At 43.6% G+C, this 45,473-nt stretch carries 45 protein-coding genes (1 of these 45 only partly in view); 23 read left to right on the top strand and 22 right to left on the bottom strand.

From position 1 onward, the window contains the following. Positions 1–257 precede the first annotated feature (257 nt). The 7 genes from GFB48_RS10715 to GFB48_RS10685 all read right to left on the bottom strand — a co-directional run bounded on the left by GFB48_RS10715 (position 258) and on the right by GFB48_RS10685 (position 7,811). A complete protein-coding gene (locus GFB48_RS10715) occupies positions 258–1,373 on the bottom strand; it encodes a YcbX family protein (protein WP_163935184.1) in 1,116 nt (371 codons plus the stop codon). Beyond that, on the bottom strand, positions 1,361–1,990 hold the full coding sequence (locus GFB48_RS10710) for an HAD family hydrolase (RefSeq protein WP_163935180.1): 630 nt from the start codon (positions 1,988–1,990) through the stop codon (positions 1,361–1,363). Before GFB48_RS10710 ends, GFB48_RS10715 begins: the two co-directional genes overlap by 13 nt. Continuing rightward, positions 1,983–2,834: a DMT family transporter gene (locus tag GFB48_RS10705; protein WP_163935177.1), complete on the bottom strand. Its 852-nt coding sequence runs from the start codon at positions 2,832–2,834 to the stop codon at positions 1,983–1,985. Before GFB48_RS10705 ends, GFB48_RS10710 begins: the two co-directional genes overlap by 8 nt. Continuing rightward, positions 2,834–4,234, bottom strand: a complete 1,401-nt coding sequence (locus tag GFB48_RS10700; protein ID WP_163935173.1) for a DASS family sodium-coupled anion symporter — start codon at positions 4,232–4,234, stop codon at positions 2,834–2,836. The genes GFB48_RS10705 and GFB48_RS10700 overlap by 1 nt, the downstream gene beginning before the upstream one ends. Before the next feature lie 49 nt (positions 4,235–4,283). Then, the gene (locus GFB48_RS10695; RefSeq protein ID WP_163935170.1) at positions 4,284–5,144 is read right to left on the bottom strand and encodes an EamA family transporter; all 861 of its coding nucleotides are present in this window, start codon (positions 5,142–5,144) and stop codon (positions 4,284–4,286) included. A 14-nt stretch (positions 5,145–5,158) separates the two neighbouring features. Then, positions 5,159–6,661 carry a phosphatidylserine/phosphatidylglycerophosphate/cardiolipin synthase family protein gene (locus GFB48_RS10690; RefSeq protein WP_163935167.1) on the bottom strand — a complete coding sequence of 501 codons (1,503 nt, stop codon included), beginning with the start codon at positions 6,659–6,661 and terminating at the stop codon, positions 5,159–5,161. 106 nt (positions 6,662–6,767) lie between these two features. Continuing rightward, positions 6,768–7,811: a GMP reductase gene (locus tag GFB48_RS10685; protein ID WP_163935163.1), complete on the bottom strand. Its 1,044-nt coding sequence runs from the start codon at positions 7,809–7,811 to the stop codon at positions 6,768–6,770. Positions 7,812–8,197: 386 nt separating this feature from the next. Here GFB48_RS10685 and GFB48_RS10680 point away from each other — a divergent pair, with 386 nt between their 5' ends. Genes GFB48_RS10680 through GFB48_RS10660 form a run of 5 tightly spaced genes read left to right on the top strand, consistent with a single transcriptional unit; the run spans position 8,198 to position 11,582 of the window. After that, positions 8,198–9,010, top strand: coding sequence for a PhzF family phenazine biosynthesis protein (locus GFB48_RS10680; RefSeq protein ID WP_163935160.1), 813 nt, complete (start codon positions 8,198–8,200; stop codon positions 9,008–9,010). Then, a complete protein-coding gene (locus GFB48_RS10675; protein ID WP_163935157.1) occupies positions 8,991–9,518 on the top strand; it encodes a DUF4937 domain-containing protein in 528 nt (175 codons plus the stop codon). Before GFB48_RS10680 ends, GFB48_RS10675 begins: the two co-directional genes overlap by 20 nt. 12 nt (positions 9,519–9,530) lie before the next feature. Continuing rightward, positions 9,531–10,343 (top strand): 23S rRNA (guanine(745)-N(1))-methyltransferase, encoded by an 813-nt coding sequence (rlmA, locus tag GFB48_RS10670; protein ID WP_163935154.1) that lies wholly within the window; start codon positions 9,531–9,533, stop codon positions 10,341–10,343. Next, the gene (locus GFB48_RS10665) at positions 10,343–10,825 is read left to right on the top strand and encodes a DUF2919 family protein (RefSeq protein ID WP_163935152.1); all 483 of its coding nucleotides are present in this window, start codon (positions 10,343–10,345) and stop codon (positions 10,823–10,825) included. Before rlmA ends, GFB48_RS10665 begins: the two co-directional genes overlap by 1 nt. Then, entirely contained in the window at positions 10,815–11,582 is a 768-nt protein-coding gene (locus tag GFB48_RS10660) for an NAD-dependent epimerase/dehydratase family protein (protein ID WP_163935149.1), read from the top strand. The genes GFB48_RS10665 and GFB48_RS10660 overlap by 11 nt, the downstream gene beginning before the upstream one ends. 57 nt (positions 11,583–11,639) lie before the next feature. On the opposite strand, the gene GFB48_RS10655 is transcribed toward GFB48_RS10660, so the two are convergent. The 3 genes from GFB48_RS10655 to GFB48_RS10645 form a co-directional block, all read right to left on the bottom strand. Then, positions 11,640–13,859 (bottom strand): aminotransferase class V-fold PLP-dependent enzyme, encoded by a 2,220-nt coding sequence (locus GFB48_RS10655; RefSeq protein WP_163935146.1) that lies wholly within the window; start codon positions 13,857–13,859, stop codon positions 11,640–11,642. Positions 13,860–14,053: 194 nt separating this feature from the next. Then, a complete protein-coding gene (locus tag GFB48_RS10650) occupies positions 14,054–14,248 on the bottom strand; it encodes a hypothetical protein (RefSeq protein WP_163935145.1) in 195 nt (64 codons plus the stop codon). 40 nt (positions 14,249–14,288) lie between these two features. Continuing rightward, entirely contained in the window at positions 14,289–14,756 is a 468-nt protein-coding gene (locus GFB48_RS10645; RefSeq protein ID WP_163935142.1) for an FKBP-type peptidyl-prolyl cis-trans isomerase, read from the bottom strand. Between the two features lie 63 nt (positions 14,757–14,819). Here GFB48_RS10645 and GFB48_RS10640 point away from each other — a divergent pair, with 63 nt between their 5' ends. Continuing rightward, entirely contained in the window at positions 14,820–15,167 is a 348-nt protein-coding gene (locus GFB48_RS10640; protein ID WP_163935139.1) for a PQQ-dependent sugar dehydrogenase, read from the top strand. Positions 15,168–15,227: 60 nt separating this feature from the next. Here GFB48_RS10640 and fadE read toward each other — a convergent pair whose 3' ends face one another. Next, entirely contained in the window at positions 15,228–17,678 is a 2,451-nt protein-coding gene (gene fadE, locus GFB48_RS10635) for an acyl-CoA dehydrogenase FadE (protein WP_163935136.1), read from the bottom strand. 220 nt (positions 17,679–17,898) lie between these two features. Here fadE and GFB48_RS10630 point away from each other — a divergent pair, with 220 nt between their 5' ends. Further along, positions 17,899–18,696 carry a class II glutamine amidotransferase gene (locus GFB48_RS10630; RefSeq protein ID WP_163935133.1) on the top strand — a complete coding sequence of 266 codons (798 nt, stop codon included), beginning with the start codon at positions 17,899–17,901 and terminating at the stop codon, positions 18,694–18,696. Here the strand turns inward: GFB48_RS10630 and GFB48_RS10625 are convergent. Continuing rightward, positions 18,640–19,386 carry a DUF3108 domain-containing protein gene (locus GFB48_RS10625; RefSeq protein WP_163935130.1) on the bottom strand — a complete coding sequence of 249 codons (747 nt, stop codon included), beginning with the start codon at positions 19,384–19,386 and terminating at the stop codon, positions 18,640–18,642. The two genes, GFB48_RS10630 and GFB48_RS10625, sit on opposite strands and share 57 nt — an antisense overlap. Positions 19,387–19,503: 117 nt before the next feature. Then, a complete protein-coding gene (locus GFB48_RS10620; protein WP_163935127.1) occupies positions 19,504–19,890 on the bottom strand; it encodes a hypothetical protein in 387 nt (128 codons plus the stop codon). A gap of 437 nt (positions 19,891–20,327) precedes the next feature. On the opposite strand from GFB48_RS10620, the gene fusA reads away from it, so the two are divergent. From fusA to GFB48_RS10600, 4 genes are all read left to right on the top strand, one after another. Next, positions 20,328–22,418 carry an elongation factor G gene (gene fusA, locus GFB48_RS10615; protein ID WP_163935124.1) on the top strand — a complete coding sequence of 697 codons (2,091 nt, stop codon included), beginning with the start codon at positions 20,328–20,330 and terminating at the stop codon, positions 22,416–22,418. A gap of 143 nt (positions 22,419–22,561) precedes the next feature. Then, positions 22,562–23,848, top strand: coding sequence for a DEAD/DEAH box helicase (locus tag GFB48_RS10610; RefSeq protein ID WP_163935121.1), 1,287 nt, complete (start codon positions 22,562–22,564; stop codon positions 23,846–23,848). 174 nt (positions 23,849–24,022) lie between these two features. Continuing rightward, on the top strand, positions 24,023–24,673 hold the full coding sequence (locus tag GFB48_RS10605) for a MarR family transcriptional regulator (protein ID WP_163935118.1): 651 nt from the start codon (positions 24,023–24,025) through the stop codon (positions 24,671–24,673). Next, on the top strand, positions 24,666–25,412 hold the full coding sequence (locus GFB48_RS10600; RefSeq protein WP_163935115.1) for a DUF3307 domain-containing protein: 747 nt from the start codon (positions 24,666–24,668) through the stop codon (positions 25,410–25,412). Before GFB48_RS10605 ends, GFB48_RS10600 begins: the two co-directional genes overlap by 8 nt. Before the next feature lie 62 nt (positions 25,413–25,474). Here the strand turns inward: GFB48_RS10600 and GFB48_RS10595 are convergent, their stop codons facing one another. From GFB48_RS10595 to GFB48_RS10570, 6 genes are all read right to left on the bottom strand, one after another. Further along, entirely contained in the window at positions 25,475–26,647 is a 1,173-nt protein-coding gene (locus GFB48_RS10595) for an alginate export family protein (protein ID WP_163935114.1), read from the bottom strand. A 40-nt stretch (positions 26,648–26,687) separates the two neighbouring features. Further along, the gene (locus GFB48_RS10590; RefSeq protein WP_163935110.1) at positions 26,688–27,530 is read right to left on the bottom strand and encodes an ABC transporter ATP-binding protein; all 843 of its coding nucleotides are present in this window, start codon (positions 27,528–27,530) and stop codon (positions 26,688–26,690) included. Positions 27,531–27,540: 10 nt separating this feature from the next. Then, positions 27,541–28,536: an ABC transporter permease gene (locus GFB48_RS10585; protein WP_163935107.1), complete on the bottom strand. Its 996-nt coding sequence runs from the start codon at positions 28,534–28,536 to the stop codon at positions 27,541–27,543. A gap of 43 nt (positions 28,537–28,579) precedes the next feature. Continuing rightward, positions 28,580–29,950, bottom strand: a complete 1,371-nt coding sequence (locus GFB48_RS10580) for a CmpA/NrtA family ABC transporter substrate-binding protein (protein WP_163935104.1) — start codon at positions 29,948–29,950, stop codon at positions 28,580–28,582. A gap of 179 nt (positions 29,951–30,129) precedes the next feature. Then, entirely contained in the window at positions 30,130–31,287 is a 1,158-nt protein-coding gene (locus GFB48_RS10575; protein ID WP_163935101.1) for a CmpA/NrtA family ABC transporter substrate-binding protein, read from the bottom strand. Beyond that, the gene (locus tag GFB48_RS10570; RefSeq protein WP_163935098.1) at positions 31,284–31,898 is read right to left on the bottom strand and encodes an ANTAR domain-containing response regulator; all 615 of its coding nucleotides are present in this window, start codon (positions 31,896–31,898) and stop codon (positions 31,284–31,286) included. The genes GFB48_RS10575 and GFB48_RS10570 overlap by 4 nt, the downstream gene beginning before the upstream one ends. 183 nt (positions 31,899–32,081) lie before the next feature. On the opposite strand from GFB48_RS10570, the gene GFB48_RS10565 reads away from it, so the two are divergent. Together GFB48_RS10565 and GFB48_RS10560 are read left to right on the top strand one after the other, a co-directional pair. Continuing rightward, the gene (locus GFB48_RS10565; RefSeq protein WP_163935095.1) at positions 32,082–32,963 is read left to right on the top strand and encodes a class I SAM-dependent methyltransferase; all 882 of its coding nucleotides are present in this window, start codon (positions 32,082–32,084) and stop codon (positions 32,961–32,963) included. A gap of 183 nt (positions 32,964–33,146) precedes the next feature. Beyond that, positions 33,147–34,379, top strand: coding sequence for an OFA family MFS transporter (locus tag GFB48_RS10560; protein ID WP_163935092.1), 1,233 nt, complete (start codon positions 33,147–33,149; stop codon positions 34,377–34,379). Positions 34,380–34,433: 54 nt separating this feature from the next. Here GFB48_RS10560 and GFB48_RS10555 read toward each other — a convergent pair whose 3' ends face one another. Then, positions 34,434–35,408 (bottom strand): phosphotransferase, encoded by a 975-nt coding sequence (locus GFB48_RS10555; protein WP_163935089.1) that lies wholly within the window; start codon positions 35,406–35,408, stop codon positions 34,434–34,436. A 69-nt stretch (positions 35,409–35,477) separates the two neighbouring features. Between GFB48_RS10555 and GFB48_RS10550 the strand changes: the two genes are divergently transcribed. From GFB48_RS10550 to GFB48_RS10540, 3 genes are read left to right on the top strand one after another with little or no spacing between them, the layout of a single operon-like run. Further along, entirely contained in the window at positions 35,478–35,972 is a 495-nt protein-coding gene (locus GFB48_RS10550) for a sulfur transferase domain-containing protein (RefSeq protein ID WP_163935086.1), read from the top strand. Between the two features lie 51 nt (positions 35,973–36,023). Further along, positions 36,024–36,887, top strand: a complete 864-nt coding sequence (locus GFB48_RS10545; protein WP_163935083.1) for a DUF1961 family protein — start codon at positions 36,024–36,026, stop codon at positions 36,885–36,887. 18 nt (positions 36,888–36,905) lie between these two features. Beyond that, the gene (locus tag GFB48_RS10540; protein ID WP_163935080.1) at positions 36,906–38,075 is read left to right on the top strand and encodes a hypothetical protein; all 1,170 of its coding nucleotides are present in this window, start codon (positions 36,906–36,908) and stop codon (positions 38,073–38,075) included. Here the strand turns inward: GFB48_RS10540 and GFB48_RS10535 are convergent. Continuing rightward, on the bottom strand, positions 38,032–38,484 hold the full coding sequence (locus GFB48_RS10535) for a MarR family winged helix-turn-helix transcriptional regulator (RefSeq protein WP_163935076.1): 453 nt from the start codon (positions 38,482–38,484) through the stop codon (positions 38,032–38,034). The genes GFB48_RS10540 and GFB48_RS10535 overlap by 44 nt on opposite strands. Positions 38,485–38,614: 130 nt before the next feature. On the opposite strand from GFB48_RS10535, the gene hppD reads away from it, so the two are divergent. The 7 genes from hppD to GFB48_RS10500 are packed head-to-tail and all read left to right on the top strand — an operon-like array spanning position 38,615 to position 44,831. Next, positions 38,615–39,709 carry a 4-hydroxyphenylpyruvate dioxygenase gene (gene hppD, locus GFB48_RS10530; protein WP_163935073.1) on the top strand — a complete coding sequence of 365 codons (1,095 nt, stop codon included), beginning with the start codon at positions 38,615–38,617 and terminating at the stop codon, positions 39,707–39,709. Continuing rightward, the gene (locus GFB48_RS10525; protein WP_368669068.1) at positions 39,706–40,251 is read left to right on the top strand and encodes a VOC family protein; all 546 of its coding nucleotides are present in this window, start codon (positions 39,706–39,708) and stop codon (positions 40,249–40,251) included. Before hppD ends, GFB48_RS10525 begins: the two co-directional genes overlap by 4 nt. Beyond that, positions 40,248–41,240, top strand: coding sequence for a fumarylacetoacetate hydrolase family protein (locus tag GFB48_RS10520; protein WP_163935065.1), 993 nt, complete (start codon positions 40,248–40,250; stop codon positions 41,238–41,240). Before GFB48_RS10525 ends, GFB48_RS10520 begins: the two co-directional genes overlap by 4 nt. Then, positions 41,233–42,999 carry an aromatic amino acid hydroxylase gene (locus GFB48_RS10515; RefSeq protein ID WP_163935062.1) on the top strand — a complete coding sequence of 589 codons (1,767 nt, stop codon included), beginning with the start codon at positions 41,233–41,235 and terminating at the stop codon, positions 42,997–42,999. Before GFB48_RS10520 ends, GFB48_RS10515 begins: the two co-directional genes overlap by 8 nt. Further along, positions 42,999–43,589 (top strand): NADPH-dependent FMN reductase, encoded by a 591-nt coding sequence (locus tag GFB48_RS10510; protein WP_163935059.1) that lies wholly within the window; start codon positions 42,999–43,001, stop codon positions 43,587–43,589. Before GFB48_RS10515 ends, GFB48_RS10510 begins: the two co-directional genes overlap by 1 nt. 8 nt (positions 43,590–43,597) lie before the next feature. Then, complete coding sequence (locus tag GFB48_RS10505; RefSeq protein WP_163935056.1) at positions 43,598–44,119, top strand: 6-carboxytetrahydropterin synthase; 522 nt, start codon at positions 43,598–43,600, stop codon at positions 44,117–44,119. Next, positions 44,112–44,831 carry an SDR family NAD(P)-dependent oxidoreductase gene (locus GFB48_RS10500; protein ID WP_163935053.1) on the top strand — a complete coding sequence of 240 codons (720 nt, stop codon included), beginning with the start codon at positions 44,112–44,114 and terminating at the stop codon, positions 44,829–44,831. Before GFB48_RS10505 ends, GFB48_RS10500 begins: the two co-directional genes overlap by 8 nt. Before the next feature lie 91 nt (positions 44,832–44,922). Here GFB48_RS10500 and GFB48_RS10495 read toward each other — a convergent pair whose 3' ends face one another. Beyond that, positions 44,923–45,473, bottom strand: the 3' portion of a protein-coding gene (locus GFB48_RS10495; protein WP_163935050.1) for a S9 family peptidase. The gene runs 1,492 nt beyond the window's last position; only the last 551 of its 2,043 coding nucleotides appear in the window; the start codon falls outside the window, past its right edge; its stop codon occupies positions 44,923–44,925.

The following is a 45,473-nucleotide window of genomic DNA, read 5'->3' as shown; positions in this document are numbered from 1 at the left end:
TATATACATGCCATTCATAATAGAATGTGTTACCTATGTGTCCGAACAAGTTGTAACCCAACTCTCCGGTCTATACAGTCAATAGCCCCCCCGGCGTAAACCACCACTAGGCCAATATCGAGTTGAGCCAATTGCATCAAAGGCCCTGCTATTTATGGTTGGGAATTATTGTTTCAACCGTTGTGCCTGCTTTTATAACACTGGCAATGAATACAATAAAAGGTCATCAATAACGGCGCCCTAAGGCGCCGCTGTGATTATTCTAGGTTTAACACCAAATCGGTTTTGGCGGTGGCACAGCAGGTTAGCACCGCGCCGTTGTCGATTTCAAACGGGGTGAGGGCGCTTTGTTCCCCTTGGTTGACTTCGCCTGATACTAGGATCATCTTACAGCGACCGCAGCGGCCAGCTTGACAGTTACGGGGTAAAAACACACCCGCGGCCAAGGCTTGGTCGAGGATTGGCTCATGGGTGTTGATTTGCAGTGATTTATCTAGGTTATCAAATAATACATTAACCATTTTGTTGTCCATTGCTGGGGTGTCCTTACTGGTATCTGGGTAGGCTTCTGGGGTTTGGTAACTGAGAACTTCTACTTTATCGCCGACTCTAATTTGGCCCTGGTTACGGGCAATCACATTTTGGCCAAAGTAGACTTCGTTGTCCTTGCCTTGGCGGAAGGTTTTTAGGGTTTTTACTGGTTCATTGTTGCCGCGGTATTCGCTGCTGCCGAGTTTTAATGTGGTAAACACGCAGCGCGAGCAGGGTTTAACCACTTCAAATTCAACCTCGCCAATTTTAAAGCGGCGCCAAGTATCTTCAATAAAGTCAGACTCGCCATCTACCACTATGTTCGGGCGAAACTCGAGCATGTCATGGTTGTCAGAGGAGCGTTTATTAAGCTCGGTTAACGAGGCTTCAGAGATCAACAACAGTGGGTAACCGTCGGCAAAGGCCAGTTTATTGCTGCGGTACCGTTTGACGCTGCGCAGCGATTCTTCACCATAGCGAAGTAACATACAAGGTTCGCCTAATAATTGGCTTAACCAAGCGTCGATGTCTTGGTGGCAGTGGTGCCCTTTAAAACTGTCGGCCCATACTGTAATGGGTTTGGTGTCTTTGCCAAACTCGGCTACGCCCATGCTGATATCGGCAAGGCTAGGGTGACTTAGGCAAATATTATGGTTATCAGCGTTAAACACAATTTGCGCTATTTGCGGGTGAGTGCGCCCGGTCAGCATGTTGCCCTGTAAGTCAGAAATAATAAAACGGCGATCGCCCACTAAGCCATATTCATCCACATGGTGGCTAATGCTGGTAATATGTTTGGCCGATTTCAACGGGTAAGTATAAATATTGGTTACAGTGGCCATAATGGCTCCTTGAATGAAGTCACTGCGTTAAAATTTAGATAGGCCTTACTGGCCAAGCTTAGCATGGCTAAGTCTTCTTTTGAGTCACCATAGGCATAGATGTCTTGATAGATATCTAACGGATACTCTAACAAAACTCTGATTTTCTTCTGGTTTGAGTGGCAGTCACTGTGCTGATATTTGCCGGTTAGTTGGCCATTGTGGCTGCTAAGCTGGGAGCATATTAACTCTACATTAATGCTTTTAGCAAAAGGCTTCATATAAGCGCTTAAGGATGCCGAGACCATCACCACTTTATGGCCTTGCTGTTGGTGCCATTGCAATTTAGCCATCGCCTTTGGGTTTAAAATACTCGGGATCCCATGTTTGGCAAAATGCTCACCGGCTTGTGTCAATTGCTTTGCGCTCATGCCCTTAAGGCCGATGAAAATAATTAGCGGCCTTAATCGTCCACCAGAGATTAGGCCTGCATAATACGCCAAAATAAGCGGCCATAATAATAACACCCCAAGCACTTTACGGTGCATCGGCACGACTTGTTTGATAAAGGCAGTAAAACCATCTTTATGGGTGAGGGTGTGGTCAAAGTCAAAAAAGGCAATAGAAGTATTAGCCATTATTACGCTCTTTGGCGGCTACAATGCCGCTGATGGTGACCAGAGTAACCGCTATTGCTAAATGCAGCGTCAGCGGCTCTTGTGCGACAATTAATATAAACAGCGTTGATAATACCGGTGTCGCATAACAAAGGGTGCCATTAAATTTGGCATCGCCTTTTTTCATGGCGATGTCCCAGGTGTAAAAAGCTAAGCCCATGGGGCCAAAACCTAATGCCAGCATGACTAACCATTGCTGGGTCGTCACTGTGGCAATGCTGAAACTTGGCGTGCCTATATACAAGCTAAGCCAGGCAATAATGGCGCCAACAAAGCAAAAGCCGCCAATAAGCCCGGTGCTTTGGTTGCTACGCTTGGCATTAAGCAGTGAGTAACTGGCCCAAGCAAATGCCGCAGCAATGGCAAACAGATAGCCTTTGATGTGCTGGGTTTGAAAGGCTGCTAAATTATTGGCAAGCGCCAGCATAAGCCCGCCAATCCCAAGAATAATGGCCATCAATGTGGTTTTGGTAAAGTGGCTGTTGGCTTGCATTAAGGTGCTACCAATAACAATGAGTAGCGGCCAAGAATATTGCACTAAATTGGCATTTACCGCGGGAGCTTGGGTTAGCGCGCTAAATAGCAGCCAGTGATAACCAAAAATCCCTAACAGGCCTATGGCCCAGTCTTTTAGTGGCGCGCGCCATTGGCGGAAGTGGTGCACACTTAATCCACTGGCACAGGTCAGCGACACCGCAAGCATTAATAGCGGTGGCAGACTATTAATTTGTACCGTGAGTGCCGCAAGCGAGCTCCACATGAATACCGTAGCAACGGCATAACCACTGGCAGGTAGGTTTTTCACTAAATCAACACCGCATAACACACAAGGGCGATGATCACCGAGGCAAATAGGCTAAGCACTGCGCCTTTGGCCACCATGTCTTTAATATTGATTTCACCGGTGCCATACACAATCGCATTAGGCGCAGTGGCCACTGGCAACATAAAGGCGCAACTGGCACACATGGCTGCTGGGATCATAAATACGGATGGATCAAAGCCAGAGGCCATGGCTGCGGCGGCAAGGATCGGCATTAATAAGGTTGCAGTGGCAGTATTACTGGTTACCTCGGTTAAATAGGTGACAACCAAACAAATGGTCAGCATCATCAATAATACATCCAAATTGGCGAGCCCTTGTAACCACAATCCCAGTAACTCACTTAGGCCTGAAGCGCTAAAGCCTTTAGCTAGGGCGATACCACCAGCAAACAGCAATAACATCCCCCAAGGAATGCCTTTGGCAGTATCCCAATCGAGTACTCTGTCGCCTTTGCCGTTAGGGGTAATAAACATTAACACCACAAACAGCATGGCCACGGTACCATCGCCAATACCACTTAATCCTAGTAGACCACTCCAGCCACCAAATGGCGCGCTTTTAGTGATCCACGCGACGGCAGTTAGCGCGAATAAAATTAACGTACGGCGTTCTTCTACGCGCCAAGGGCCTACTTCTGTGAGTTTGATCGCTTGCTCTAATTTTACCCCGCGCACTAGCCACCAAGTCATTAGCGGAATCGCACAAATTACTACCGGCACCCCAAGTTGCATCCATTGGGCAAAGCTAAACTCTGTTCCGGTTTGTTCTTGATAAATGGCCATAAAAATAACATTCGGCGGGGTGCCAATCGGGGTGCCTATGCCACCTACGCTGGCGGCATAGCCTATGCCACCTACGCTGGCGGCATAGGCTATGCCTAAAATCAATGCGATAGTTAGCTTTTTATTGTCCACATGGGACAAGATGGCCATGGCTACCGGTAGCATAATTAAGGTGGTGGCAGTGTTTGAAATCCACATACTGAGCAATGCTGTCGTTAACATAAAGCCTAAAACTAAGCGATAGGCGCTCGACGAACCGATGAGCTTGATCATATACAAGGCTAAACGTCTATGGGCGCCGCTTTTCTCAAGGGCACTCGATAACATAAAAGCACCCATTAGCAGCAAAATCACATGGCTACCAAAGCTGCTGGAAACCTGTTGGTGAGTTAATACACCGCTAAGGGGTAACAACGCAAAGGGCACCAATGAAGTAGCTGGAATTGGCAGAGCTTCGGTCACCCACCAACAAACGGTTAATACGGTAACTGCCAGTGCGGCGGCTTGGGCTTGGGTTAACCCTAAAGATTGAGTGGTAAAGTAGCTAATTAGGGCCAGAATAGGCCCTAATACAAGGTATAAGTTCGTCCGTGACATGATTCTTCTTTTAATTGTTATGCTTAATAGCCAATAGTAAAAGTAACATTTAAGCTTTCGTTTTCCTAGTCTCTCTCGCCCCTTGTGCAATCCACATCGCGGCGACAATCAATAAGCCACCTAGGCTAAGTTTGACCAGATCACTACTTTTATCCCAGATAACTAAGTTAACAATTAATCCCGCAGGAATAAGTAAGTTATTGGCGGTTGCTAGAGTGCCAGTATTTACTAACGTGGCACCTTTGTTCCATAGGTAGTAACCTAAACCAGAAGCGATGGTTCCTAAGTAAATTAATACTCCCCATTGCAAGTCGGTGCTAGGCAATTTATCGAGATCACCAAAAGCCATAAGGCCAAGCGTGGTTGGTACTATGGCGCCTAAATAAAACCAAGGAAATGCATTTAATTGTGAGATAGGGGTTGGGGCTTGGTTGATCAGGCGTTTATAACTCAATTGGCCTATGGCAAAACATAGGTTTGCCCCTTGCACCATCAATAGCCCGGTTAAGTAATCGTCACTAATGTTGTTATAACGAATGGCAATCGCCCCGGCTACCGCTAACAGTGCCGCCACTAGGTATCTTGGCTTAAACTGTTGGTCTAAAATGTCATTAAGCACTGTGATATAAACGGGGGTCATCACGGTAAATAATAAGACTTCAGGCACACTTAAAAATAAGAATGACTGATAGTAAAAACAGTACATAAGCCCGAGCTGGATGGCACCTATGCTAGCGAGTTTTACCCCTAGAGTTTTAGTTACGGGCTTAATAAAAGGTAAAAATACCGCCGCCGCTAACACTACCCTTAACCAAACCGCAAACCAAGCATCTACTTGCCCTGCTAAATATTGTCCAATGAGGCTAAATGAAAAGGCCCACAGGGCGGTGGTAAAGAAAAGGTAATGCATAGTTTGTCATCTATTTAGAGTATTGATTTGGGTACCCAGCGACGTAATAACACTTTTACACGAGTTTTAAAATCGGCGTATTGATCAGGGTTAAAATCGTTGGTTACTTGCCAAGCATTTTCAGGCGCTAACGGCGCCAGCATATGGGGCATTAATTGTTGAGCGAATTCTACCGAATCTAGGTGAACAAAGCACTCAGTATTTAAATGCGCCGAACGGGGATCAAAATTATAAGTGCCAATGAAGCTGTGTTTTCTATCAATCACCATGGTTTTTGAGTGCAGACCAAATACCGGCGGCTTGTCTAATTGCATCCAACGTTCATCAAGTAGGATTTGGTTTTTTATTTGTGGGTCTGGCTTAAACTCAAAAATTTGTGCGCCAGTTTCTAATAATGACTTGCGGTTTCTTTGATAGCCACTAAAGGCCTCATGATTATCATTGGCTAACATAGAGTTAGTTAGGATTTTTACTTCCACTCCGCGGGCGACAGTGGTTTTGATGAGTTTGCGGATTTCTTTGGTGGTGATCAGGTAAGGGGTGTGAATGATCACTTCTTTTTCAGCTTTGGCAAAATGTTGGCTTAAGATGTCCAGTGTATGGCTACCACCAGAAAGGGTTATGGAAGTATCGTTCTTGCTCGGAGGATCGTAATAAAATTGGCTGCTGGCGTAAATCAAGTTCGCTTTATCTTGCTCAAATTGCTTTGGCATATTTGCCAATCTATTGCGCACACTGGGGGCAAAATTAGCCGGATCGCAACTGTAATGGTATAAGGACTCAAAGTCTTCTGGGTTATAGTTTTTAGCGCCAATTAATTTATCAACTGCAATGGACTCTCTGGCTTGCCAATAATGTTCGAACGATTGGCTGATATCATTGGCGGTTTCACCGATAACTAAAATATCCCTATCAATAAAATTAAAGTCTTTATCATAACCAAAGTATTCATCGGCGATATTGCGGCCACCGGTAATGGCCACTTGACCGTCTTGAATGAAGGTTTTGTTATGCATCCGCTTGTTAAATTTGGTAAAGGCTAAAGTCGCCCCAAGTAGCTGCTGCACGATGTTCTTGCCTGTTTTTAACATGGGGTTGAACACTTTAATGCTGATATTCGGGTGAGATTGCAGTGTCTTTAAAGAGTCTGACTTTACATTAAGCATAATGTCGTCAATCAGCAGTCTTACTTTGACGCCATTATCGGCAGCACGCACCAAGTGCTCCAGGGCAATGGTGCCGATGTTATCGAGGGTAAAAATGAAGTACTGCACATCTAGGGTTTTGCGGGCGGTATCAGTCAACCAAGCACGGTATAACATGGCCTGCTGGGGATCTTCTAATAATAAATGGGCAGTGCTATTTTGAGGCACATCCATTAGCTCAGTGAGTGCGGGTTGGGCGTTATTAAGTTCGCATTGGTGATTGGCATATTGGATAGGTAATGCCTGCTTGGCAAAGGCATTCTCTAGGCTTAAAAAGCAACCGAGTAATAATATAAATTTTATTAATTTCATGTATTTATGTACTTATTAAAGTCCTTTTCATTGATACTAGCATGAATGTTAGGCAATAAAAAACCCGCATCAAGTGCGGGTTTAATCAGCAATAAATGGCTCGGGTTTATTCTTTACCGAAGACGTTGTTTTCTTGCTCTTGTACGCGGATAAAAGTCGTACGCTTAGTTAGCTCTTTAAGACGAGCGGCACCCACATAAGTACAAGTAGAGCGAACACCACCGAGAATGTCGTTCATGGTATCAGCTACGTCACCACGGTAAGGCAGGAATACGGTCTTACCTTCAGAAGCACGGTATTTAGCCACGCCACCGTTGTGTTTGTCCATGGCGCTTTCAGAGGACATGCCGTAGAACTTAACGACTTTCTTGCCATCAATTTCGTGCACTTCGCCACCTGATTGCGTGTGGCCTGCTAGCATGCCGCCAAGCATCATAAAGTCAGCGCCACCGCCGAAGCCTTTGGCTACGTCACCTGCACAAGTACAGCCGCCGTCACCAATGATTACGCCGCCAAGACCGTGGGCGGCATCAGCACATTCGATAATTGCCGACAATTGTGGGTAACCCACTCCCGTTTTAACACGGGTAGTACATACTGAACCTGGGCCAATACCGACTTTAACAATGTCTGCACCCGCTAGGATTAACTCTTCAACCATGTCGCCAGTGACTACGTTACCCGCAGAAATGATTTTATCAGGGAATTGAGCGCGTGCTTGTTTAACAAACTCAACCAGTACTTCCGAGTAACCGTTAGCAATGTCGATGCAGATGAACATTAGCTCTTCTGACATTGCCATAATGTCGATAGTTTTTTGAAATTCACGCTCAGAAGTACCAGTAGAAACCATTACGTGGTTAAGTACTGATGCATCGTTAGCGTTAACAAACTCTTGCCACTGCTCTAGGGTGTAGTGCTTGTGCACAGCGGTGAGTGCTTTTTCTGTCGCGAGAGATTTTGCCATCTCAAAGCTGCCCACCGAATCCATGTTTGCAGCAACAATTGGAACACCAGTCCATTCACGTTGGCTGTGTTTGAACTTAAAAGTACGTTCTAAAGATACTTGAGAGCGACTTTTTAAGGTCGAACGCTTTGGACGGAATAACACATCTTTAAAGCCTAATTTCAAGTCTTGTTCAATACGCATGGTATTTCCTTAGTATTCGTTAATTGCAGTGGTGAGTTCACCGTTATTTTGCTTAGGGCACAAAAAAACCAGAGGCATTTTCATACTCTCCGGTTTTGAGCATTATAGGAGCTAAGTTATGCATTTCAAGTTAAAGTGACTTAAATCACACAAAAAGTCGTAGAGTAAAGTGAGTTGATGTCGTTACTCTGTGTTTTTTAAATATAATTTGTTGATTTTAAAGTATAAAAGATTTTGTTTGAGATGGTCGTTAGTTGTTGTTATTTTGTTCGCATTTATTTTTAAATGTTATTATTTGGGGTTTTATTGGTGAGTACTTGTGTTATTTTGCGGTTTTTGATGTATATTTTAAGTTAAGGTTTTAATTTGGTGTTTTGAGGTTTTTGATGCAGGTTGGATTTGTTGATGTTTTTAAACAGGGACCCTTTAGCGGCAATAGTGCAGCTGTGGTGATCCTTAAGCAATGGTTGGACGATGATTTAATGCAGCAAATGGCTGCGATCCATTTGGTATCTGAAACGGCATTCTTAGTTGCCAGCGCTCCAGATCACTATCATGTACGGTGGTTTTCACCTTTAAGTGAAATCGATTTTTGTGGGCATGCCACCATGGCGAGTGCCTTTTGGATATTTAGACAGCAGCCATTATTAAAAACCGTCACCATCACCGCTGCGGCTGTCGGTGATATGCAGCTAGCCAATAAAGGCGATGGTTATATCACTATGAGCTTACCTTTGAGGCCATTACAGTCAGTGGCTACCCCAGAAGTACTGACTCACAGTATTAATCAGCCAATTAAAGCTTGCTATGTCAATCAGCAATGTTATGTGCTTGAGCTTGAAAATGAGCAAGCCGTAGTTGCTACCCAAATGGATTTAGAGGCAATAAAGGCCGTAGCACCGCGAGATGTGGCGGTAACGGCGAAAAGCCATAGTGATGTAGAATTTGACTTTTATGCTCGCTATTTTTGGCCAGCCAATGGTGGCGATGAAGATCCGGTAACGGGCTCTTTATATACGGGTATTGGGCCTTTATGGGCAGAAAAATTAGACAAACAAACACTTACAGCATTCCAAGCGTCGAAGCGGGGTGGTAAAGTGCAGCTGCAACTGCTCCCGCAGCGTATTGAGCTGACGGGTTATTGTAATACTTATATGAGTGCCACCATAGAGAGCCCAGATGTTATTAAAAGCCATTGAATTACATATTAAGCCTGAACACTTTGATGCCTTTAGCGCCACTCAAAGTCACTGGCAAGCGCTTAAACAGGTTGAAGGGTTTTTAGGCCAGTTTGGTGGCAAGTTGGACCATGACCGTTACCTAATTATTGGCCTTTGGCATAACCACAGTTGTTATCAAGGGTTCATCAATGGCGAACATGACGCTATTTATGACAGCAGTGGCCAGCAGGAGTTGATAGAGAGTATCAAAGTGACTTTATACGGCGCCATGGGCGATAGTGCCCGCTTAAGGTTATTGGAGCAACTGAAACAGCAGCAACTGCATACCTTTAGTTTTAAACCTTTAAGCTCTACTGAAGTGGGCTCTCAACAACAATTGGATGAAATGGGCTTATTGTATTTTCTTGCCAGAGAGCGGGGCGCCCTAGGAATACTCGCGAGTATCGATGAAAAAGCAGCTAAGCTAATGGGGAACGCCCAAACGCTAAGTATTATTCCCGCTTGGTCCATTAGCCATTGTAATTAAGCCAAAAGAATTATGAGTTATCAATGTCCCTTATGTCAGCTGCCATTATCACAGCTGCACAATCAATTCCGTTGTGACAACAACCATCAGTTTGATATGGCCAAAGAAGGTTATGTGAATCTGTTGCCGGTGCAAAAAAAACGCTCCAAAGATCCTGGCGACAATAAAGAAATGATGCAGGCGAGACGTCATTTTCTGAATCAAGGTTTTTACCAATGCCTGTCGGACAAGGTCAATCAAGTTAGCCAATCACTGATTGATACTAACGCCACTGTGTTGGATTTAGGTTGCGGTGAAGGTTACTACAGCCATAGGCTCGCCGAAGCATTACAATTGGGGGATAGCCAATTTTACGGTTTAGATATTTCCAAAGTGGCGGTTCGTTACGGGGCAAAGCGCTATAAGGACATACAGTTTTGTGTGGCCAGTGCTTATGAAACCCCATTTGCAAATTCGTGTTTTGATTTGGTTACTCGCATTTACGCTCCATCAAAAGATGAAGAGCTGGCGCGAATTATTAAATCCCAAGGCTATTTAGTGGCGGTTTCTCCTGGACCAAGACATTTGTTTGAAATTAAACAAGTGATTTACCCCTACCCAAAAGAGCATGAATTAATTGAAGATGTCGCGCCAGGGTTTGAGCGTTATCAGCGTCATCGAGTGACTGAAACCATTACCCTGAACAGCAGTCAAGACATTCACGCGCTGTTACATATGACCCCATTTGCATGGCGTTTAAGCGATGATGACATGCAGGCCTTGCAATCTAAGCCGTTAACCCTCACCTTAGATTTTGATATCGATGTATGGCAAAGAACTGACTGATGGCAAAAAACTCAATTGAAAATGTGGCTTGGTTAGACGATAAAGCTCATGTTAAACCGCCAATTTGGCTGTACTTGATGATTGCCTTTTTGGCTAAGGGCTATTTGGCTTGGTTAGCATCGTTAACTCTCAGTAATGATAGAAGTCTTATTTTGTCGATTCTTTATCCCAATAAAGATCTATTTTTCAATAGCTTGATCACCGGTAGTTTAGGCCTACTGGCTTATTTATTAGTGCTCTTGGAGCGTAAACGCAAATGGACATTTGCCATTGGCTTGTTCAGTTACTTAAAGTGGATTTTAATTGCTGGCCTTAGTCTAGAAAGCTACCAATTTATTCAGTTATTTATTGCTAAGCATGGTCAGTTTAGCCCTTGGTTAGGCTTAAGCTTAATTGGGGTATTTTGGGGATTTTGGTACCTAGTTAAAACCAAGCATTTGAATGCTTATATTAAGGATTGGCACAAAGACAGTGAAAGTTAGTATTTTAGGCTATGGTTGGTTAGGCAAGCCATTAGCGGCGCAACTGGTTGCCCAGAATTATCAAGTACAGGTGAGTTATCACACTGAGAAACCTGAAAATCAACAGCTCACTGGCTACCCACTGAATTTAGGTGAGGGGGCAAACCTCGAGTATCTTGCACAAGTGCTTGATGCCGATGTTATCGTTGTTACCATTCCTCCAAGGGACAGAGGTGAGATGAGTCTTGATGGCTACCAGCAAAAACTCGCGCCAGTAATCCAAGCCCTTAAGCCACAACAAAAGCTGATTTTTATTAGCTCAACTTCAGTTTATGCCAAACACCTTGATGTTATTGACGAGACCTCAGAGTTGGATACTCAGTTAAGGGCGCAGCGGATCATTAACGCCGAGCAGCTTTGTTTAAGCCATGGTAATACCACTATTTTACGCTGTGCAGGCTTAGTCGGTGGCGAACGTAAACCGAGCAATTTCTTTAAAACAAGAACCTTATCTTGCCCAAAAGACGCGGTGGTGAACTTAATCCACCAACATGATGTGGTTAACGCCATTTGCAAAGTGATTCAGCACTCTGTATCTGGCAAGCATATTTACAATCTTTGCAGCCCATACCAACCACTAAAGCATGAGTTCTATTCTCAATTAATAGGACCGAGCATACAAATTGAAGTTACCGCTGGTAAAGGACAAGCAAAGATTTGTGCTGACAAATTCACTCAAGAGTACGGCCTAGAGTTTGAGCAATCGGTGGCTTTTTAACATTAATATTTCCCAGTGTAGGCTAAGCAATCACTGGGAAAATAATGACTGCTGATGTTAATTTAAAGCGTAACCACCATTAAAGTGTGCCACATTGTCAAAACCAAACTTGACCAATGCTGAAGCTGCGACAGCTGAGCGAGTACCACTGCGGCAGATCAGGATATGGGGGCGGTGACGGTCTTCATTATGGCTGGCAATGTAATTTACCAGCTGACTTAAAGGCATGTTAATACTGTTTTTGATTGGCTGACCCAGGTGGTATTCATGGGGTTCACGGATATCTAGAATAATAGTGTCAGAGCTAAGCTGATCAAGTTGTTCAGCGCCAACATGTTTCACTTGAGCATTATCACAACCGGCAATGGTACCACAGACGATGGTTTGCCCGACTTGATCTTCAAGCTGATTATCAAGCTGTTTTTTAGTTTCAATAAATTGGGTGACATCTATCTGTTGATTGCTCACTTGTCTTAATAGTGAATTGCGAGCCAGTTCGATGGGTAAGCTGCTACAAAATTCATTATTGTAATCGTGGCTGCAGCACAGCACTGTATCTTGGCTTAATAGCGGCAACAGTTTTTGTAGACTTTGATACATCATGTTGCTACTTGAACAGTCAAAATTGGTTCGACCTAATCCGCCCATTAAAATGGTATCACCGACAAACGCAAAGCTCTGATGGGGGCCACATTGTAATAGGTAGCAATGGCTATCATGGGTATGCCCTGGGGTGGCAATGCGCTGGAGTGGCTTTTCACCAATCATGATCATATCGGTATCTGCACTCTGTGGGGATTGAGGCCAGCCTAAATGATCACATTGTTGCTTTGAACTGAGCAAATGAGTGAGTTCATCTCTGGCACTTTGATGATCGCCATGGCCATGGGTATCTAGGATAGCGATAACCTGTAACTGCTGGCAGCGAGCAAAGTTTTCAATGCGTTGGCTAAGCGGTTTAAGTGGATCGATAACCACCATTTGTTTCGACGCTTTATCCACATATATCCAACAACAAGCATTCTCATGATTTAATAAATATAAGCCATCAGCAGCGACAGCTTGATTGATGCTGTTTTCACTCAGCAGGCGACAACTGCTTTGTAGGGCACGAGCGGCTTGCTTGATCCTTTTACATGCAAGATCAATATCTTGTTGGTTATTACCAGGGCCAAAAGACAACCTAATGGCGGACTCACTCTGCCAACTCTCTAGTCCCATGGCGTCAAGCACAAAACTTCTGGTTACTTTCGATGAGCAGGCTGAACCAGAGCTAACACGAATGTTGGCGGCATCGAACAGATCCATAATTTCTTTTGAAGTAAAACCTTTGACAGAAAAGTTAATCGTAGTCGCCACTGAGTAAGCTAAATCGTGATTAATCACCATGGTAGGAAATACGGATTGCAGAGTCTCAACAAGTTGTTGCCTAAAATCGTACAGTTGCTGCTCTTTAACGAATAAATTGTTATGTCCAAGTAGGGCATCAAATACGACTTCAAGGGCTGCTAACCCCGGCATATTTTCGGTGCCAGAACGCAGTCCAGATTCTTGACCACCACCGGCAATAAAGGCAGTAAAAGGTGCGTGTTGTGCCACATAGACAAAGCCTATGCCCTTGGGGGCATACAGCTTGTGACCACTAAATGGTGCATAATCGATGCCCATTGTCGTCATATCCAGTTGGATCTTGCCTAAGCCTTGAACACAATCAACCATCCACAATGCGGATTTGTTGCTGCCACCTAAACTGTCATAGATCGCCTTTAGATTTTGGTATACCCCCGTTTCGTTGTTAACTGCCATGGTGCAAACCAATAAAGCTTTGGGGGCATGGCTGGCAATAAAATCTAGGTCTAAGAGTCCTTTATTATTAACCGGGATCTCTATAATTTTGGCATTAATATCAAGGATCTGATTCCAGTGCGCAAGGGAATTAGGTACGGCTTTATGCTCTGTCGCTCCGTACAATAGACAATATTCTTGGCCTGCAACCAGCTGCTGTTTGGCATGAACGAGCGCAGAAAAAATTGCAGTTTGTATGCCTTCGGTTGCACCACTGGTAAAAATGATATTGCCTTGTTCAGCTGCAATGGCCTGCTTGGCTTTTTGACGCACTCTGGTCATTAAATCCTTGGCTTGGATGCCAGTAATGTGGCTCGAACTAGGATTACCATAATTTTGGGTCATCGCTTGATTAACCGCCGCTGCCACCTGTGGTAACACCGCGGTAGTGGCATTACAATCAAGATAAATCGGATTGTGCTCTTGTAACATAAATCACCTCAATGCGCTTCTTTTATTTCTTTTAGTTATATAGAATGCCTTTTTGTAATATTTAATATACACCGCATTCACATTTACACAAGATTTACCATTGACAGACCATTGTTATTGTATGGTTGGCTTATGCTGCTGCTAATGCCTGCGGTAAACGTTGATAAATACCCATCTGAAGTGGCTAATAATGGTTACATTACTGTCAGAATATCTAACAAGTAAATGGGGCTAGTGCTGCATTGGTTGTTCATTTTTTGGGTTGTTGATGACAGCACCGTAGCGTTGAAGTGGATTGTGATACTCACTGCGACATTAATATGGGGCGGCTTTTGGTAACTCATTGCCCAAGTGCTGGTGTAGATATTCGTCCCAGCAATAACCGTCATACTAAAGTGCCATTACAGCACTTTAGTATTGGCAAGTGTTTTATTTAATCGAAAATAATTCAACTTCAAAGATCAGCAGGCTGCCGGGTTTAATGATGCCGGCGTTGCGATTGCCGTAGGCTAGGTGGGCTGGGATGAAAAATTGGTATTTACTGCCAACACTCATTAATTGCAGGCCTTCGGTCCAGCCTGGGATCACTTGGTTGAGGCCAAAGCTGATGGTTTGGCCACGCTCCACACTCGAGTCAAAAACTTGGCCATCAATTAGGGTGCCATGGTAATGCACTTCAACGTTACTGCTGGCGCTTGGTTTTGGGCCTTCGGCATCGACTAACACCTTATATTGCAGTCCACTGCTGGTGGTAATAACGTTGGGATCTTTGGCGTTTTGCTGTAAGAAGGCTTGGGCAGCAACTTGGTTTTCTGCGGCTACTTTGTCATTTTTATGCTTGCTGTAAAAGTAAAAGGCGATTAAAGCGATGGCCATTGCCGTTAATAAGACTTTCATTGTTTTTCCTTGGGGGCGAATTAGACTACAATGCTAACAAAATTTACAAGGCGCAAATACCCCATGCAAGATATTGAATATTCAAAACTGGTCGCTACCTTAGTTGAGCAATCATCGGTTGCTGCTGTGCTTAATTATTTAGCTAACTCAGAGGAGCCAGAGTTAGCAGAAGTGGCGGCTGAATTACAGGGTAACTTATTGCTTGATCCTGATAATAATCAAAAAGTGTTTTTTGTTTATACTGAAATCAATGATGAAGGTGAGCAAGAGCAATTCCAAGAGTTTGTGATGAACAAAGACGATGAAGTCTTAGTATTTATTGCTTGGTTATTCTTTTCATTTTTTGAAGTGAAGCATCGGGAAACCTATGCTGCGGTAAATCGCACCTATACCCAGCCTAAGCGTAGTTAGCGCTTTTAGAAACGAAAAAGGCCAAGCAGTTATCGCTTGGCCTTGTCTTTTTAGGGCAAATTATGCGGCTTGATGATTTTCAACGTTCGCCGTTTTAATGTTGCTTAGCACTTGCGGATCAAAGTCATCAACGTTGATGCTAAGTAGTCGACCTTTCTCTGCCTTGACTAATTCTTGTGCCTCTTCTTGAGTGATCACGCCCTTTTCAAGGCCTAGCTTGGCTATATGATCTAAGAACATAAACGGCAGCTTTTCACCTAAGCCTTGACAGACTTTGTCGTAGATAGGTTCAACCTTAAGCATTTGTACTAACGTTTGCTCTTGGATGGCTACCGGATTGTTGTCATTAACCGCCCATGGTTGACCTTCGCCTAAGCGAGTGCGAGTCTCACATGGGGTTTGCAGGATCTTAGCAACTTTATGATCCAGTTTATCTGAAGGCTTAGATACGGTTTTACCAAATGGGAACAGCAGCACTTTTAGCACTTTACCCATAAAGCCAATAGGGAAGTTTTCAAGTAGGTCGTATAGTGCTTCTTGAGCTTTATACAAGCTGTCTTGCACTGCCCAATCCATAAGGGGGCGATCAGCTTCTACCATGCCTTCCGATTCAAAGCGCTTGAGCGTTGCTGAACTTAGGTAAAGTTGTGATAACACGTCGCCCATACGTGCCGACAGACGCTCTTTACGCTTAAGTTGGCCACCTAAGATACCCATCAATAAGTCAGAAAGTAGCGCTAGATTAGCACTGAATCGGGTCATGGTGCGGTAATATTTTTGGTTCTTGGCTTTGCTTGGTACCGAGGTTAAGCGCGACCCCGAGAGTGCTAAACCAACACTTCTAAAGAAGTTACTGATGGTAAAACCAATATGACCAAATACCGCTTCATCGAACTCTTTCAATCCTTGTGCGCTATCTTCATTAAAGGCCGCTTGCAGTTCTTTAAGAACAAATGGATGACAGCGAATAGCACCTTGACCATAAATGATCATCGAGCGGGTTAGGATGTTGGCACCTTCTACCGTTACCGCAATTGGCGCACCTTGGTAGGCTCGGCCTAGGTAGTTATTCGGACCTAAGCAAACGCCCTTACCACCATGGATATCCATCGCATCCACTAAGGATTTTTGCATCCGGTCAGTGAGATGATATTTACAAATAGCAGACAGTACCGAAGGTTTTTCACCTAAATCAATGGCTGTGGTGGTCATCTTGGTTACCGCATCGGCAAGGTAGGCATTACCACCAATGCGTGCTAGTGGCTCTTCAATACCCTCTAACTTACCAATTGGCAACTTAAACTGACGACGAATACGAGCATAAGCGCCGGTCGCTAAAGAAATGGTTTTGAGACCGCCAGCAGAGGTTGATGGCAGGGTAATGGCGCGACCAACCGATAAACACTCGACCAGCATACGCCAGCCTTGGCCGGCCATTTTGGCGCCACCAATAATGTAATCCAATGGAACAAATACATCTTTACCTTGGGTCGGACCATTTTGGAACATGGTGTTTAGAGGGAAGTGACGACGCCCAATTTGGATCCCTTCCATGTCTGTAGGGACAAGTGCACAAGTAATGCCAATGTCTTTGACATCCCCTAGAAGGCCATCTGGGTCTTTCATTTTGAATGCAAGTCCAAGTACCGTGGCCACTGGGGCTAGGGTAATGTAGCGTTTATTCCAGTTTAGACGGATCCCTACGATTTCTTGTCCTTGCCACATGCCTTTGCATACCACACCATCGTCAGGAATGGCTCCAGCGTCAGAACCTGCTTCTGGGCTGGTTAGCGCGAAACATGGAATTTCTTGGCCGTTCGCTAGGCGGGGTAGGTAGTAGTCTTGTTGTTCTTTAGTGCCATAGTGTTGCAGTAACTCACCAGGCCCCAGAGAGTTCGGAACCCCCACAGTGGAAGATAATACTGAACCTAGACCCGAAAGCTTTTGGAGTACGCGAGATTGGGCGTATGCCGAGAACTCTAAGCCGCCGTACTTTTTCTTAATGATCATGGCAAAGAATTTATTATCTTTTAGGTATTGCCATACTTCTTGGGGTAAATCAGCCAGTTCGTGGCTGATCTCAAAATCATTAATCATCTTAGCCACTTCTTCCACTGGGCCATCAAGGAAAGCCTGTTCTTCAGCGGTTAAGCGGTTGATCTTTACATCTTGCAGTTGTTGCCAATCAGGTTTTCCTGAAAATAATTCGGCATCCCACCAGGTGGTACCAGCGTTGATGGCGTCTTTTTCTGTAGACGACATTTCTGGGGTAATTTTTTTGAATACCTTAAACATTGGCTTGCTTAATAAAGCTCGACGCAGCGATTTAATATTAATCAAAGCCAGTAAAAGTGTGATTACAGCTACTGCCATTGGGGACAGTTGCTCAGCCACGACTAATGCTCCTGCGGTAGCAATAATAACAACACTGCTAACGGCGAGAGAAACTCTGATGTAAGCAAGCAGACCAATTACTGCGACTATACATAGAGTACTAATGAGTACTTCCATGGTGACACTCCTTCGAAACACAAATAGATAATTAAACTGGTCCAACATCTCTGGTCAGACCTCTCAAGCATAAACTTGTTACGCTGGGAATTCAACACTTGATCAACATAAAATCAACAAATCGATTTGATTATACCCTATAGCTGTTGGTACTAGGCTTGGAGCTATGGCTTGGGTATACTGCTGTTTAATCATATGAATAAAATTATTTGAGCTTTTTATGTGCGAATTGTTGGCCATGTCCGCCAATGTCCCGACCGATATAGTATTTAGTTTCACAGGCTTAGTTGAAAGAGGCGGAGTCACAGGCCCTCATACGGATGGTTGGGGGATTACTTTTTATGAAGGTAAGGGCTGTAGAACCTTTAAAGATCCTCAGGCTTCTTGCCAGTCAGAGGTGGCCAATCTGATCAAGCGCTATCCAATTAAAAGTTGCTCGGTCATTAGCCATATCCGCCAAGCCAATAGAGGCGCGGTAAATCTGGAAAATACCCATCCCTTTTGTCGTCAATTGTGGGGCAGAAATTGGACATTTGCCCATAATGGTCAGTTATCTGGTTACAAGCAAAAATTGAAAGTTAGTCAAGACCTTCCTATTGGTAATACCGACAGTGAATTGGCTTTTTGCTGGCTTTTAGAAAGGATTAAAGAAAAATACCCTAAACGGCCAAATAACATTAAAACACTGTTTAGATACATTGCTAAGTGCGCCGACGAGCTTCGACAACTTGGGGTGTTTAATATGATCCTATCCGATGGTGATTATGTAATGTGTTATTGCACCAATAATTTAAGTTGGATTACTCGCCAAGCGCCATTTGGCGTTGCTAAGCTGATTGATACCGATATGGTTGTGGATTTTTCTGAGGAAACCACCCCTAATGATGTTGTATCTGTTATTGCAACCCGCCCTCTAACCAGTGATGAAACTTGGAATAAGATGCAGGCGGGGGACTGGCAATTATTTAGACTCGGCGTTCCAGTTGATGGCAGACTCTTGGGAAATAAAGTGAGTTAATTGCATATCTATTAAGGTGAAGCCATTTTCGATATGGCTGATCCTTAAGGGTAAATAATCATACTCAGTGGCAAACCACATTAAGGTTTGTCGTTTTTTGCTGTCTCGAACCACTTCAACTCTTAGTGCCTTAAATTTACCGGCATCAATTTCAATATCCTCCACTTGTCTTTTTGCCAGAGTATAAGTATCGAGCTCTTGGGTCTTTAAAATCTCGTAGGTAAATTCAGATTCTTGAGTCTGATTAATGAGCCCTAATCGAAATTGCATCTGAACCGCGAGGGGATCGAAAGTCATGTTGCTATAGTCAAAAGATTGCTTTATTCCTTTATAGCGGGTATGGACCTTTTGCATATCAGCAACAAACACCATTTGTTCTTTATAGTCATCACCTAAACCGAAAGTTTTACGATCTTGAATATAACGTTCTGGTACTAATTGATTATCGACAATGCTAAAAGTTGAAGTGATATTGCGTCTGTCGTAAAGGGGACTGAGTTTGGCTTCTGAATCAAATTTTAGTGTGTAACGATCATCACCTAAGTGCTCAAATGTGTATCGTGCACCACCTATTTTAAATACACCAGAATGAACTTGGTAGTGTGCTTCAAATGGGATAGGGACATTAGCACTGGCAAAACTACAAAATGGCAAAATACATAGGCTGAGCGAATACCAACTAAATTTCATAACTTTCCCTCTAATCAAAAAACATATTAATTGTGGCACTGATGTGATTAATGTGCGAGAACAAATTAAAAAAAAGGCCACATTCAATGTGACCTTAGTTTTTTAAAAAAGTTTATATTATTCAGTTAATTCACTATAAGCACTGTTCCAATCACCATAGTGCGCATCACCGCAATAACAGCTCAACTCGGCATTTGGAAAGTATTTGTTGATCACCGCTTTAGTATTGCTAAGTACGTCCTGTGGCTGGTGTTGCTGTTGATAATAATTGAGCGCTAAGTGATAGCGGTTACCAAAGTAGGCAATAAATAAGCCGTAACCTTGTTGCTGTTGTAGTTCCACCAAATCATTATCAAACGCTTCAAATTGTTCTATGTCTCCTTCAAAACGGATTTCTAGGCAATCTTCACGAAACTCGCCAATGGCTAATTTTTTTAGGTGGCGAGGCTTATGGTGTGATTTCACTTCTGGAGTATAAGGTGATTCGACATTAATAATTGACATAGATACTGCCCTTGTTTGAACAAATTTTTACAACAGCATAGGTAAGTGCTGGGTTGCAGTAAAGTTTTTTCTTATTTAGTTTGAACTGGCGCATAAACCAAGTTTAATTATCCTAAATTGTTGGCCGAGCCAGCATAATTAACTACAATTTAATTCTGAATCTATTATTGAGCTGGACCATGTTTTTGCAAGCGAGATAAGTCACTAAAATTTTCGTAAATTTGAAAATTGATCGAGGATTTTTAACACCTTGACTCTACTCTCTAGCTCGCAAGACCACAAAAGCGGCCTCAAGTAGGTTTTTTTTTAACCATGCAATGCTGGAAACTGACTTTTTTGCGAATAAATGCATGAAAACGCGTTGTAGATCTCGCGTTAATTTCAATCGGTGGTATACTCCCCCGCGAATTTATAAACAATTGATTAGAGTTGAACCAATGGCAGACTTATCAAAATACAGAAATATCGGCATCTTCGCTCACGTAGATGCGGGTAAAACCACTTCTACAGAGCGTATTCTAAAGCTTACTGGTAAAATCCATAAGACCGGCGAAGTACATGATGGCGCTGCAACTACGGACTTCATGGAGCAGGAAGCTGAGCGTGGTATTACCATTCAGTCAGCTGCGACTACTTGTTTCTGGAATGACCACCGTCTAAACATCATCGATACTCCTGGACACGTTGACTTCACTGTTGAAGTATACCGTTCTCTTAAAGTACTTGATGGTGGTGTTGGTGTATTCTGTGGTTCTGGTGGTGTTGAGCCTCAGTCAGAAACTAACTGGCGTTACGCGAACGAGTCAGAAGTTGCTCGTCTAATTTTCGTAAACAAGCTAGACCGTCTAGGTGCTGACTTCTACCGCGTTGTAGACCAAGTGAAAAACGTACTTGGTGCGAACCCACTAATTATGACTCTACCTATCGGTATCGAAGATGACTTCAAAGGTGTTGTAGACGTTCTTAACCAAAAAGCTTACGTTTGGGATGATTCAGGTCTACCAGAAAACTACGAAATCGTAGATATCCCAGCTGACCTAGTTGACGACGCTGCAGCTTACCGTGAAGAACTGATCGAAACTGCTCTAGAGCAAGACGAAGATCTTCTAATGGAGTACCTAGAAGAAGGTACTGAGCCATCACTAGAAGACATCAAGCGTTGTATCCGTACTGGTACTCGTGACCTAGCGTTCTTCCCAACTTTCTGTGGTTCTGCGTTCAAGAACAAAGGTATCCAGCTAGTACTAGACGCTGTTGTTGACTACCTACCGTCTCCAACTGACGTACCAGCTCAACCACTAACTGACGAAGAAACTGGTGAGCCTACTGGTGAAGTAGCAACGGTTTCTGCAGATGAGCCACTACGTGCGCTTGCGTTCAAGATTATGGATGACCGTTTCGGTGCATTAACCTTTATCCGTATCTACTCAGGTGTAATGAAGAAGGGTGACACCATCCTTAACTCTGCAACGGGTAAAACTGAGCGTATCGGCCGTATGGTTGAGATGCACGCTGATGACCGTACTGAGATTGATCGCGCTCAAGCGGGTGACATTATCGCTGTTGTTGGTATGAAGAACGTTCAAACTGGTCACACATTATGTGATCCTAAGAACCCTTGTACTCTTGAGCCAATGATCTTCCCTGAGCCAGTAATTTCTATCGCTGTTGCACCTAAAGATAAAGGTTCAACTGAGAAGATGGGTATTGCTATCGGTAAGATGGTTGCAGAAGATCCATCATTCCAGGTTGAAACTGACGAAGACTCAGGCGAAACCATCCTTAAAGGTATGGGTGAACTTCACCTAGACATTAAGGTTGATATTCTTAAGCGTACTTACGGCGTTGAGCTAGTAGTAGGTCAACCTCAGGTTGCTTACCGTGAGTCTATCTCTGCTCCAGTTGAAGACAGCTACACGCATAAGAAGCAATCTGGTGGTTCTGGTCAGTTCGGTAAGATTGATTACCGCATCAAGCCAGGTGAACCAGGTTCAGGCTTCAAGTTCACTTCTTCTGTTGTTGGTGGTAACGTTCCTAAGGAATTCTGGCCAGCGGTTCAGAAAGGCTTCGAAACTATGATGGAACAAGGTCCTCTAGCGGGCTTCCCAGTACTAGACGTTGAAGTTGAACTGTACGATGGTGCATTCCACGCAGTTGACTCGTCAGCTATCGCGTTTGAAATCGCAGCTAAAGGTGCATTCCGTCAATCTATGCCTAAAGCATCACCACAACTTCTTGAGCCAATCATGAAAGTTGACGTGTTCACTCCAGAAGATCACGTTGGTGACGTAATCGGTGACCTTAACCGTCGTCGTGGTATGATCAAAGACCAAGAAGCTGGCACTACTGGCGTTCGCATCAAGGCTGACGTACCTCTATCAGAAATGTTTGGTTACATTGGTCACCTACGTACGATTACTTCAGGCCGTGGTCAGTTCTCTATGGAGTTCTCACACTACATGCCTTGTCCAGCTAACGTTGCTGAAGAAGTAATTGCTAAGGTTAAAGAAGAAAAAGCTAACAAGTAATTGTTAATTTAATCTTCTAATAAAACCCCAAGGGCTTAGGCGTTTGGGGTTTTTTATTTTGCTAATAGCAATAAGCTTTGCTCGTAAGTCGAAATTCAGAGCTTACTGCTATTATTTCATCACTACCGATTTAGTGAGTTCCTATGAATTTTGAACAACTGTCTTTAACTTCCCAAGTGTTAGCTAACCTCAATGAATGTGGTTATTCTGAGCTGACGCCGATTCAGCAGCAAGCCATTCCAGTGGCCATCAAAGGCCAAGATTTAATGGCATGTGCGGCAACCGGTACGGGTAAAACTGCGGCATTCTCATTACCCATTATTGAGAATATTTTAAAGGCACCGAAAACCAATGCGTTAAAGGCATTAGTGCTTACACCGACACGGGAGTTAGCCATACAGGTAGGGGATAACATCAGTCGTTATAGTGAAAATACGGGGCTGAAAGTCGTTACGGTATACGGAGGAGCCAGCTTTAACCCACAGCGTAAAGCGGTTATGGCCGGTGTTGATATTTTGGTGGCTACTCCAGGACGCTTGTTTGATTTATTAGGCCAAGGCGCCTTGACCCTTTCCCAGATTGAATATCTAGTGATTGATGAAGCCGACCGCATGCTGGATATGGGCTTTGCCCCTGATGTTGAAAAGGTTAAACGCTATCTACCAAAGCAACACCAAAGTTTGTTTTTCTCAGCGACCTTCTCAAGCGAGGTTAAAAAACTGGCGGCTAAGTTGCTAACTGCCCCTAAGTCGATTGATGTTACCAGCAAGTCTGATAAACCTAAAATTGAGCAATTTGGTTACTTTTTAGATGGACGCCGTAAGGCTGAGTTATTGGCTGAGTTGATTGGGAAAAACAATTGGCGCCAGGTGTTGGTGTTTGTTAGCACTAAAGAAATGGCCAGTCGTTTAACTAAAGAACTAAAGCTTGATGGCATTGCCAATGATGTATTCCATGGGGATAAAACCCAAGGTGCCCGTAACCGTGCATTAGAAGCGTTGAAATCAGGCGCTATTCGCGCCCTGATTGCCACCGATGTGGCAGCCCGTGGTCTTGATATTAAATCACTACCAATTGTTATCAACTTCCAGCTGCCTTTTGCAGCAGAAGATTACATTCATCGCATCGGTCGTACCGGCCGAGCAGGGCAAAGCGGTCAGGCTATCAGCCTATTGTCTGAAACCGACAAGCCGATGCTGACTGAGATTGAACAACTGCTTGGGCAAAAACTTAAGCTTTCAACGCCAAAGGGCTATGAACCCGGATCAAAGTTACCACAAAGGTATCAAGGTTCATTATCGATTGATGAATCTAAGCAGGAAAAATATAAAAAGCCATTTCGCAAACGTAATGATAACCGCGCTAGCAGTAAGCCCAATTCTATGCAAAAAAAACGCGTCGATAACGGCAGTAAGTGGAAGAAAAAATAAACCAGCGCTTTTGAGGCCTAGCAAAGCTCATCCCACCCCTATATTTTTAACTAAATTTGGTTAATTTTGACTTTTTAACCTTTATAGGTTAATTTTTGGGGTGAGTCTATTAGAGTGAAAACCACAGAGTTTACTCAATCACTTAATGCCCTAGTGTGCAAGGGAGGGGAGAGTTTGCCAGTTAAGCAAAAGCCTGTTGCTGTGATCAGCGGTGATATTGTTAATTCAACAAAATTAACGACCGCTCAGTTTGATGAATTGTTGCTTCGAATAAAAGATATCCAGCAATGGATCTCTTTAGAGCATTCATTTAATGCCCACAGTATTAACCGAGGCGATGAATACCAGAGTGTGGTGTTAAATATAGAGCAAGCTCTTAAATACACGATTTTGTATCGGGTAGCGATTAAAGCCCTTGGTAAGGACTTTGATAGTCGCATAAGTTTTGCAATTGCTGACAATGGACAGCTCAGAGAAAATGTTTCTGAGTCTATGGGAGCAGCTTTTATCATCTCTGGTCGTAGCTTAAAGTCAATGAAAAACAGCAGGTTAGTATTCAACTCTGACCGTATAATGTTTGCAGAAAGGTTTCAATTACTGTTTAAATATTTAGATAGGCAGTTAACTGAACTTACCCCTCGGCAATGCCAAATGCTGCTGCCACTGCTAAAAACGGATTCTGAATTATCGGTAAACCAACTTGCTGAGGGGTTTAATATTTCCGCCGCTGCGGTAAGTAAATCACTGAAAGCATCTGGTTGGTCGCTTATTAAAGAATTGCTTAATCATTTTAAAGAACAGCTTGAGAGGTTAACTAATGTCTGATTTCTGGGCACTTTTAATACCATTAGTCATCGTTCATATAGTTTGTGATTTTTATCTGCAGCCAGACAGATGGGTTGAAGCCAAAAAACTAAAAAAACATCGAGCCTTTGAATTGTATCTGCATTCGCTATTGCATGGCTTTGGATTATTACTGCCGGCGTGGCTGTTCAATTTTGATTGGCAAACTACGTTTTGCTTGATAGCGGTTGTTGCGGTGACTCATTATGTTATTGATCTATGGAAAGTGAGTGCGACAAACGGCGATACACTTTTCTATTTTTTAATCGATCAAGCACTACACATCTTAGTATTAGTCATTGCTAGTTGGTATTTAACAGCAGGGCTTTCTATTGAAGCATTGGTCAAGCATGATCGATTCGCTGATGGTATTTTGATATTTCTTACCTATATGCTGATCCTTAAGCCAACATCGATTGTTATTGGCATTGCCTTGAACAAGTACACCAAAGCCAGCACCAATGTGAGCGGATTAGTCGATGGCGGGCAGGCGATTGGCTATTTAGAAAGAGTGTTAATTATGACTTTTACCCTAGTAGGCAGTTACGCGGCAGTGGGGTTTGTACTCGCGGCTAAATCTATTTTTCGCTTTGGTGAGGTAAATAAAAGTAATGACAGAAGTATGACCGAGTATGTGTTAATTGGCTCGATGCTTTCAGTTGTGATCACCGTAGTTTTAGGCACCCTGACCTCACTAGTGTTAGGGGTGAAAATAACATAAGGCTCCTACAGCGAGCCTTATGTTAGGGCATCTGACTGTTACCTTTGGGCTTTTGTGGTTTTTTAAAACTTCGCCCCTAGCCACACCCAAAGCTTATCGGTATTGACTTTACCTGCGGCGGCATCTCCTGCTTTGTATGAAGCTAATTTAACCCCTGCGGAGTAACGTTTGGCGAAGGCTTTCCCGTAGGATGCGTTAATTTCAGAGCCTAAGTCATCAATGCTATCGGTTTTATGGTCAGCTCGGTAATCGTGGTAAACCACGGCCCAATTGCCGCCATATAATTTGCCAAAGACACCCGCATAGAGGTCTTTCAAGCCTTGTTTAGGAGTGCCAAGGAATTGGTCTGCCCAACCATTAAACTTGTGTAAAGTTGCCAGTGGTGTAGCAAAACCGTATTGGCCGTTATCGCTGCCTAACACTTCATAGCCTACTTTGGCGGTAATGCCGGCAAAGCCATAGCCACCCTCTAGCATGTAGTAGTTGGCCTTATAGTCACTGCTGTCGGTTTTATTGGTTTGACTGGCAAACTGCGCGCTGTAGCTAAAGTCAGTTTTTTTACCCGTTAGGCTGGCCCCAAAGGTATCTAAATTATTTTTAGTGTCGTTATCTACTTCTAGTAAATAACCATAGCCGACGAGTTTACCTATTGGCGTGTTGTAGGCTGCATTGATTAGGTGATCCTTTGCTGCCAAGTCTTTTGCCTGTGCAAAAATACGATTACGCTTAGTGACATAGGCATAGCTGAGCTTAAGATCGTTAACGCCAGTGTATTCCCCTGAAATACCATCAAAGGTTTGTCTGTCTTGACGCCAGCCAACATGGCCGACAAACCTTTGGTCGTCTAGGGCAATCACCTGGCGTCCTAACTTAGCTTTAAAATCGGCGCTAGTGTACTGCAAAAAGCCTTGATCGAGTTCAGTTGTCGCGGGATCTGGAATAACTGAATATTGCGGATTATGGCCAATGGCATCATTATAGTTGTCGACGCCTGCTACGGTTCTGACATCTTCAAATTCAACCACAGCATTAAAGCCTGAGTAGCTTTGAGTTTGAAAATTAACGCGTGTGCGCAGGGTGAGGGCACTGGCATCTTTTAGTGGATTATCTTGTTGCACGGTTTCCGAGCGTAAACGTAAATCGACACTGGCTTTGGCTTCATCGGCAGACACCGGAGCAGCGATGATTGCGGCCAAACCGATGACCAATGGGGAAACGATAGGGTTTGCTTTCATTATGTCTTCCTTGTTGATGTTTATTAATGATTTTAGTTGCTTATGCAACTTGGCTGCGGTTGCTTTTTTGACCTGAATCAAGATTGTGGTTGATGGGTTCAATTTTTCTCTGTTTTTCGTAGAGAAAACTCAGTACTTGAGAGCGTAATTGATTGTATTGGGGATCATTGGCTAGGCTGACTCGATTTCTTGGCCTCGGCAGATCGACCGCGAGGATTTCACCGATGGTGGCTTCTGGACCATTGGTCATCATCACGATACGATCGGACAGAAGCACGGCCTCATCAACATCATGGGTGATCATAATAACGGTGTTATTGAGGCTTTGTTGGATCTCCATTAACGAATCTTGCATATGGGCACGGGTGAGGGCATCCAGCGCACCAAATGGTTCATCCATTAGTAATATTTCAGGTTCCATCGCGAGGGCTCTAGCAATACCGACTCTTTGTTTCATTCCCCCTGAAATTTCATCTGGCTTTTTGTCCATGGCATGGTCCATATGCACAAGTTTGAGATTGTGTTCAATCCAGTCTTTAGTTTCAGCTTCAGTTTTGCTTTTGGCAAATACTTGCTTTACCGCTAATTCAACATTTTCATAGGCGGTTAACCAGGGTAACAGTGAATGATTTTGAAACACCACAGCACGTTCAGGTCCTGGTGAGTTGACTTCCTTATTGTTCAGCAACACTCCGCCATTCGTGGCTTGATTGAGCCCTGCAACAATATTAAGCACGGTAGATTTGCCACAACCAGAGTGACCAATTAATGAAATGAACTCCCCCTTGTTGATTTTCAAATCTACCCCTTTTAAGGCAGTAAAGTCGCCCTTTGGTGTCGGGAAAACCATATCTATATTGCTGATGTCTAATATCGGGTTCATGTTTTTCTCCTTAACGCTCGGCACTGGATTTGTCCCAAGACAACCAGCTTTGTAGTAATTGCATGCTCCTGTCGAGTAAGAAGCCAATCATGCCAATGACAATGACAGCAGTCATGATTCTGCTTAATGACTGCGAGCTGCCATTTTGGAATTCATCCCACACAAATTTGCCTAATCCCGGGTTTTGCGCCAGCATTTCAGCGGCAATTAATACCATCCAAGCGACGCCTAATGACATTCGCATACCGGTAAATATCGCTGGAATGGCTGCTGGTAAAACAATCGCTTGCACATGTTTTAGCGGCGAAAGGTTTAATACTTTTGATACATTCAGCCAGTCTTTATTAATAGCTGCTACGCCGACAGAAGTGTTGATCACCATTGGCCATAAACAGCATAGGGTGACGGTGATCATGGAGTTGACAAATGACTTCGCAAACATGGGCTCGTTGGTTACATAAACGGCACTCACCACCATGGTTACCAGTGGCAACCATGCCAGTGGCGATACTGGCTTAAAGATCTGAATAATCGGATTAATGGCGCTATTTAAGTTTTTGCTTAAACCAATCGCGATCCCAAGGGGAACGGCAATAATGACCGCCATGGCAAAGCCACTTAGTACGGTAACTAGGCTAGTCGCAATTTGATCAAGGAAGGTTTCTTTACCCGTATATTTGCGCTGTTTAGGGACATAGTCTGGATCTTTTGCTAAGCGCTTAGCATTTCGTTGCTCTTGGCGCTGGTAAAACGCTTGCGCCTTTTGGCGTTCCTGTTGATGCTCTTGGTAGAGATTACCGATTTGTTCAGCCACCGCCATCGGCCCTGGAAACTTTCCTAAGGAGGTATCAATATTATTGGCCGAAAATGACCAAATGAATAAGAAACATAAGATCCCTAAGAGTGGTAATATCAGCTTTTGTAATTGATTGCTCAACAATGACCTTAACTTAGGAATAAGCTTGGTATTGTGAGTGATGCTGCTTTGATTCGTTAAGGTTGTCATACACTGCCCTTAGCGCAGCGACGCTGCGCTGTCCATTATGTCATTAAAGTTTGTCGCCAGCCTTTAAGCCAATAGCAAATTTATTGATATAGTCATTAGGTTTGCTGCCGTCATAGACGATATTGTCAATGAAGTGTGTTTGTGGCTTTCTAAAGCCTGTTTCTTGAGTAAGATCAGGAAACTCTGAAGCAGCAATGATGTTATCTTCAATGAGTGACTGTGCTGCGGCTTTATAAATGTCGGGGCGGTACACTTTTTTAGCCACATCAAAGTACCAAGCATCTGGCTTGTCTTCGCTGATTTGCCCCCAACGACGCATCTGGGTGAGGTACCAAATGGCATCAGAGTAGTAGGGGTAAGTAGCGTTATAACGGAAGAACACGTTAAAGTCAGGTACGCTTCGTTTGTCGCCTTTTTCGTATTCGAAGGTGCCGGTCATTGAGTTGGCAATGACATCGTAATCAGCGCCCACATAGTTAGACTGAGATAAAATCTTCACCGCCTCTGGGCGGTTAGCGTTGTTATTGTCATCTAGCCATTTGGCCGCGCGGATCAGAGCTCGGGTTAGACGAATAGTGGTGTTAGGATATTTTTCGGTAAATGCTTTAGTCAGTCCAAACACTTTTTCTGGGTTGTCCTTCCAAATTTCATAATCCGTCACCACCGGTACACCAATGCCTTTAAATACCGCTTGCTGGTTCCATGGTTCGCCGACGCAGTAGCCATAAATTGTCCCCGACTCTAAGGTGGCAGGCATCTGTGGTGGTGGGGTTACCGATAATAACGCCTGAGCGTCAATTTTACCTGAGGTATCGCCTTTATGGGGGGCATAAAAGCCAGGATGGATGCCTCCGGCTGCTAACCAGTACCTTAACTCGTAGTTATGAGTAGAAACAGGGAATACCATGCCCATATTGAACGGTTTACCTTGGTCAATATAGCTTTCTACAACAGGCTTTAGGGCATCAGCTTTAATTGGATGGACAGGACGACCATCGGCCATTTTAGGAATATTCGGTTTCATTTTTTGCCAAACTTCATTGGAGACCGTAATGCCATTACCATTTAAATCCATTGAAAATGGTGTGATAATTTCGGCTTTGGTGCCATAACCAATGGTGGCGGCAATGGGTTGTCCAGCGAGCATATGGGCGCCATCTAAACGACCATCGATGACACCATCAAGCAACACTTTCCAGTTCGCTTGAGCTTCAATGGTGACAAACAGGCCTTCATCTTCGAAGTAGCCTTTTTCGTAGGCAATAGCAATTGGAGCCATATCAGTAAGTTTGATAAAGCCAAAGGTTAGATCTTCTTTTTCTGGTTCCCCAATGGCTGTTGCACTCGCGCTGGTGGCAAGACACAATCCGGCGAATGCAGAAATGAGTCCTGTAGTGAATGATGTTTTTAGCATTGTGTTTCTCCTTAAATAAAAAAAGCCCTACACCCGATGATTACCATAGGTGGAGAGCTTCAATGCCTACTAACCTTAGCTACGCCATTGCAGCGGGTCAGTATTTAAGTATTAAAATTGTACCGCTAGATACTATTCATTTCTTATGCCAACTTTTTAAAGGCTTTATAATCAGCAGGTTACGCGGTTTTCTTGACGGCATGTAAGTTATTAATGTTCTTATTTGAATCAGTGCCTGTATCTTTTTGGTGCAATTGTTGTGCAGCCATGATTTCTGTGACAGCCTGATAAATATCAAATCTAAATACCGATCCTATAAACAGTTCATTCGCTTGTTGCCAGCTAATATGGCCCGCATCAATCATGGTTTTTAATAACCAATTACCGAATTCTAAGTTTAAGCTGTGAATGTTCTCTTGCTGTAAGGATGAAAATAAATTGTAGTTAGTTAACGCTCTTGGAGTCATATTATGATAGGTGAGACAGCTGCCGATTAATGACGGTGCAATAACATCAAGCGCCGTATCCAAATATTTTGCTTGGGTCATAATCACGGCAGCTTCGTAACGGTTGGGTATAGAGGCTAGCCAGTTACAGGTTTCAATTAAGGCCGCCACTAAAGCCATGGTTGTTTCAGGATTGGCTAATTGCCAATCAGCACGAAGACCTAGCACTTTTTCTGGAGCGTTTTTCCAAATATCTAACGAAGTCGCACAGGTCATCCCGAGTTTATTCCTGACGATTTCTGTATTCCATGGACTGCCAACACAAAAGCCATCGATGTCACCTTGTTCAATCGATTTTCTCATGCTCGTTGGAGGGATAAAAACAATGTCAATATCATCAAGATAAATCCCACCTTCCACCAACCAGCTTCTTAGCTGGTAATAATGACAGCTGTAAGGGTAAACCGTTGCGAAACGTAACTTAGATCCACGGTTAAGTGCTTGTTTTACCAATGGCTGTAACTTTTCCGCGGACATCGGCAAGGTTAATGGTTGGCTTGAATGCCGCATTAGCTGTTGGTAAAGGTTTTCAGATAAAGTAATCGCATTACCATTTTGGCTTAATACCAATGGGGTGATGATGTTCTGCTGGCTTGCCGTTAATCCAAGGGTACTGGATATGGGCATAGGCGCCAGCATCTGTGCGGCATCAAGTTCGCCACAGTGTAGTTTATCTCTTAGGGCACTCCATGAGGCTTGTTTTTCTAAAGTGACATCGAGTCCCCACTTGCTGAATATGCCTAACTCTTTGGCCATGATAAGCGGCGCAGAATCATTCAGTGGCATAAAACCTAATGTGAGTTGTTTCTTTTCAATCGTAAATGGATTCATAATTCGGCCTTTAGCATTGCGGCAACTGACAGTACATTTTGAGCGGCTTGGTCTATTTTTTGGCCGCTGTTCATGGCCATTTTTCTGATGCTGTGGTATGCCGCATCTTCAGATAAGTTTTTGGTTTCCATTAACCAGCATTTGGCTTTATCGATATTAGATTGGGAGTTTAATTGTTGTTTGGTTTGTTGCAGCTCTTGCTGTAAACTTTGAAAGTGCTTAAATCGAGCTAGGGCAATATCCAACACGGATTTTAATCGTACCTGCTCAATACTGCCCACCACGTAGGCACTGACGCCACATTCTACCAGTCTTTCGATGGTATCTTGGTCATCATGCTCACTAAACATGACTACAGGTTTTGGGGCAGTTTGTGAGATACTATGCAAAGATTCAATCATGTCCCTATCGGGAGATTCGATATCGATAAGAATGATATCGGGCATAAAGTTTTCTACTTCTTTTAAAAGAGCTAAGCCGGATTTACAAACTCTGACAATGCGATAATGAGACTGCTCTAAAGACTTATTAATATCGAGAGCACCGCCTGCTTTATTTTCGATAAACAGAATTTTTATTAAGTCTTGTTCAAGCCTATGTTGCTTTAGCATTGTGACTCCAATAATGCGATTTAGTGACTGACTAAAGTTATTATCAAGGTTTGTACCAACTTGTTTTGTTTATTAAAAACAATGGTTTATATCTAATCTGGGTGGTGGTAATAAATTGATTGATTTAAAATGATGCAAGTAATTACCAACAATGGGGCAATACATGAAAATGGATGAAGGGCGATGCTGACAAAAATTTTACAATCACCAGGTGATGAAGCGAAACGCTGGTTACATGGCCGTGGCAACTGCGTTGAAGGCTATGAAAGCATCAATATTGAGTGGTTGCCACCGATTGCTATGGTTGTGTCCTATCAGCAACAGGATGAGTCTTGGTTTGCACAGATCGCTTCACAGTTGATGACTTTTGAGCAAGTACAAGGCGTATGTCTGCAAAAGCGTTATTTACCAAAGTCGCCCGTGGAATCATTAACGGGCTCATTCGATTTACCCCAATATGCGCTGGAATCTGGCTTAAAGTATCAACTGAATATTGGCCAAAACCAAAATTTTGGGATTTTTCTCGATATGAAAAATGGCCGTGATTGGGTTCGTCAGCATAGCCAAGATAAATCCGTCCTTAATTTGTTCGCGTATACCTGTGGTTTTGCCGTTGCTGCTTTAGCGGGTGGGGCTCGCTTCGCTGTCAATCTTGATATGGCGCGCTCATCGCTCAACACGGGCAGAGAAAACATGCGTATTAATGGCTTAGATACCAAAAAAGCCAAGTTTTTAGCCCATGATTTATTCAAGAGTTGGGGCAAACTTAAAAAGTTTGGCCCTTATGACATGGTGATTGCCGATCCGCCAAATTTACAGGTAGGCTCTTTTGATATTGAACGTGATTACCCTAAAATCATTCGTCGTTTACCCGAGTTGGTGGCAGCGGGGGGGCAAGCGCTATTATGTTTAAATACCCCTTGGCTAGGTCAAAGTTTTATTAAGGAATTAATGGCCGAACACTGTCCTGATTTTGAGTTTGTCGAGGCTATTGCCCGCCCTCAGGCTTGCCTAGAGCAAAACGATGATAACGGATTAAAGGTATTATTGTTTCAACGCCATTAATGACATAAGCCACGATTGTGACCTAGGATCGGTTTCTCACCCTTTTAACATCTTATATACATTCTATGTCACAATCTTGAACTGTTGCTGTTTTCTTTTACTTACCCATCAGTAAGATCCTCGCTCAAATTGGCTGACCTGTGTTGGTTAGCGTCAACAGTATGATTTAACTAGTGAGAGTCTATGAGCAAGTTCGATAAAGCAACACGCATCCTTGCGGCTGGTTTCAGCATCAACCTTTGTTTAGGTATTCTTTATGCTTGGAGTGTCTTTAACAAAGCTTTGGTGAGTCAATGGGGCTGGGATGCAGCTGATGCAACTTCACCCTACGCGATTGCTACGCTAGCGTTTTCTGCGTGTTTGCTGATCGCCGGTACCCTGCAGGACAAAATAGGACCGACTAAGGTGCTGCTCGTTGGTACGACGCTTACTGGCCTTGGCTTAATCGCTTCTGGGTTTGCTGAGTCAGTCACTTTGCTTAACATTACTTTTGGTGTCATGGCTGGCGCCGGTATTGGCTTTGGTTATGCTTGTTTATCACCATCGGCAATGAAATGGTTTCATCCGACTAAAAAAGGCATGGTAAACGGTTTAATCGCTGCAGGTTTTGGTCTTGCACCATTATTTTTAGCACCACTAACTAGCTTTTTAATCGAGCTTGTGGGCATTAGTCAGTCTTTCTTAATATTAGGTGTTGGTGTATTAATGATTGCGGTACCACTGGCGGCAACCATTTCTAACCCGCCAGCGGATTACACACCTGCCGCACCAGTCGTTAAAGCAGGTCAAGCACCGGTTGAAATTAAGCTTAGCGAAAATCTAAATTGGCAAGGCATGCTGCAAACTCCGCAATTTTACGCGATGTGGATCATGTATGCGTTTGCAGCTGCAGCGGGTCTAATGTTAATTGGTAACATTCTTAACATTGCGAGCGCTCAGGCCAACTTACCAAACGCGGTATACCTAGCGTCTGTGCTTGCTATCTTTAACTCTGGCGGGCGTATTGCTGCGGGTATGTTAGCGGACAAGATTGGTGGTGTGAAAACCCTTATGCTGGCGTTTATTTTACAGGGCGTAAACATGTTAATGTTCTCAAGCTTTGACACTGAGGTGGCGTTGATTGTTGGCTCAGCAGTGGCAGCGGTAGGTTATGGCACTTTACTGGCAGTATTCCCAACCTTAACCGCAGAGTTTTACGGTTTGAAAAACTATGGTAGCAACTATGGTATTTTATATACTTCATGGGGTATTGGTGGTGCTATTGGTGCTGCGGTAGTGGGTTATTCCATGGCAAATGGTGGTAACTACGACATGGCTTATATGATTTCTGCAGTAATGTTAGGTATCGCGCTGTTGCTATCATTTGTGACTAAGCCAGTTTCAGCTCAAAAAGCAAAAGCGTTGCTAGCCAAATAAGCAATCGCCCAATAGCGAAGACAAATAAGGAGAGCCTAGGCTCTCCTTTTGCGTTTAGGCTTGAGCTAATAGTTTAAGAGCAAGCTCAGTTTGCTTGAGAGCATAGGGGGCCAAACGGTAGTGCTCGGGAGACCAACCCTGTAAAAACCGTACCAGATCAGCCCAGGCAAAGGGTAGGCTGGCAGACCATTGCTCGATGATTGCTTGCTCAACTTGATATTCTTTTAAACACTGGCAGTAATAGGCCACATAGAAATCAGCATAACGCTCAAGGTTATCGTTATCTAATACGCTCGAAAACAGATAACACACGTCCACCATAGGGTTGCCGTAACCCGTATATTGAAAATCAACCGCTAGCGTATCACCATGATTGTTGATCATAAAGTTTGCCGGTTTGGCATCCCCATGCAGCAGGGTTTTATGACTGACATTATTGAGTGTTTGGCTTATTTTGTCGGCATTGCTTTTTAAGGGCCCATCAAACATGGCTTTATGTTCGTCCGGACGAGTGGCTAAATGCCAGTAACTGCCCTGTGGCCAAACATCTGCATCTTGCTCAAGCTGTAAGCCTTTGCTATGGAACTTAGCTAGCCACTTAAGTATGCCCTTTAGGTACTTATCATCAATTTCATCTCGAGTTTTATAACCTGCAGTAGCTAAGTCTTGCATGACAATCAGCTGGTGATTGTCATCAACGTCAATCAAGGCCATAAATTTGGCAGTTTGTGAAGGGAAGTGCTTAGCTAAGTCACGGTAGAAATGGCTTTCCACCTGATAAGAGCGGCATTTACGCTGATGGGCAAACTCGCTGTTCCAACCCTTTGGGTGGGGCTTATCGGCCTTAAATTCTGCGGTGATGATGCTTTTTACTATTACCGTTTTAGCCGCACCAAATTGTGGGGTGATCTCAAATCGAGCTAACGCACCATAGCCATTCCAAAGGGGCTGAATGGTTTCTATATATCTTGCTTGATAGAGAGTTAATTCTTTACAGAGTAGGTTAGCAATCTGCTCGGCTTGAAACATTGTTTGTATTTTTTTTGTTTGTCATTTATTTTAGTCAGTTATTCTACTGTTAAAAACAAGGAAAGCGGTATGAAATTTTTTATTAAATATTCATTTATTTTAACCATTCTATTTAGTTTCAAGGTGTTAAGTGTAGATTTGGATATGCTTAATGCTGTTGTTCATGAAAATGTAGTCAGTGGCGGCCAACCCACTAAGGGCGATTTAACACAGCTTAAACAGCAGGGTTATAAGCATGTTATTAATCTGCGATCAGAAGGTGAACAGGATTGGGATGAAGGTCAATATGTGCAATCCCTTGGAATGAATTATCATTCTTTGCCGATTGCTGGCAAGGATGCAATTAATCTTGAAAATGCAAAAGCATTAAATAAGCTGTTGGCAAAAATGCAAGACGATAAAACCATCGTTCACTGTGGAAGTGGTAATCGTATTGGTGCTTTGGTGGCGATCCATGCGGCAAAAGTGGAAGGCTTAACTGTTGACGAGGCTTTGGCTAAGGGCAAAGCGTGGGGCATGACCCGCTTAGAGCCACTCGTGAAACAAAAGCTTACTGAAAAATAATAATAACTACAAAGCTCCTGTGGGGCTTTTTTTATATTACAAAGGATGGTTATGTGTAGGCTGATTGTAGCAATTTTAGGTATTGGTTTAAGTGGTTTTGTCGCTGCAGAGGATCTTAAGCCAATATTATATAAGGATAATTTTAAAAAGCAGCTGCTCCAGCATTATGATTTTGCCACAGCTGAACAAATTAATGATTGGAAAGTTGAAGGCTGGGGCGTGGCAAAAATAGAAAATCAGCGTTTGATTTTGCAGCCAGAGTTCCAGCCGCAAATGATTGATTTATACCAGCAGGGCAAATTCAGTGATAATAATTTGGCTAAAGAGTATGGTCAGTTCTTGGCCGAATTATCAGCGCAAAAATACCCTAAGCTCACCCCTAAGATGTATCAAAAAGGGGTGTTTCGTGGCGGTCATGTCAATTTCTGGAATACCCGTGTAACGCCCGAAAATTATGCCATTGAATTTGACTTTCAGAGTCAATCTTCCCAAGCTCTACATATGCTAATGTTCTCAGCTTTAGGAAGTAACGGTGACAGCATTTTTTCCGAGGGATTTGCGCAACGTTATGGTTTGGCTTCAGAGTTGATGTATGGCGATATGCAGCAGTATCGGATTTCTTACTTTTTCCCATCTCGTGGTAGTGCCAATATGCGTAAAGCACCGGGGCGTAATTTGGTGGCTCAAGGGGCAGACCTTGCTTCGCTCAAGGGGCTAGCTCAGCAAAAAATGCTCGTGACTAAATGGCAGGGGCAAGTGCATTATTTTGTGGATGATAAATTAGTGCTCAGTTTTGAAGATAAACAACCTTTGGGTGAGGGACATTGGGGCTTTAGGTTGATGGTATTGGCTAAAGGCGCCTATGATAATATAAAGGTGTATCAGCTTGAGCAAAATCCGGTGTTAAGACCTTAAGCTATAAGGAGAGGGGTAATGAAACATTTAATGTTAGTAGTGCTTCCTCTTTTTTTGTCAGCTTGTAGCCTTTGGCAACAGCAAATGGTGAGCTACCATGGTGAGGATATTATTTTAGTTGGCAGTAAAACAGCGAGTGTATCATTGCCACTATCTTCATATCAGTTAACCCTTGTTGGCCAGCAAACCAAGCCTGAAGTCAATGCCATTTTAGCGAACCAAATCAAAATTAACGGCTTTAAGTCGGATCCTAATTCTGCACTCATCCTTTGGGGACAGCTTGACGTTGATATAACCGATGCGGATATGACCTTTTGTGAAGGGGAGATTTGGGATCAATACGGAGTCAAACGCTATCGCTATAAAGCCGCCATCGGCAAGCTTGAGCTCAATCAGAGTTATCAATTTTCTTTTCAGATAGACAATCAAAGTTGGCCCATTACCAACATTGCGAACCAAATCACAACCGCTTATTGGCCTAAGGATGTTCAAGATAAAAGCAGTTACTGCGCCAAGCATTATAACGGTCACCAATCGATGCCCTTAGAATGGGGGTATTATGAAAAGGCATCGTTTAAGCATAAGCAGCTGTTGCAGCAATATCTGGATTTTTTACAGCAACAAGCCAATGTCATTGTTTATACGGTTAATCAAGGATGGTTGAGTGAAGAACTGAGTGCCAATAAGCTTGAGGCACAGGTGATGTCTAACTACCAGCAATGGCTGTCTGAGCAACGCCAGCAGCTATTTCTAAATTCTAATGCTTCAATCATTGGGCCACTAAATAGCGTGCTCGATCAACAGTTTGGTTATGGTCATTACCCACAATCCTTTGCGAGTTATGAATATCATCAGCAAGCACAACTTAACCAAGGAGTGAAATTGCTGCAGCAGGGCAAGCTAGCAGCGTCACTTGAGATATTATTGCCTCAATGTGTTCGGGGGCAGTATTTATATCAGGCCATGGCCTGTTACCATTTGGCCATGGTGCAACTCCAGTTAGGGCAATCTGCAGCCGCGAAGACAAGTATTCAACAGGCGGTGACCTATGTAGAGGCGAATCAGTCTGAAATTATCGATTTGTTCTCTGGCAGCTTTAATCAACAGGCATTGGCATTGGCATACTTTATTAATCGTTATCAGCCTATTTTTGCGAATGCTGATACAGCTTATCAATCAGTTGATTAAAGGTGTGACATTCTTCTTCACTAAAGCACGCCTTTAATTGCTCTTCTAACTCGTAAGAGGTGGGCACCACATCTTCATACACACTTCTGCCTAACTCGGTTAAATGCAATATCGAGCGGCGTTTATCTTGTTGGGCGAATTCCCGAGCAATGAAGTGGCGTTGTAGCAGTTTTGCAACCGATCTGGATATTATTGATTTTTCAATTTTGGTTCTGCTTGAGACCTCGTCGGCAGAAGTGCCTGGATACTCCCCTAAAATCGCCATAATACGCCACTCGGTAATAGATAGGGCAAATTTGTCCTTATAAATTTGGGCAAAATTACTACTGACTTGGTTTGACAACACCGCTAATTTATAGGGCAAAAATGCTTCTAATTTGAGTAATGGTTTATTGTGTTGTGATGACATAATTGAACTTGATCTGATCCTTGATTAAATAATAATCGTTGACATTAGTTGTAATTGCAACTAAAAATAGTTGCGTAAACAACTAATTTAACAAGGACGAGGTTTAGCAGTACTCAACAAGGAGTAGCCTATGGCTGACTTATTTGACAACCCTATGGGGTTAGACGGTTTTGAGTTTGTAGAGTTTAGCGCCCTAGAAAAGGGGGTGTTAGAGCCAGTGTTTGAAATGATGGGCTTCAGCCATGTTGCCAATCATAGATCCAAAGATGCCGCCTTATTTAGGCAGGGTGATATTAATTTTATTGTTAACTATGAACCCAAAAGCCATTCCAATTATTTTGCCATGGAACACGGAGCCTGTGTTGCTGGCATGGCCTTTAGAGTTAAAAATGCCTTGCATGCCTATAACCGTGCCCTTGAGCTTGGGGCAGAACCCATTGAAATCCCTACTGGGCCTATGCAACTAAAACTGCCTGCGATTAAAGGTATTGGCGGTGCACCACTGTATCTTATTGATAAGTATCATCCTAATACCTCCATTTATGATATTGATTTTGAATATCTTGATGGGGTTTATCCGTATCCAGAGGGCTGTGGCTTTAAGGTGATCGATCATCTTACCCATAATGTTTACCGCGGTAGGATGCAATATTGGGCAGATTTTTATGAGCGTTTATTCAACTTTAAAGAGATCCGCTATTTCGACATTAAAGGCGAGTACACAGGGCTGACTTCTAAGGCGATGACAGCCCCCGACGGCCGTATTCGCATTCCCCTTAATGAAGAAGCCGGACAGGGGGGCCAAATCGAAGAATATCTACTCAAATACAATGGCGAAGGGGTACAGCATATTGCCTTTAGTTGTGATGATATCTATGCCTGTTGGGATGCCTTAAAAGGCCGCGGCATGAGGTTTATGACCGCCCCACCAGATACCTATTATCAGATGCTCGAGGAGCGCCTGCCTAATCACGGCGAACCAGTTAAGCAATTGCAAAGTCGAGGAATTTTGCTTGATGGCAGCACTTCGGGGGAGCAGCCTAAATTATTGTTGCAAATCTTCTCAGAAAACGTAATCGGACCGGTGTTTTTTGAGTTTATCCAGCGTAAACAAGATGATGGTTTTGGTGAGGGGAACTTTAAAGCGTTGTTTGAATCGATTGAGCGTGATCAGATTAATCGTGGGGTATTAAATCCAACGGTCAACGCCGAGAAGGAGGCCTGATGAAACTCAATGGCATCCATCATGTTGCTTATCGTTGCAATAATGCCAAACAAACCGTGGCCTTTTATAAACAGGCATTAGGCATGGATTTGTTGTTGGCAATCAGTGAAAACCAAGTGCCTTCCACTAAAGACCCCGATCCCTATATGCATGTGTTTTTAGATGCGGGAAGGGGCAATGTGCTGGCCTTTTTTGAGTTACCCAATTCAGACGATATGGGCAAGGATCCCCATACGCCTGCCTGGGTGCAGCATCTTGCATTTGAGGTGGATTCCTTAGCGTCCTTGCTTGCGACCAAGGCGCATTTAGAGGCGATGGATATCGAAGTGCTGGGGCCGGTGGAGCATACCATTTTTAAGTCAATTTACTTTTTCGACCCTAATGGCCATCGCCTTGAGCTTGCTGCCAATACTGCCACTCCACAGATGCTAGAGCGCTTGCAATCAGTCGCTCAACTCATGGTGGATGAGTGGGATGTCACTAAAAAAGCGCCCCAACATGCGGCTTGGTTACATGACGGTTCCATGGAGGAAGGTAAATGAAACTTGCTTCTTTAAAGCATGGCCGTGATGGCCATTTAGTGGTGGTGAATAAAGCCTTAACCCACTATTTTGATGCCAGCCATATAGCCGCGAACCTGCAGCAGGCCTTAGATGACTGGCACAACATAGAGCCTGCCTTGCAGCGACTGGCGGACGAAATAGAACAGAACATAGGCGCCGCTTCCTGCTTTGATGAGTCGCTATGTGCCAGCCCCTTACCTAGGGCGCTGCAGTGGCTTGATGGCAGCAGTTATGTGAATCATGTGGAACTCGTCAGAAAGGCCCGTGGAGCAGAGATGCCAGAGCGTTTTTGGCATGATCCATTAATGTACCAAGGCAATTCCGACAGTTTTTTAGCCCCCCATGAGGCCATTGTTCACCATGATGAAGCCTATGGTATTGATTTTGAGGCTGAAGTTGCTGTGATTGTAGATGATGTGCCGATGGGCGTAAGCCCACAACAGGCCTTAAAACACATTAAGCTTATTTTATTAGTTAACGATATTTCCTTGCGGAATCTGATCCCTGATGAGCTAGCAAAGGGGTTTGGATTTTTACAATCTAAACCCAGCTGTAGCTTCTCTCCAGTGGCACTGACTCCAAATGAATTAGGTCAGCACTGGCACGGTGGCAAGTTGCACCTGCCCATTTATAGTTATCTCAATCAACAACTGGTGGGGAAGCCCAACGCTGGGATCGATATGACTTTCGATTTTGGCACCTTGATAAGTCATGCCGCCAAAACCCGAAAACTGACTGCCGGCACGATTATCGGCTCGGGTACGGTATCCAATACCGATAGAAGCCAGGGTTGTTCCTGTCTTGCGGAAGTGAGAATGTTAGAGATACTCGACCAAGGTGAGCCGAAAACCCCCTTTATGCACTTTGGCGATAGAATTAAAATTGAAATGCTCGATCATCAGGGCAATTCTTTATTTGGCTGTATTGATCAAACGGTTGAAGCCATTACGGAGCAAGATCATGCTTAAAGCCCCATCACAACAGCAGTTAATAGCCTCTTTGCCAAAGCATTTGCAACCCTTTGTTGCGGTTCAAGATTATTCGTCATATACGCCAAGAGATCATGCGGTGTGGCGATTTTTATTGACTCAACTAAGCCTTGATTTAGCTCCCAATGCCCATTCTACGTACTTACAAGGGCTACAACAAACAGGGATCAGCCTTGATAGGATCCCAAAAATTGAAGAAATTAATTATGCTTTAGAACAATTCGGTTGGCGGGCGGTAGTGGTCAATGGTTTTTTACCGCCAGCCATTTTTATGGAATTCCAAGCCCACAAGATTTTGGTTATTGCGGTGGATATGCGAACGATTGAGCATATGCTTTATACCCCAGCCCCAGATATTGTTCATGAGTCAGCGGGGCATGCTCCTTTTATTATCGATACCGATTACTCTGAATATCTGCAGCGATTTGGCGAGCTTGGTATGAAAGCGATTGCCAATAAGGATGATTTTGCAGTCTACGAGGCCATTCGTCAGCTATCAATTATTAAGGAAGATCCCAATGCCACTGCAGCCGCAGTGCAACAGGCTCAAGCACATTTAGAACAAGTCCTAGCTAATAATACAGAGGTATCAGAAGCCGCGTTGTTGTCGCGCTTACATTGGTGGACGGTGGAGTATGGTTTAGTCGGCGAAGTGGGGAATTACAAAATATTTGGAGCTGGCTTGCTGTCTTCTTTGGGGGAATCTAAATCTTGCTTAGATGACACTAAAGTAAAGAAATACCCTTTGAACTTAGATGCCATTAACTTCAGTTATGACATCACAAACACTCAACCGCAATTGTTTGTCGCTAAAAATTGCCGTCATTTGACTCAGGTTTTAGAAGAATTTGCCAAGCAAATGGCCGTTAGTGTTGGTGGTAAAAGTGGTTTAGATAAAGCGGTGTTGGCACAAACGGTTAATACCGCGCAGTTGAGTTCTGGGATACAAATTAGTGGCCAGTTTGTTGAGAATATGACGGATCCAATGGGTAATGTGATTTATATAAAAACCCAAGGCCCGACCCAACTCAGTTATCAACATAAACAATTGCTCGGTCATGGTACTGACTTTCATGCTTCAGGTTTTGGTACCCCTGTGGGGAAATTACAGGGCTTTCATCGTTGCTTGAGTGATTACACCATTGATGAATTAGCTGAGAAGGGCATTTGCTTGGATAAAAGGGTAACCTTAGCATTTGTATCAGGGATCAAAGTCAGTGGCATGCTCAAGAGAATATGGCGAGAGCAGCATAAAAATATTGTATTTACGTTTAGCGATTGTGTGGTTACTCATCAAAGCGGCCGAGTATTGTTTGATCCCAGTTGGGGGATATTCGATATGGCGGTTGGCGAAGTGGTTGAGTCGGTATTTGGTGGTAGTGCTGATGTAAATACTTATCCTTTGTATGAGGCAAGTCCAATCAATGCCAATCTGATTGACTACCCGCAAACAACGATTGCGCAGTTTGTCAGCTACCAGCAATGCAAAGAGCTGCGGGAGCATCTGCAAAATCGTAGCCCGCAACAGTTAACCCAGTGGATAAATCAAGTGAAACAGTTAACCGAGATTGATTGGCTGTTATGTTATGAAGTTATCGAATTAGCTTTAACAGCAGGCTTAAAGGATTTTGATAGGGAATATTGGCTGCAGTTGATGACCACACAAGCACAAACACAGCAAGCCACTCAGTTATGCCAATACGGGCTGCAACGGCTGGCTAAAATGGAGTCCCAATAATGCAAGTCGCAGTAGTCATCGGCTCCATGCAAGCCAATTCTCAAAGTTTAAAAGTTGCGAAGCAGGTAGTCACAAGGTTGCAAGCAATGGGGCAGCAAACATTTGTCGTTGATTTATACCGTTCACCATTGCCGTTGTGGTCAAGTCAATTGGCTGAACCGCATCATCAAGCTATCGTGATTTTAAGCCAGCAACTGGCAGCTTGCGATGCAATCGTGATTGTCACTCCAGAATATCACTCTATGGTGCCAGCTAATTTAAAAAACTTCTTTTTGTTCTTCAGTGGTGGGGAATTAGCCCATAAGCCAGGTTTTATTATTAGTGTTTCAGCGGGGCAAGGTGGGGCCAATCCTATTATGGAATTAAGGACCACTAGCTACAAAAACAGTCGCATCAATTATATTCCAGAGCATCTTATTATCCGTAACGTCAATACTGTATTTAACCAGATCAATAATGACGAGCGCGCCCAGCAATATTTATCTAAACGTTTAGATTATGGCTTAGCTTTACTAGAGCAGTATGCATCGGCATTGAATCAAGTTCGTCGTAATCTACCAAAAGGGGACTACCCCAATGGGATGTCCTAGGAGTTGTCATGCTTAACGATAATGTGATTATTGATGTGGATAACCAGTATCTGCATTTTTCTGCAGCTCACTTTACTATTTTTTCTGAAACCGAGCGCGAGCGCTTGCATGGCCATAACTATGCCATCAGGGTAAGGGCTGGGGGTAAACTTGAGAATAACGGCATGGCCTTTAATTACAACGAGTTAAAGTCAGCCCTATTTAGACTTTGCCAAGACTTAGATGAATACACCCTATTAGCTGAGCACTCGCCCTATATGCGGGTGAGCGAGCAGGGGGATTATTATGCTGCTGAGTTTAATGGTGAAAAAATGCTGCTGTTAAAGAGTGATACTTTATTGTTGCCCATTACTAATGTCAGCCTTGAAGAATTAGCCGGACTGATGTTATCGACAATTGAGCAGTCTAAGTTGCTTGACCAGTTAGGTATTACCTCCTTAGAATTAGAGATGTCCTCGGGTCCTGGACAAAGGGTGAAGCGTTTATTAAATCTCACTTCAAGCGATATTCAAGGTGGTTATCATGAATAAGCTGCTAGTGATCACAGGTGCCAGCAGTGGCATTGGCCTTGCTTGTGCCCAGCACTTTATTGAACAGGGCTACAGGGTCATTAATATCTCCAGAAAGCCTTGCCCAATGGAGAGCGATAAACTGCAACATTTGTCGTTGGACCTAAGCCAAGGCCAATGGCCCCAATTAATAATCAATCAGCTGATCCAAGCCGCTGCAGCTGCTAACCAAATTTGTCTCATTCATAACGCGGCGGTGTTAAATAAAGACTGTTTAGCTCAGGTAGATATTGACAGTTTTAGGCACGCGCTAGAGCTTAATGTCATTGCTCCAGAGCGCTTAAACCAAATCCTATTAGCGTATATGAAGCCCGGCTCAAGCATTTTGTATGTGGGCTCCACCTTGTCAGAGCAGGCGGTAGCTGGCAGCTACACTTATGTCACCTCTAAGCATGCCAATTTAGGCATGATGCGCGCCACCTGCCAGGATTTACAAAGTCGCTATATGGCACAGGGCATACATACTGCCATGGTGTGTCCAGGTTTTACCGATACTCCGATGTTAAATCGTCATGTGGGCGATCGCCAGTTACTGGAAAGTATTGCCTGTAATAATGGTTTTCACCGTTTGGTCGATCCTACCGAAATCGCTAACACTCTGTACTTTTGCAGTCAAAATCCAGTGATTAATGGCAGTGTTATCCATGCCAATTTAGGGCAAAAACAAGTATAAAAAAAGGCCGCGTTAGCGGCCCTATTTCAGAATCGAGTGATTAGTATCGAGCAGTGACAAGGGTCACTTACGACATTGCACTTTCGAGTTTCTACTTTTTACCCGTATAGGTATCCATCCAATCGAACACATTATCGTACCATTGGATTAAGTTTTCTTGGTTTAAGATCCAGTGATTCTCTTCAGGGAACATCAATAGCTTTGAAGGAATATTGTTACGTTGCAAGTAAGTAAAGGCAGCTAAACCTTGACCATAAGGCACACGGAAGTCTTTTTCACCATGGATTACCAGCATCGGTGTTTGCCAGTTTTCGACATAGTTAATAGGATTGAACTTCTCGTATAGTGCTTTGTTTTCGTGATATGGGCCACCGAACTCATGCTCTGGGAACCATAACTCCTCAGTGACATAGTAAAATGAACGCATATCAAATAAACCAGCGTGGTTAATTAGACACTTAAAGCCTGTGTTCCAGTTACCCGCAATCCAGTTCATCATATAGCCACCATAAGACCCCCCTAGGGCACAGGCGTTATTTTTATCCAGCCATGGTTGTTGTTTGGTCACGGCAGCCATGCCTTTTTTAAGGTCAACTAACGGTTTGCCCCCCCAGTCTTGGCTGATTGAGTTGGTAAATTCTT

This window comes from Paraferrimonas sp. SM1919, assembly GCF_010993985.1.
Taxonomy (GTDB): domain Bacteria; phylum Pseudomonadota; class Gammaproteobacteria; order Enterobacterales; family Shewanellaceae; genus SM1919.
Note: the sequence above shows the minus strand (reverse complement) of the source record. Positions and strands in the feature narration are given on the sequence as shown.

What these genes read in the sequence shown, in the direction of transcription:
- GFB48_RS10610 (WP_163935121.1), top strand. Translation starts at nt 22,562, where the DNA reads ATGAATTTTGAACAACTGTCTTTAACTTCCCAAGTGTTAGCTAACCTC.
- GFB48_RS10580 (WP_163935104.1), bottom strand. Translation starts at nt 29,950, where the DNA reads ATGCTAAAAACATCATTCACTACAGGACTCATTTCTGCATTCGCCGGA.
- GFB48_RS10540 (WP_163935080.1), top strand. Translation starts at nt 36,906, where the DNA reads ATGAAACATTTAATGTTAGTAGTGCTTCCTCTTTTTTTGTCAGCTTGT.
- hppD (WP_163935073.1), top strand. Translation starts at nt 38,615, where the DNA reads ATGGCTGACTTATTTGACAACCCTATGGGGTTAGACGGTTTTGAGTTT.
- GFB48_RS10715 (WP_163935184.1), bottom strand. Translation starts at nt 1,373, where the DNA reads ATGGCCACTGTAACCAATATTTATACTTACCCGTTGAAATCGGCCAAA.
- GFB48_RS10510 (WP_163935059.1), top strand. Translation starts at nt 42,999, where the DNA reads ATGCAAGTCGCAGTAGTCATCGGCTCCATGCAAGCCAATTCTCAAAGT.
- GFB48_RS10565 (WP_163935095.1), top strand. Translation starts at nt 32,082, where the DNA reads ATGCTGACAAAAATTTTACAATCACCAGGTGATGAAGCGAAACGCTGG.
- GFB48_RS10640 (WP_163935139.1), top strand. Translation starts at nt 14,820, where the DNA reads ATGCAAGATATTGAATATTCAAAACTGGTCGCTACCTTAGTTGAGCAA.
- GFB48_RS10570 (WP_163935098.1), bottom strand. Translation starts at nt 31,898, where the DNA reads ATGCTAAAGCAACATAGGCTTGAACAAGACTTAATAAAAATTCTGTTT.
- GFB48_RS10710 (WP_163935180.1), bottom strand. Translation starts at nt 1,990, where the DNA reads ATGGCTAATACTTCTATTGCCTTTTTTGACTTTGACCACACCCTCACC.
- GFB48_RS10520 (WP_163935065.1), top strand. Translation starts at nt 40,248, where the DNA reads ATGAAACTTGCTTCTTTAAAGCATGGCCGTGATGGCCATTTAGTGGTG.
- GFB48_RS10680 (WP_163935160.1), top strand. Translation starts at nt 8,198, where the DNA reads ATGCAGGTTGGATTTGTTGATGTTTTTAAACAGGGACCCTTTAGCGGC.
- GFB48_RS10595 (WP_163935114.1), bottom strand. Translation starts at nt 26,647, where the DNA reads ATGAAAGCAAACCCTATCGTTTCCCCATTGGTCATCGGTTTGGCCGCA.
- GFB48_RS10535 (WP_163935076.1), bottom strand. Translation starts at nt 38,484, where the DNA reads ATGTCATCACAACACAATAAACCATTACTCAAATTAGAAGCATTTTTG.
- GFB48_RS10620 (WP_163935127.1), bottom strand. Translation starts at nt 19,890, where the DNA reads ATGTCAATTATTAATGTCGAATCACCTTATACTCCAGAAGTGAAATCA.
- GFB48_RS10685 (WP_163935163.1), bottom strand. Translation starts at nt 7,811, where the DNA reads ATGCGTATTGAACAAGACTTGAAATTAGGCTTTAAAGATGTGTTATTC.
- GFB48_RS10560 (WP_163935092.1), top strand. Translation starts at nt 33,147, where the DNA reads ATGAGCAAGTTCGATAAAGCAACACGCATCCTTGCGGCTGGTTTCAGC.
- GFB48_RS10700 (WP_163935173.1), bottom strand. Translation starts at nt 4,234, where the DNA reads ATGTCACGGACGAACTTATACCTTGTATTAGGGCCTATTCTGGCCCTA.
- GFB48_RS10665 (WP_163935152.1), top strand. Translation starts at nt 10,343, where the DNA reads ATGGCAAAAAACTCAATTGAAAATGTGGCTTGGTTAGACGATAAAGCT.
- fadE (WP_163935136.1), bottom strand. Translation starts at nt 17,678, where the DNA reads ATGGAAGTACTCATTAGTACTCTATGTATAGTCGCAGTAATTGGTCTG.
- GFB48_RS10550 (WP_163935086.1), top strand. Translation starts at nt 35,478, where the DNA reads ATGAAATTTTTTATTAAATATTCATTTATTTTAACCATTCTATTTAGT.
- GFB48_RS10625 (WP_163935130.1), bottom strand. Translation starts at nt 19,386, where the DNA reads ATGAAATTTAGTTGGTATTCGCTCAGCCTATGTATTTTGCCATTTTGT.
- fusA (WP_163935124.1), top strand. Translation starts at nt 20,328, where the DNA reads ATGGCAGACTTATCAAAATACAGAAATATCGGCATCTTCGCTCACGTA.
- rlmA (WP_163935154.1), top strand. Translation starts at nt 9,531, where the DNA reads ATGAGTTATCAATGTCCCTTATGTCAGCTGCCATTATCACAGCTGCAC.
- GFB48_RS10500 (WP_163935053.1), top strand. Translation starts at nt 44,112, where the DNA reads ATGAATAAGCTGCTAGTGATCACAGGTGCCAGCAGTGGCATTGGCCTT.
- GFB48_RS10545 (WP_163935083.1), top strand. Translation starts at nt 36,024, where the DNA reads ATGTGTAGGCTGATTGTAGCAATTTTAGGTATTGGTTTAAGTGGTTTT.
- GFB48_RS10645 (WP_163935142.1), bottom strand. Translation starts at nt 14,756, where the DNA reads ATGAAAGTCTTATTAACGGCAATGGCCATCGCTTTAATCGCCTTTTAC.
- GFB48_RS10600 (WP_163935115.1), top strand. Translation starts at nt 24,666, where the DNA reads ATGTCTGATTTCTGGGCACTTTTAATACCATTAGTCATCGTTCATATA.
- GFB48_RS10505 (WP_163935056.1), top strand. Translation starts at nt 43,598, where the DNA reads ATGCTTAACGATAATGTGATTATTGATGTGGATAACCAGTATCTGCAT.
- GFB48_RS10585 (WP_163935107.1), bottom strand. Translation starts at nt 28,536, where the DNA reads ATGACAACCTTAACGAATCAAAGCAGCATCACTCACAATACCAAGCTT.
- GFB48_RS10650 (WP_163935145.1), bottom strand. Translation starts at nt 14,248, where the DNA reads ATGACGGTTATTGCTGGGACGAATATCTACACCAGCACTTGGGCAATG.
- GFB48_RS10655 (WP_163935146.1), bottom strand. Translation starts at nt 13,859, where the DNA reads ATGTTACAAGAGCACAATCCGATTTATCTTGATTGTAATGCCACTACC.
- GFB48_RS10630 (WP_163935133.1), top strand. Translation starts at nt 17,899, where the DNA reads ATGTGCGAATTGTTGGCCATGTCCGCCAATGTCCCGACCGATATAGTA.
- GFB48_RS10575 (WP_163935101.1), bottom strand. Translation starts at nt 31,287, where the DNA reads ATGAATCCATTTACGATTGAAAAGAAACAACTCACATTAGGTTTTATG.
- GFB48_RS10590 (WP_163935110.1), bottom strand. Translation starts at nt 27,530, where the DNA reads ATGAACCCGATATTAGACATCAGCAATATAGATATGGTTTTCCCGACA.
- GFB48_RS10555 (WP_163935089.1), bottom strand. Translation starts at nt 35,408, where the DNA reads ATGTTTCAAGCCGAGCAGATTGCTAACCTACTCTGTAAAGAATTAACT.
- GFB48_RS10515 (WP_163935062.1), top strand. Translation starts at nt 41,233, where the DNA reads ATGCTTAAAGCCCCATCACAACAGCAGTTAATAGCCTCTTTGCCAAAG.
- GFB48_RS10675 (WP_163935157.1), top strand. Translation starts at nt 8,991, where the DNA reads ATGTTATTAAAAGCCATTGAATTACATATTAAGCCTGAACACTTTGAT.
- GFB48_RS10690 (WP_163935167.1), bottom strand. Translation starts at nt 6,661, where the DNA reads ATGAAATTAATAAAATTTATATTATTACTCGGTTGCTTTTTAAGCCTA.
- GFB48_RS10695 (WP_163935170.1), bottom strand. Translation starts at nt 5,144, where the DNA reads ATGCATTACCTTTTCTTTACCACCGCCCTGTGGGCCTTTTCATTTAGC.